Origin of the sequence: Dokdonia pacifica (assembly GCF_900188275.1) — a bacterium.
GTDB lineage: Bacteria > Bacteroidota > Bacteroidia > Flavobacteriales > Flavobacteriaceae > Dokdonia > Dokdonia pacifica.
In genome coordinates, this window is sequence record NZ_FZNY01000003.1 from 173,015 (window position 1) to 230,685 (window position 57,671).

The 57,671-nt window shown below is 34.7% G+C and carries 54 protein-coding genes and 1 tRNA gene (2 of these 55 running past the window's edge); 14 read left to right on the forward strand and 41 right to left on the reverse strand.

The features are described 5' to 3' along the window. The 4 genes in view from CHB80_RS10785 to CHB80_RS10800 are tightly spaced (at most 5 nt apart) and all read right to left on the reverse strand, a layout consistent with a single transcriptional unit that may run on beyond the window. Nucleotides 1-698, reverse strand: the start of a protein-coding gene (locus CHB80_RS10785) for a TolC family protein (RefSeq protein WP_308489039.1). The gene continues 721 nt to the left of window position 1, outside the view; only the first 698 of its 1,419 coding nucleotides appear in the window; its start codon is at nt 696-698; its stop codon lies off the left edge, out of view. Beyond that, complete coding sequence (locus tag CHB80_RS10790; protein WP_089371481.1) at nt 695-2,047, reverse strand: HlyD family secretion protein; 1,353 nt, start codon at nt 2,045-2,047, stop codon at nt 695-697. Before CHB80_RS10790 ends, CHB80_RS10785 begins: the two co-directional genes overlap by 4 nt. Before the next feature lie 5 nt (nt 2,048-2,052). Then, nucleotides 2,053-3,699: a peptidase domain-containing ABC transporter gene (locus tag CHB80_RS10795; RefSeq protein WP_089371482.1), complete on the reverse strand. Its 1,647-nt coding sequence runs from the start codon at nt 3,697-3,699 to the stop codon at nt 2,053-2,055. Between the two features lies 1 nt (nt 3,700). After that, nucleotides 3,701-4,378 carry a TetR/AcrR family transcriptional regulator gene (locus tag CHB80_RS10800; RefSeq protein WP_089371483.1) on the reverse strand — a complete coding sequence of 226 codons (678 nt, stop codon included), beginning with the start codon at nt 4,376-4,378 and terminating at the stop codon, nt 3,701-3,703. 126 nt (nt 4,379-4,504) lie between these two features. Here CHB80_RS10800 and CHB80_RS10805 point away from each other — a divergent pair, with 126 nt between their 5' ends. After that, nucleotides 4,505-4,819 (forward strand): hypothetical protein, encoded by a 315-nt coding sequence (locus CHB80_RS10805; protein WP_143337107.1) that lies wholly within the window; start codon nt 4,505-4,507, stop codon nt 4,817-4,819. Nucleotides 4,820-4,827: 8 nt separating this feature from the next. On the opposite strand, the gene CHB80_RS10810 is transcribed toward CHB80_RS10805, so the two are convergent. The 6 genes from CHB80_RS10810 to CHB80_RS10835 all read right to left on the reverse strand — a co-directional run bounded on the left by CHB80_RS10810 (nt 4,828) and on the right by CHB80_RS10835 (nt 10,553). Beyond that, nucleotides 4,828-5,721 (reverse strand): alpha/beta hydrolase, encoded by an 894-nt coding sequence (locus CHB80_RS10810; protein WP_089371485.1) that lies wholly within the window; start codon nt 5,719-5,721, stop codon nt 4,828-4,830. Nucleotides 5,722-5,832: 111 nt separating this feature from the next. Next, nucleotides 5,833-6,555, reverse strand: coding sequence for a YebC/PmpR family DNA-binding transcriptional regulator (locus tag CHB80_RS10815; protein WP_089371486.1), 723 nt, complete (start codon nt 6,553-6,555; stop codon nt 5,833-5,835). Between the two features lie 56 nt (nt 6,556-6,611). After that, entirely contained in the window at nt 6,612-6,893 is a 282-nt protein-coding gene (locus tag CHB80_RS10820) for a 4a-hydroxytetrahydrobiopterin dehydratase (RefSeq protein WP_089371487.1), read from the reverse strand. A 151-nt stretch (nt 6,894-7,044) separates the two neighbouring features. After that, complete coding sequence (locus CHB80_RS10825; protein ID WP_089371809.1) at nt 7,045-7,755, reverse strand: membrane or secreted protein; 711 nt, start codon at nt 7,753-7,755, stop codon at nt 7,045-7,047. A 220-nt stretch (nt 7,756-7,975) separates the two neighbouring features. Next, nucleotides 7,976-9,817, reverse strand: a complete 1,842-nt coding sequence (locus CHB80_RS10830; protein WP_089371810.1) for a PLP-dependent aminotransferase family protein — start codon at nt 9,815-9,817, stop codon at nt 7,976-7,978. A gap of 337 nt (nt 9,818-10,154) precedes the next feature. After that, complete coding sequence (locus CHB80_RS10835; protein WP_089371488.1) at nt 10,155-10,553, reverse strand: EthD family reductase; 399 nt, start codon at nt 10,551-10,553, stop codon at nt 10,155-10,157. A gap of 334 nt (nt 10,554-10,887) precedes the next feature. On the opposite strand from CHB80_RS10835, the gene CHB80_RS10840 reads away from it, so the two are divergent. Then, the gene (locus CHB80_RS10840) at nt 10,888-12,861 is read left to right on the forward strand and encodes a hypothetical protein (RefSeq protein ID WP_089371489.1); all 1,974 of its coding nucleotides are present in this window, start codon (nt 10,888-10,890) and stop codon (nt 12,859-12,861) included. Nucleotides 12,862-13,183: 322 nt separating this feature from the next. Here the strand turns inward: CHB80_RS10840 and CHB80_RS24385 are convergent, their stop codons facing one another. The 7 genes from CHB80_RS24385 to CHB80_RS10870 all read right to left on the reverse strand — a co-directional run bounded on the left by CHB80_RS24385 (nt 13,184) and on the right by CHB80_RS10870 (nt 19,446). Then, nucleotides 13,184-13,405 (reverse strand): hypothetical protein, encoded by a 222-nt coding sequence (locus CHB80_RS24385; protein WP_143337108.1) that lies wholly within the window; start codon nt 13,403-13,405, stop codon nt 13,184-13,186. 77 nt (nt 13,406-13,482) lie between these two features. Continuing rightward, nucleotides 13,483-15,324, reverse strand: coding sequence for a DUF262 domain-containing protein (locus CHB80_RS10845; protein WP_089371490.1), 1,842 nt, complete (start codon nt 15,322-15,324; stop codon nt 13,483-13,485). Between the two features lie 334 nt (nt 15,325-15,658). Then, on the reverse strand, nt 15,659-15,961 hold the full coding sequence (locus tag CHB80_RS10850; RefSeq protein ID WP_089371491.1) for a hypothetical protein: 303 nt from the start codon (nt 15,959-15,961) through the stop codon (nt 15,659-15,661). Between the two features lie 211 nt (nt 15,962-16,172). Beyond that, nucleotides 16,173-17,027, reverse strand: coding sequence for a sugar nucleotide-binding protein (locus CHB80_RS10855; protein ID WP_308489266.1), 855 nt, complete (start codon nt 17,025-17,027; stop codon nt 16,173-16,175). A 67-nt stretch (nt 17,028-17,094) separates the two neighbouring features. Next, nucleotides 17,095-18,180: a glycine cleavage system aminomethyltransferase GcvT gene (gene gcvT / locus CHB80_RS10860; protein ID WP_089371493.1), complete on the reverse strand. Its 1,086-nt coding sequence runs from the start codon at nt 18,178-18,180 to the stop codon at nt 17,095-17,097. A 76-nt stretch (nt 18,181-18,256) separates the two neighbouring features. Continuing rightward, nucleotides 18,257-18,667 carry a hypothetical protein gene (locus tag CHB80_RS10865; protein WP_089371494.1) on the reverse strand — a complete coding sequence of 137 codons (411 nt, stop codon included), beginning with the start codon at nt 18,665-18,667 and terminating at the stop codon, nt 18,257-18,259. Next, nucleotides 18,667-19,446 carry a carboxylesterase family protein gene (locus CHB80_RS10870; protein ID WP_089371495.1) on the reverse strand — a complete coding sequence of 260 codons (780 nt, stop codon included), beginning with the start codon at nt 19,444-19,446 and terminating at the stop codon, nt 18,667-18,669. Before CHB80_RS10870 ends, CHB80_RS10865 begins: the two co-directional genes overlap by 1 nt. A 401-nt stretch (nt 19,447-19,847) precedes the next feature. On the opposite strand from CHB80_RS10870, the gene CHB80_RS10875 reads away from it, so the two are divergent. Further along, nucleotides 19,848-19,925, forward strand: a tRNA-Pro gene (locus CHB80_RS10875). A gap of 57 nt (nt 19,926-19,982) precedes the next feature. Here the strand turns inward: CHB80_RS10875 and CHB80_RS10880 are convergent. From CHB80_RS10880 to CHB80_RS10895, 4 genes are all read right to left on the reverse strand, one after another. Further along, on the reverse strand, nt 19,983-20,429 hold the full coding sequence (locus CHB80_RS10880; RefSeq protein ID WP_089371496.1) for a hypothetical protein: 447 nt from the start codon (nt 20,427-20,429) through the stop codon (nt 19,983-19,985). Nucleotides 20,430-20,736: 307 nt separating this feature from the next. Then, nucleotides 20,737-21,162, reverse strand: coding sequence for a hypothetical protein (locus CHB80_RS10885; RefSeq protein ID WP_089371811.1), 426 nt, complete (start codon nt 21,160-21,162; stop codon nt 20,737-20,739). 37 nt (nt 21,163-21,199) lie between these two features. Next, entirely contained in the window at nt 21,200-22,321 is a 1,122-nt protein-coding gene (locus tag CHB80_RS10890; protein ID WP_089371497.1) for an NAD(P)/FAD-dependent oxidoreductase, read from the reverse strand. A gap of 3 nt (nt 22,322-22,324) precedes the next feature. After that, nucleotides 22,325-25,546, reverse strand: a complete 3,222-nt coding sequence (locus CHB80_RS10895; RefSeq protein ID WP_089371498.1) for a LodA/GoxA family CTQ-dependent oxidase — start codon at nt 25,544-25,546, stop codon at nt 22,325-22,327. 261 nt (nt 25,547-25,807) lie between these two features. On the opposite strand from CHB80_RS10895, the gene argS reads away from it, so the two are divergent. Then, nucleotides 25,808-27,586 carry an arginine--tRNA ligase gene (gene argS / locus CHB80_RS10900; RefSeq protein WP_089371499.1) on the forward strand — a complete coding sequence of 593 codons (1,779 nt, stop codon included), beginning with the start codon at nt 25,808-25,810 and terminating at the stop codon, nt 27,584-27,586. A gap of 114 nt (nt 27,587-27,700) precedes the next feature. Here argS and CHB80_RS10905 read toward each other — a convergent pair whose 3' ends face one another. From CHB80_RS10905 to CHB80_RS10915, 3 genes are all read right to left on the reverse strand, one after another. Beyond that, the gene (locus CHB80_RS10905) at nt 27,701-28,069 is read right to left on the reverse strand and encodes a nuclear transport factor 2-like protein (protein ID WP_089371500.1); all 369 of its coding nucleotides are present in this window, start codon (nt 28,067-28,069) and stop codon (nt 27,701-27,703) included. Between the two features lie 106 nt (nt 28,070-28,175). Continuing rightward, a complete protein-coding gene (locus CHB80_RS10910) occupies nt 28,176-28,607 on the reverse strand; it encodes a nuclear transport factor 2 family protein (RefSeq protein WP_089371501.1) in 432 nt (143 codons plus the stop codon). 57 nt (nt 28,608-28,664) lie between these two features. Beyond that, the gene (locus CHB80_RS10915) at nt 28,665-29,090 is read right to left on the reverse strand and encodes a MarR family winged helix-turn-helix transcriptional regulator (RefSeq protein ID WP_089371502.1); all 426 of its coding nucleotides are present in this window, start codon (nt 29,088-29,090) and stop codon (nt 28,665-28,667) included. A 400-nt stretch (nt 29,091-29,490) separates the two neighbouring features. Here CHB80_RS10915 and CHB80_RS24610 point away from each other — a divergent pair, with 400 nt between their 5' ends. Beyond that, on the forward strand, nt 29,491-29,664 hold the full coding sequence (locus CHB80_RS24610) for a hypothetical protein (protein ID WP_179218134.1): 174 nt from the start codon (nt 29,491-29,493) through the stop codon (nt 29,662-29,664). A gap of 188 nt (nt 29,665-29,852) precedes the next feature. On the opposite strand, the gene CHB80_RS10920 is transcribed toward CHB80_RS24610, so the two are convergent. The 6 genes from CHB80_RS10920 to CHB80_RS10945 all read right to left on the reverse strand — a co-directional run bounded on the left by CHB80_RS10920 (nt 29,853) and on the right by CHB80_RS10945 (nt 36,165). Beyond that, entirely contained in the window at nt 29,853-31,049 is a 1,197-nt protein-coding gene (locus tag CHB80_RS10920; RefSeq protein WP_089371503.1) for a redoxin domain-containing protein, read from the reverse strand. Between the two features lie 198 nt (nt 31,050-31,247). Continuing rightward, entirely contained in the window at nt 31,248-31,964 is a 717-nt protein-coding gene (locus CHB80_RS10925) for a suppressor of fused domain protein (RefSeq protein ID WP_089371504.1), read from the reverse strand. Between the two features lie 138 nt (nt 31,965-32,102). Then, nucleotides 32,103-33,485, reverse strand: coding sequence for a S41 family peptidase (locus CHB80_RS10930; protein ID WP_179218135.1), 1,383 nt, complete (start codon nt 33,483-33,485; stop codon nt 32,103-32,105). Nucleotides 33,486-33,537: 52 nt separating this feature from the next. After that, nucleotides 33,538-34,080: a porin family protein gene (locus CHB80_RS10935; protein ID WP_089371506.1), complete on the reverse strand. Its 543-nt coding sequence runs from the start codon at nt 34,078-34,080 to the stop codon at nt 33,538-33,540. 102 nt (nt 34,081-34,182) lie between these two features. After that, on the reverse strand, nt 34,183-35,274 hold the full coding sequence (locus CHB80_RS10940) for a helix-turn-helix domain-containing protein (protein ID WP_089371507.1): 1,092 nt from the start codon (nt 35,272-35,274) through the stop codon (nt 34,183-34,185). Nucleotides 35,275-35,535: 261 nt separating this feature from the next. Further along, nucleotides 35,536-36,165, reverse strand: coding sequence for a TetR/AcrR family transcriptional regulator (locus tag CHB80_RS10945; RefSeq protein WP_089371508.1), 630 nt, complete (start codon nt 36,163-36,165; stop codon nt 35,536-35,538). A 49-nt stretch (nt 36,166-36,214) separates the two neighbouring features. Between CHB80_RS10945 and CHB80_RS10950 the strand changes: the two genes are divergently transcribed. Continuing rightward, the gene (locus CHB80_RS10950; protein WP_089371509.1) at nt 36,215-36,520 is read left to right on the forward strand and encodes a hypothetical protein; all 306 of its coding nucleotides are present in this window, start codon (nt 36,215-36,217) and stop codon (nt 36,518-36,520) included. Between the two features lie 76 nt (nt 36,521-36,596). Here the strand turns inward: CHB80_RS10950 and CHB80_RS10955 are convergent, their stop codons facing one another. The 3 genes from CHB80_RS10955 to CHB80_RS10965 all read right to left on the reverse strand — a co-directional run bounded on the left by CHB80_RS10955 (nt 36,597) and on the right by CHB80_RS10965 (nt 38,814). Next, nucleotides 36,597-36,890 carry a hypothetical protein gene (locus tag CHB80_RS10955; RefSeq protein ID WP_089371510.1) on the reverse strand — a complete coding sequence of 98 codons (294 nt, stop codon included), beginning with the start codon at nt 36,888-36,890 and terminating at the stop codon, nt 36,597-36,599. 137 nt (nt 36,891-37,027) lie between these two features. After that, on the reverse strand, nt 37,028-37,876 hold the full coding sequence (locus CHB80_RS10960; protein WP_089371511.1) for a hypothetical protein: 849 nt from the start codon (nt 37,874-37,876) through the stop codon (nt 37,028-37,030). A gap of 371 nt (nt 37,877-38,247) precedes the next feature. Further along, entirely contained in the window at nt 38,248-38,814 is a 567-nt protein-coding gene (locus CHB80_RS10965; protein WP_089371512.1) for a hypothetical protein, read from the reverse strand. Nucleotides 38,815-39,453: 639 nt separating this feature from the next. Here CHB80_RS10965 and typA point away from each other — a divergent pair. The 5 genes from typA (at nt 39,454) to CHB80_RS10990 (ending at nt 46,108) form a co-directional block, all read left to right on the forward strand. Continuing rightward, nucleotides 39,454-41,250 carry a translational GTPase TypA gene (typA, locus tag CHB80_RS10970; RefSeq protein ID WP_089371513.1) on the forward strand — a complete coding sequence of 599 codons (1,797 nt, stop codon included), beginning with the start codon at nt 39,454-39,456 and terminating at the stop codon, nt 41,248-41,250. A gap of 660 nt (nt 41,251-41,910) precedes the next feature. Then, a complete protein-coding gene (locus CHB80_RS10975) occupies nt 41,911-42,783 on the forward strand; it encodes a GNAT family N-acetyltransferase (protein WP_229746837.1) in 873 nt (290 codons plus the stop codon). Continuing rightward, nucleotides 42,780-43,880 carry a DegT/DnrJ/EryC1/StrS family aminotransferase gene (locus tag CHB80_RS10980; protein ID WP_089371515.1) on the forward strand — a complete coding sequence of 367 codons (1,101 nt, stop codon included), beginning with the start codon at nt 42,780-42,782 and terminating at the stop codon, nt 43,878-43,880. The genes CHB80_RS10975 and CHB80_RS10980 overlap by 4 nt, the downstream gene beginning before the upstream one ends. After that, nucleotides 43,881-45,365 (forward strand): O-antigen translocase, encoded by a 1,485-nt coding sequence (locus tag CHB80_RS10985; protein ID WP_143337109.1) that lies wholly within the window; start codon nt 43,881-43,883, stop codon nt 45,363-45,365. 2 nt (nt 45,366-45,367) lie between these two features. Further along, nucleotides 45,368-46,108, forward strand: coding sequence for an acyltransferase (locus CHB80_RS10990; protein ID WP_089371517.1), 741 nt, complete (start codon nt 45,368-45,370; stop codon nt 46,106-46,108). A 2-nt stretch (nt 46,109-46,110) separates the two neighbouring features. Here the strand turns inward: CHB80_RS10990 and CHB80_RS10995 are convergent, their stop codons facing one another. Continuing rightward, the gene (locus tag CHB80_RS10995; RefSeq protein WP_089371518.1) at nt 46,111-47,259 is read right to left on the reverse strand and encodes a glycosyltransferase; all 1,149 of its coding nucleotides are present in this window, start codon (nt 47,257-47,259) and stop codon (nt 46,111-46,113) included. A 34-nt stretch (nt 47,260-47,293) separates the two neighbouring features. Between CHB80_RS10995 and CHB80_RS11000 the strand changes: the two genes are divergently transcribed. Continuing rightward, nucleotides 47,294-48,124: a glycosyltransferase family A protein gene (locus tag CHB80_RS11000; RefSeq protein ID WP_089371519.1), complete on the forward strand. Its 831-nt coding sequence runs from the start codon at nt 47,294-47,296 to the stop codon at nt 48,122-48,124. Then, the gene (locus tag CHB80_RS11005; RefSeq protein WP_089371520.1) at nt 48,125-48,526 is read left to right on the forward strand and encodes a sugar 3,4-ketoisomerase; all 402 of its coding nucleotides are present in this window, start codon (nt 48,125-48,127) and stop codon (nt 48,524-48,526) included. On the opposite strand, the gene CHB80_RS11010 is transcribed toward CHB80_RS11005, so the two are convergent. From CHB80_RS11010 to CHB80_RS11040, 7 genes are all read right to left on the reverse strand, one after another. Beyond that, on the reverse strand, nt 48,512-49,444 hold the full coding sequence (locus tag CHB80_RS11010) for a glycosyltransferase family 2 protein (protein ID WP_089371521.1): 933 nt from the start codon (nt 49,442-49,444) through the stop codon (nt 48,512-48,514). The genes CHB80_RS11005 and CHB80_RS11010 overlap by 15 nt on opposite strands. Next, a complete protein-coding gene (locus CHB80_RS11015; RefSeq protein WP_089371522.1) occupies nt 49,437-50,324 on the reverse strand; it encodes a glycosyltransferase family 2 protein in 888 nt (295 codons plus the stop codon). The genes CHB80_RS11010 and CHB80_RS11015 overlap by 8 nt, the downstream gene beginning before the upstream one ends. A gap of 66 nt (nt 50,325-50,390) precedes the next feature. After that, the gene (locus tag CHB80_RS11020; protein ID WP_089371523.1) at nt 50,391-51,122 is read right to left on the reverse strand and encodes a methyltransferase domain-containing protein; all 732 of its coding nucleotides are present in this window, start codon (nt 51,120-51,122) and stop codon (nt 50,391-50,393) included. Nucleotides 51,123-51,140: 18 nt separating this feature from the next. After that, complete coding sequence (locus tag CHB80_RS11025; protein ID WP_089371524.1) at nt 51,141-52,610, reverse strand: hypothetical protein; 1,470 nt, start codon at nt 52,608-52,610, stop codon at nt 51,141-51,143. Nucleotides 52,611-52,665: 55 nt separating this feature from the next. Further along, the gene (locus CHB80_RS11030) at nt 52,666-53,349 is read right to left on the reverse strand and encodes a cell division ATP-binding protein FtsE (protein WP_089371525.1); all 684 of its coding nucleotides are present in this window, start codon (nt 53,347-53,349) and stop codon (nt 52,666-52,668) included. 29 nt (nt 53,350-53,378) lie between these two features. After that, nucleotides 53,379-54,752 carry a hypothetical protein gene (locus CHB80_RS25150; RefSeq protein WP_089371526.1) on the reverse strand — a complete coding sequence of 458 codons (1,374 nt, stop codon included), beginning with the start codon at nt 54,750-54,752 and terminating at the stop codon, nt 53,379-53,381. Between the two features lie 32 nt (nt 54,753-54,784). Further along, on the reverse strand, nt 54,785-55,990 hold the full coding sequence (locus tag CHB80_RS11040) for a hypothetical protein (RefSeq protein ID WP_089371527.1): 1,206 nt from the start codon (nt 55,988-55,990) through the stop codon (nt 54,785-54,787). A gap of 203 nt (nt 55,991-56,193) precedes the next feature. On the opposite strand from CHB80_RS11040, the gene CHB80_RS11045 reads away from it, so the two are divergent. Further along, nucleotides 56,194-57,671 carry the start of a tetratricopeptide repeat protein gene (locus CHB80_RS11045; protein ID WP_089371528.1) on the forward strand. Its footprint extends 1,543 nt past the window's final position, so 1,478 of the gene's 3,021 nt are visible here — the first part of the coding sequence; its start codon is at nt 56,194-56,196; the stop codon falls past the right edge of the window.

Here is a 57,671-nt window from a genome sequence, read left to right on the forward strand (position 1 = left end):
CTTAACTGTCGGTTTTGTAATGATATTAGGGCTTCTGTAGCATCTATAGCTGCATTTTCTCCAACTTCTACACCTTTTTGAATTCCATCATATCGTAATTGTGCATTACTTACAAACTGTTCAAAAGTGATGGCATCTTGATAGGCCTGTAGCCAATTAAAATATGCCAAAGAAGCATCGTAAATCACTTGGTTAACTAACAAGTCACGATCTGCTTGTGTTTGTTGTCTAAAGAATTTTGCTTTACGCAAAGTAGCCATACGATCATTAATCCATAGCCCTTGTGCAATATCTATAGAAACTCCTGCAGCAAAAAGCCCTTCTTCTGGAACATTTCTTTCTGGATTTAGAAAAACGCCCTCGTTACGTTCAAACCCAGCTTTTAACTCGATACCGTACCACGTAGGTATTTTAAGTTTTGCATCTAGAATATCGTAATACTCAAGATCCTTAAAGTCTTTACGACTGTAATCTGCAACTAGTTTTGGATCAAAACCACCACGAGCTTTTAATACATTGGCTTGTCCTTCTGTAAGTACTAATTCTGCCTGCTTTACAATAGGATGGAATTGTTTTACATAGCCTAGGTACTCTTCAAAGCCTAATATTTTTTCTACTTCTTGTAGGGTAGGTGTTTGCGCTTTCGCGAAAGCGGACCCTAAAAGAAACACAAATGTATACAACACTGTTTTCATCATTTTGATGCTGTCTTTGTAGTTGATGAATCTGCTTGATAATAATTAGGAGGGAACCCATTGAGTTGTCTCCATAGCTCAAACCAGATAGGAACATCCTCTAATAATGCAATAGAACGAGCTCCCGATCCTGCGCGAAGTGCTTTTGGCCATGGCTCTTCATTTGGATCTGGTGCAATGAGTAATCTGTATTTTCCATTGTCACTGATAAAGGTTTCTACAGCAACAATCTTACCTGCATACGTTCCAGTAGATACATTAGGCCATCCGCTAAAGATAATAGCAGGCCATCCATCAAACTGAATACGAACATCACTTCCTTTGTGTGCTAGTGGTAAATCTATAGGGTTGATATACATCTCTACCGCAAGATCTGCATTGTCTGGCATGATATTAATAAGTTTATCTCCCTCTTTAAAGGTCTCTCCAACTCCAGCTTTAATCGCTTTGTTTATATAACCACTTTGTGGTGCACGCACATAGTACAAGCTATTTCGAATCTGGTAATTGGACAGCGAATTTTCAAGTTTTGTTACTTGTGCTTCAGCATCAAACCCACTGGAAGATGCTGTAAACTTGTCACTTTGCGCTTTAGAAATCTTATCTGTATACGCAGCTTGAACGCGGGTGATTTCTACTTGAGCATTAATGACATTATTCTTGCTAGTCAATAATTTATTTTTCTGAGAAATGAGTTTGGCTTGAGTCTCTTGCAATTTTAAACGTTTGTCTTCTACATCTTTCGTAGCCTTAAGACCTTCTGCTTGTAATTGTTCTGTACGGTTAAATTGACGTTCAGCAATCATGAGATTGGTCTTAGCCGCTTCCAGATCTATACTATCACTCTGAACTTTAAGATTAGCTTGTAATAATTTATTACGTGCCTGTTCTAATTTAAGAGTACGTTCTCTCTGTAATGCAACAATCTGGTTGTTAAGTGCATTTACTTTTCCTTGATATGCAGAGACAGCACCCGTTTTCGAATTGATTTGTTGCTCAGTTCTAGCAATCAAATTAGGATCGAAATACTCATTTTTTATTTCAGAAATATGCATGATAGTATCTCCTTTACTTACGTAGTCTCCTTCTTGTACATACCACTTTTCTATACGCCCAGGAATAGGCGATTGTACCGTAGTAGCACGTTGTTCAGGGCGTAGGGTGGTGAGGTATCCTTTTCCTGTGATATTTTGAGTCCAAGGAAGAAATAATATAATGAGGCCTATGAAAGAGAAGGTCAGTAAAAATCTATTGAAATGCTTAAAATGTTTTTTATGCATTACCTTAGATACCGCCTTGTATTCTTTAAGGCTGACTGTCTTATTGAGTTTATTTTCGGCAATATTAAGCATGGTTCTTATTTTTTTATGATTGCTCCTTTTTCTACAATAATATGATTATGACAAAACTGTTTCCATTTAGGGTTTTGGCTTACCACTAGCAGCGTCCAAGGATGTTCTTTTCCTGCTAAAAATTCAATGAGTTTATCTGCTTCGCTTTCGCTAAAATGATCGAGAGGGTCTTTAAGGATTAATAACTTTGGTTTACGAATGATACTACGTGCCAATACAATTTTCTTTGCAATGGTGTAGGGTATTTGCCTTCCTTCAGGATAAATAATCGTTTGTAATCCTTTTTCTTGTGTTTTAATAAAACTGGAAAGTCCCGTTTTTTCTATCGCCCAATCAATTTGTTTTTCTGTAATAGAGTTATCTCCAAAGGTGATATTTTCTTTAAGCGTTCCTTCAAAAGGCGATTCTTCATTTAGCGATTGCCCTATATAAGATCTATAATGGTTAAGGTGTATACTTTTTAAGGATCTATCATTAATAAAAATATCACCCGCGCTTGGTTCATAGATCCCTGCGATAAGACGTAATAAGGTTGTTTTGCCAGAACCTTGAGGTCCTTGTACGATGTAATTTTGTCCTGGTTCAAGCGTAAGAGAGATGTCCTTTATAATACCATTATAACGTATGTCTTTTAGCTCGACGGTTAATGGGGTATTATTATCTAGCGGTTTGTCACCATCTTGTGCTTCTAATTCTTTGTCTACCACTTGGCCTATTTTTTCAAGAGAGGTAAGTACGTCATATACAGATTCTAATCCAGTAATGAGTTTTTCGACAGAACTAATGACCAAAAGAATAATAATTTCTGCTGCTACAAACTGCCCAATATTCATTTGTTGGTTCAGCACTAGAATACCTCCTATAATTAATAGACCTGCGGTAACGAGTACTTTAAAACCAACCATCTGCATGAATTGAAGCACTAGAATTTTAAAGTGACTTTCACGTGCTCTTAAATATTCTAAAACCAGCTTGTCGTTTTTTTCAAGTGCTAAAGAGGTTTGCCCAGAAAGTTTAAAACTAGTAATCGTCCTCGCAATTTCCTGAATCCAATGGGCTACCTTATATTTTTGTTGTGATTCGTCTAGACTCGTATCCAATCCTTTTTGTACTGTAAACTTAAATACGAGGTATACTAAGAAGATAAGAAGCACGCCATAGATGATAAAAAATGGGTGGTAAAAGGATAGTAATAGTAATCCAAATGTAATTTGTAAAATAGCCGCTGGGAAATCTATCAATATCTTTGGCAAACTTTTTTGGATAGTAAGTGTGTCAAAAAAACGATTGGCTAACTCTGGCGGATAGTAATTACTTAATTCGCTCATTTTGATTTTCGGAAATCGATACGCAAACTCAAAGGAAGAACGTGTAAATAGTTTTTGCTGTACATTCTCCAGAATACGCATCTGCATGAGTTGTAATGCGCCTACAAATATGGTTCCTATGGTTACTAGGACTACGAGTATTACCCAAGAGGTACTCATTTGTGCTCCTTGAAGAAGATTGATAATGGCTTGTATTCCTAAGGGAAGTGATAAACTTACTATTCCCGCAAAAATGGCATAAAAAATAATTTGTTTGATATCTTTTCGATCTAATTGTAATAAACCAGTAAGACGTTGGGTAGCTGTAAGAACAGTTTTTGCCATGTTATTTTAAATTTAATGTATTGTATACTAAATGCGTAAAATAATCGGTAGGAGATATGGTGTCATCACAGTCTGTGATCGAGGTAAAATGCTCCTTTAAGAAATGTTGATGCAACGTGCCTTCTAGAACCGTACTGGCTAAACTAGCTGGATATGGGTAGGAAGGGTTTACGTCATGAATAATTTCGCGTAAGCGGGTTACTAAGCGCTTATAGATTAAAAAATATCCTTCTTTATTTTCGGCATCTACCTCTTTTGTGAGATATGATTTGGAATACTCACTAATAATAATTTTACTAAGGACTACTTCATTAATATGAGAAAAGTTAGAATCTTCTTGAATTACTTGCGTCACAACTTCTAATGCTCTCTGTAACTTTTGCTTAGAATCATTAAGTGCCGCTGTAGAGAATACTAAACGATATTCCATCCATCCCCAATACCAACTTGTTAAGTACAATAATAACTTGTGCTTATTTTCAAAATAACGATAGATAGAGCTCTCATTAGAACCTATATGAATTCCCAGTTTTTTAAATGTGAATTCTTCAAAGCCTAGTTCGCCTATTAAAATGATACTGTTCTCAACAATACGCTTTCCTAAATCTGAAGATTCAGGATCTTTTACATATAGTTTTTCGTGTACGTTAATCTTTAGATTTTGAAGTAATCGTTCCATTGTCTAATATATTTAGTTTCAAAATTAATAGTAATACTATTAATAATAAATAGTTTAACTCGCTTTTAACGTGTTTTACTGTTTATTGTGATAATTTTAAAGAAGAATTTTTAAAGTAGTTGAGGTATGATGTTATTAAATGTAGTAGCACACAGCGCTGCTCAAGCAAGAGAAATAACTATTTATTTACTTGAAAATAAGTTTGTTGCACAAGCGTCTATAGGAGAGAAGGAGCTATATGAACTCAATAGTGATCATGAGTTACAAGGATCAAAACAATATGTAATTAAGGGAATTTCAAAAGCGTTACTTTTTGATACCATTAATAAAAAATTAAGGAAGAAATATCAAAAACGAATGCCTACACTATTTGCAGAACCGCTCATTTATATGGATTTTGAGCAGAATAAAGAGTTTCTAGAACGAATTGTGAAGGTGTGATATAATATTTATTGTCTATTAATAAATGTCATGATCGCATTTGTATATGCATCACCTCCCACATCAAATAAGTTGTAATGATTTGCACCTTCTACAGGATAGAAGGTTTTATCTTCAGATTTCAGATTTTTATAAAGGGCCTGACCATATTTAAAATTAATATTAGGATCGTCGGTACCATGTGCTAAGAATATAGATTGGGTAATATTTTTTACGGCATCTATGGGGCGTACTTGTTTAGGATCAAATTTTCCAATTTCTCCAGCGCGTTTTAAGGCATGTTCGCATATAGGTTTAAGACCCAGTCCTAAAGTATATCGTTTTTGATACTCATATACAATGGTATTTAAATCTGTAAAAGTACTTTCTATCACGCCAAAATCTAATCTAGGTTCTATGGATAAGGCTTGTAGTGCGATGGCTCCACCCATAGAATTTCCCCAAATACCAATAGGAATATCTGGATATCGTTTTTTTACTTCAGTTACGATAATTGATACATCTTGTTTTTCATAAAATCCGTAGGATATATATTGTCCATCACTTTCTCCATGCCCACGAGCGTCATATACTACGGACGCCACTTGTTGTTGTGCAAGTGATTTAGCTAAATCATAAAAATGTTCTTTGCCTCCGCCAATACCATGTAATAAAAGCATAATGCTTTTAGGAGGGTTTTTATCTGGCATAATCCAATATCCTTTTAGATGAAGGCTATCATTGATTTTAAAAGAAGTAGCTTCAGCTTGTAAACCTATTTCTGAAGGTAGAGTTGTTAAGGGTTGTTTGTGACGTGCTATGATAGCATATGGTAATACGTGATGTGTTATATAGAGCACAGCAACAATAAGTAAAACAATAACAATTGCTAGTATTTTACGTTTTCTATATTTTTTTGCCATAGTGCTATTTTAAAGAATCATTGTCTGTAAGACTCATTTTTGAATAGATGGTTACAAAAAAGAGCCATCAATTTTGATGGCTCTTTTTAAGTATTGGTATATCTATTTATTTTATTCTTCATCAGAAGCCTCCATGGTATGGAATACATTCTGCACATCATCATCTTCTTCTATTTTCTCTAAAAGTTTATTTACATCGGCTTCTTGTTCAGTCGTTAGTGTTTTTGTCACCTGTGGAATACGATCAAATCCAGAAGAGATAATTTCAATTTCACGTTCTTCTAATGCCCCTTGAATTGCTCCAAAGCTTTCAAAAGATCCATATATGTGGATACCTTCTTCATCTTGAAAAACTTCATCGGCACCATAGTCTATAAACTCTAGTTCAATTTCTTCTACATCTTGCCCTTCACCATTTACACAGAAGTTACACGTATGATCAAACATAAAAACGACAGATCCTGAAGTTCCTAAACTCCCATCACATTTATTAAAATAGGAGCGAATGTTTGCAACGGTACGCGTATTATTATCGGTAGCGGTTTCTACAAGAATAGCAATACCGTGTGGAGCATATCCTTCAAATACCACTTCTTTATAGTCTCCTTGACTTTTATCTGAAGCACGTTTAATAGCACGCTCTACATTGTCTTTAGGCATGTTTACAGCCTTCGCATTCTGAATAACGGCACGTAACCTAGAATTACTATCAGGATCAGGACCACCTTCTTTTACAGCGATTACAATATCTTTCCCAATACGTGTAAACGCTTTAGACATAGCGCTCCAGCGTTTCATTTTACGTGCTTTTCTGAATTCAAATGCTCTTCCCATATATAAACTTTAGTTAGGGCTGTAAAAATAATAAAAAGTAAGACTTTTCAAAGCATCTATGCATTGAGAATATCTTCTATGGCTGCTGCCAATTCAAAATCATTTTCAGTAACGCCTCCATGGTCGTGTGTTGTTAATGTGATAGACAACTCATTATATACATTACTCCAATCTGGATGATGCTGTAAACGTTCTGCTTCAAAGGCAATACGTGTCATCGTAGAAAAAACTTCTCTAAAATTTTCAAACTCTAAACTGGTATGAATTGCATTGTCTTCATATTCCCAATCTGGAAAATCTTCTAAGCGGTCTTTAATCTGTGCTTCTGTAAGTTTCATAACTGTTTGTTTTTAAAATGTATATTCTGTTTTGAGCCGTATGTAATCGCATACATACTCACATCTCTAATGTACGTAATTCCGCTTTCGCGAAAGCGTACTTAAGAAAAAAATAACAGGAGTTTTTAACAAGATTTCATAGGAGTAAATCCTACTTTCTGACGCTCCAAATTTCGTAAATAGGTTGTCCTTTACTAGAAAGACCTGAGTGATGCCAAGCACCATCTATAAGCTCAAAGGTAAATTCCAAACTACGATTTACTTTGGAATCATCTCTAGAGAAAAATTCAATGTTTTCTGTGTATTTACCATCCACAGTGGTATAAGTGCCACCACCAGTGCCCATAAATTGTTTGGTTTCTGTATTATAAGCAATCCATTGAAATCGAGTTCCAGAGAGTATTTTCATGGTTTTTCTAGGTCTGCTAGTGTCTCGTGTTTGAATTTTCCCATCTCGTTTTCTTCCAGACATTAACCAAGCTCCTTGAAGTTTTCCAGGACTTCCATCATCTATTCTCGTAAGTTTTGTAGGGCTACCTACAATCTGAAGCGTACTATCCGTAATAGCTACTTTAAAGCGTGCTTTAGTACCTACACTTTCTGGGGAGTCTGTATGAAACTCTACCATTTCGGTCATCATATCTCCTTCTAATGACCAAGTACCTCCATTAGAACTGATAAATGCTCCTGTATCTGCATTATAGCTAGTGATTACTTGATATCCCTCTGCAAAAATCACAACACTTCGAATTTTTTCACCAGTATCCATAGTGGTGTAAGCTTCCCAAGCGCCTATCACATTTTGAGCATTCATTCCTAAAGCTAGGAATATGCATAGATATAAGATGCTTATTTTTTTCATGATGTTATATTTTGATACGTATAAAAATACAACATCTTTACCTGTTGTGCATTTTGAATAGATTTCTTGATTTTTCCCCTCCCTGAAGGGTGAATCGAAGAAACCTTCATTACTTCCTTTAGGATTTGAGGAAAATAATGAAGATTGATAGGATACTATGACGGTTGTTTTGTCAAAATGCACAACCGGTTATCTCTATTTATGCATAACGCGTTCAGTATTACATACTTTCAACAAAATCAGCGAATACTTTTTTATGAAGTGCTAGATCCATATCTGGTGATAGTGCTACACGGGCTATGTAATCTTTATCTCCTTCTTTAGTAGTTCCTTGTGTTGAGGTAGCAGGAATGGTCCAGTAGCATCCTTTTAACTGTCCATAACTCACACAGTACTTACTTTCATTTGGAATTTCTGTAATCATCAAATGGATGAGTTTATGATTCAAAGCTCTTTTGTAGGCTTCCTTTTCTTCATCGGTAGCGCCTTTGGTAGGAAGATCTAACGAAAATACAGAAGGCGTAAATCCTTGTGCTGCCAGTTCTTCTGAAACAAAATTGATTTTTGCGTCAGGTAAGGTATCGTGAATAAAGTTTACAAACTCACGCGTGTTTTTATATGCATCTGCAATACGCTGATTCATAGACGGCAATTGCGCTGCTAGAATTTCATATTGCAATGCTGTTGCTTCGTTATCACAAAGATGTAAATGCGTTTCTATAGTAGTCATTAAGGCTGCTGCTTTCTGATTACCTACACAATATCCTGCGGTACAACGTCCGCCACTTGGAAATTTAGAACCACTAGCATACGAAATAGCTCGTACAGACGACAGTATTTCTCCTTCTCCTAAGAAGAGTACATTCGGACAAAATGTTTGATCTAAAATAAAAACAGGATCGACAGCCGTTTCTCCTGTTGCTGTTTTTCGTTCTTTTTGTAAGGCTTCTTTTAATTGAATAAGATCAGGAACTTCTACTCTTGGGTTTGTAGGAATTTCAGCAATGATATATGGGATGGCATCTTCGCTAGCGATTTGATCTAAAACGGTATGGATACTTTGTACCATATCATTATCGCCATCTACAGGGAGATCTACGATGTCAACATTATCAATACATGCGGCAACACGTCTGGCTTGGTCATTGGTACCTCCGTAGCAATTTGGAGGGACTACAAATTTGATGGCTTTTCCTTTATGGTTTTCTAATGCATCATGCACAAGTCCCATCATAATTGCATACTGCACTGATAATCCACTAGAGCCTACAAGCGCTTTTGTAGCTGTACCTGTGATTTCTTTAATGGCTGTTACGACATTTGTTTTATTCTCAGCAGTGTTACTTCCAGTAGTTGTAGGAGCTGTTCCTGTTATAGATTTTAAAACGGTATAACAATTAGCCGGAGTCATCGCAATGGTCTCTCGTCTACGTACATGCTGAATTTCTGAAATATAGTCTTCGTTTTGTACTCCATTTACGAGTAACACACTTCCTAACTCATCATTTGTATTGAGGTAAAAATCAATGTGTGGTGTTAAGTGAATGGCATGCATATCCTTTTGTTCCGAAATAAAGATGGTACTTCCATCAAACTCAGAAATAGCAGATATATCTTCAATTTTTTTGACATCAAATGTATATCCATAGATACGGTGTAATACATCAACATCAAAAAATGGAGGTAATGCTTCGGTATATAGAATTTGTGTCTTTTTACGATCCAATAAGTTCTTTCTAAGAATCGCTAAAATAGGAGTTGTTTTTGAAGAAAAACTAATCACATTTTCTGAAGGTACATCGTGCATTTTTGCAAGTGTCCATTCTAGTACACACGATAATGGGTGTCCTAATCTTATATAATCAAAAGCAGTAGGTAATTCCTGAAGTTCTTTAGACTCAGAATTATGATTTGTATATAAAGTTTCAAACTGTTCTATAAACTCCGTTTTAGCCAGTTCTTCCTTGTAAATATCTAAACGATGGGTTGTTAAGGTTAACCAATCTGTAGGTATATGTTCTAATACATCTTTGATGTAATCTAGCATGTTTGTATGTTTCATAAGCTTCGCCTTTGTATAGGCAGATACTATGTTATTTGATTTACTATATGTAGTATTTGGATATGGTATGATCATGAGCAAAGCACGATCATATATAGTTGTCTAAATTACTACAAAAAAGTATAATTTGCTTCTTTGTCGTAATTTTTACAAAAAGTTTATAGCCGTTTTTTTATCAGTTTGGGAATCCGAAATTTATAGAGGTTTTGACATTAGAAACGCTATCCAATATAGCTTAGATTGTAAAGAAGTTTTCTATTATTTTTTAATATTCCATTAACCCATTAACCCATTAACCCATTAACCCATTAACCCATTAACCCATTAACTCATTAACTCATTGCACAATTTCACTAATTTGAATCACAGGTTGTGTATTGGTGTAGTTTGGGATATCAGTGACGATTTTTTCTGCTACGGGGGCAAATGCTTCTTGGTAAGCTTCAAGAGAATCAAAATATAAATATCCAATGGCGAGATAGGGGATAGGATCGTTAGGTGTTCGTCCAGAAATACCGGTATCTATATGCAATCCTTTAAGAGCATCTCCCATCAGATCGGCAACCATAGGCATATGCTTAGTCGCATAATAATCCATATCAAAAGTTTTTCCGTCGCTATTTGGATATAAGATAGTTACTTTGACTCTTCCTTTTTTGTCAAGAGATGTATCTTTTTGGCAGCTAGTAACAAATGTACTTATAACAAGAAGTAGAAGAATGAAGTTCGTTTTCATATAGCTATGATGTATTGATTGGGTATGAAGGTAAGAAATTTATGGAATCGTTCTTCAAGATGTTTTTTTAGGGTCATTTTCTTTATACGCTTTATACGCTTTATACGCTTTATCGCTTTGCTCTCCCTCTGGTCGTGAACCTGCCTGCCGGCAGGCAGGTCTCGCAAGTTCGATTTACCATTTCATTCTCCCTCTGGTCGTGAATCTCACAAGTTCGCTTTCGCGAAAGCGTATATCATATTCTTGTATTTTTCATAATTAACATAGTGTATACGAGCATACTCCCAAAATCCAAACAGAAGTTTTATATATTTGGTTTATAAAATTCATCAATATGTATATAAAAAGGTTCATCACCATTCTCTTCACAATTTTACTTAGTATCTCTGTAAACAGTCAAAATGTTAAAGAAGTTTCTCGATACTGGACATCCTTTTCACAAACAGTAGAAGTTCAAACTGACTCGATAAAGAAATTTAAGGTGGTTGCTTATGCAAAAACCGACACCAATGATGAAAAGGCTTGGTCTGGAATTTGGGCAAGAGTAGATAATAAACCTGAACAAGGGAGAGGTTTTTTTGATAATATGAGGGATAGACCTATCAAAACAAATGCGTGGACCGAGTATACAGTCGAAGGGACGATAGATGCGGCTGCAGAAAAGATTGTTTTTGGAGGGATTTGCATGTATAATGGGAAGTTCTTCTTTGATAAGATGGAGCTTTACATAGAAGATGATTCAGGTGTGTATCAACCTGTAGACATTAAGAATGCTAGTTTTGAAAATAAGGTGGCAGATCGTATCATTCCAGATTGGAGTCCGGGGATTTCTTCGGGTGAGATTTCTTTGGTAAGAGAGTTTACCTCTAGTTCTAGTGATGATCGTGTAGATGGAGATTATTCGATTTTAGTAGAAGGAAAAGATATCTCAGATGATACTGGAAATCCCGAAGCACTGCTTCCGAATATTGGTATTTTTATAACCTTATTGTATTTATTTTTAATCGTATTTTCATTGATGACCTACACATCATCTACCGATGAGAATACATGGTCTAGGGCTGGAAAAATGGGGTTCCGATTTTCATTTATCTATTTCCTATTAATTATCTTTTTTCAAAACAATGGCGCCTATCCTTATTTTGGATATATAGCAGAGAAGCCTGTTGAGTTAATGCAAAATTTTGCCACTTGGTTTGGTAAAGCTGTTGTTGGGATTCCGTATGATGTAAATACAGGGCCTAATGGAAGTGGAGATACCACTTATGATTATTTAGTTGTTTTTATTGTTTTTCTAACGGCTGTTATCGGTACGCTTATCTGGTCGCTGTTAGATAGAAAACGTACTAATTATAAAAAGTTATACTATTGGTTAACAACGGGAATGCGCTATTATGTAGGGTTGATGCTTATTGGTTATGGTTTAGTAAAAGTAATTCAGTTACAATTTCAACCTCCTAGTTTTTATAGATTGATGGAAACCTATGGGGAGTCTTCTCCTATGGGATTAGCATGGACTTTCTTAGGATTCTCTGAAGGGTATAATATGTTTATGGGAATTGCAGAGGTACTCGCTGGCTTATTACTATTTAGACGTACACTTACTTTTGGAGCTGTGATTACTTTAATGACTACGATGAATGTCATGGCAGTTAATTACTTCTTTGATGTTCCTGTAAAGATCTTGTCTACACATCTTGTGATTATGACCGTATTCCTTTTATCACGAGATATTAAGAAAGTAATGCAGTTTTTAGTTACCAATAAAGCAGTAGAAAAATTAACCACCATTCCACGGCCTCCATTTAAAAAGTGGCTACGGATTAGTTTAGGTGTCTTGAAAGGATTGATTGTTGCATACGCCTTGGGTTATGGTCTTTATAGAGCCATAGAATCTAAAGAAGAATATGGTTTAAATGAACCTAATCCTCCATTATACGGAATTTATGAGGTAACCAATTATGTGGTGAATGGCGATACGCTTGTAGATTATAATAGTGATGTACGTTGGAAAGAACTACGTTTTGAAAGAGCGGGTAGAGTGCAAGTACACAAAATGAATAAGGAAAGAGTGAATTTTAACATTGTGATTGATTCTACAGGACAACAGCTGATTAAATTTTCTCCTTCTGATGATGCCGCAAGTTCTTTTGATTTTAAGTATACCAAAACAGAAAATACCTTAGATTTTCAGTATATCTTTAAAAATGATACTATCTCTGGAAAAACTCGAAAACTAGGAGAAGAAGACTTTTTATTAATTAATAGAGGTTTCCATTGGATCAGTGAATATCCTTATAATCGATAAGAGATAAGAGATAAGAGATAAGAGATAAGAGATAAGAGATAAGAGAATTGTGAGACGTGTCAGGATGTTGTTTTACTTATGTAAGCCATCGTGACACGTTTTGCAAATAGAGACAAGCCATTTGATAGGTTCTTTGCCAATGTTCTTTTTTGCATAGCGTTTATGATGTACCTTATACCATTTACTAATTGAATTTACCGTAATAAAACGTCCTTTTTTCCTTTCTATTTCAGAATAAAAAGAAGCCGTAGCTAAGGCTATGCCTTATTTCTCTTCCTCATATAAAGAAAAAAATAATCTTTTTCTTTTCTAGTAAATTCAATTAACAACTGGTATGGATTGCTCGCTTTCCACAATACACACAGGTCCAGTTATCGCGTTTTAAAACGACATAGCGTTTGCGTTTCCAGGCGTCAGATTTTAGATATACGTTTCTGTAATAATCGCGTCGCTTTTTACGTTTTCTATTGAAGAGCCATTTGTCAAACCACCATTTTCCTATCACGAGGCATAATAGAAGGAAGAGTATGGTGATTTCTTTCATGGTGTGTTATTTAAGAGCACTCGTCACAGACGAGCGATAGCCCTTATGAATTATACACATTGTTGTGCTTTCGTGCTTTATTCAACAATTTCCTCCTCTTCCACTTCTTCAATATCTTGGGGCATCTCAAAATGTTTATCAATTCCCCATCTTTCAATAATCCAAGAAACAAGTGATTTTCTGCGCTCCTTGCAACTATCTACAGTCCAATCGTCAAATTCTGAAATTTTCCTTTCTTGTCTTATATCTGAATTAGCATAACAATGTCCTGCTCCTGGGTTTCCTTTTTTTCTATCAAAATCAAAATTCAAATAATGAGAATTGTCTTTTGTTAAGACAATATTTGAAATATCATGGAGATATAAACGAATATCTGATTCTGACCATTTCTTTTTCCATTGTGAATTTTCATCTGGATTTTGAGGAAGAATATGTTCAAATGTGGCATCAGTCAAATCATTCCACGTTAATTTTGGTTTTGCTCCTTTTCCCTGAGATTTTAATAACCATAATTCTAGTTCGTACAAGGTATATCTTAATAATCTACGCCAATGATACCAATCATAAAATTCCTCTTTCAGTTCTTTTCTAAAACTATTCTCGACTGAATACCAGTTAATTGTATCTAAAATCCAATTCGTTACTGATTCTACACTATGCTTTTTTGTAAAAACATCATCTGCCCATCGGTAAAACTTTGATAGTCCAGCATTGCTTCGTTTTCCTGACCACAGGAAAACTCTGTAAGAAAACAATTCTAAAGCTTTGAGTAATGCAATGTAACTCTCGGGGGTTATTTCGCCTGCTACGACACTTTTTCTAACCGCAATCATTAATGGAAGGTAGTTAGCGACATTACCAGCATTTTTAATTTTTGTTAACCAAGTAAATTCATCTTCTATTTTAGAATCTTTAGATGGCTTTATTATCTCAGAATAATGCATTGATATTTCCGCTAAACCAGAGATTATTATTGAAATGAAATTCTGAGTATCCTCTTTAGTTTTCTTAGAAAAATCCCTTAATGGAATAACATCATTAGATTTAAATCCTGTATAACCGTCCCAATGTTTTGGAGTGTAGGAATGGTACAATGTCCATGCTATTCTCAAACACTGATTTTCACTACCATTACAATTGGCTATGTTGATATAAATTTCTTTCCACGATTTATTAATAGTACCTGTTAAATCTTCTTTTTCGTTTGGTAAACTGACATTCCTATAAACCCAGTACATCAAATAGTTTTTTAACAATTCTAATGATGAAAGGCCTTTGCCTCTTGAATTCATAAGTTCGAAAGTCATACCAATTTCACTTTCAACTTCGATAGGATAGAATGAGAAATTAAGTTTCCTAATTATTGCATCAAATAAGTCTTTTAGATATTCAATCCCTTCTGCTTCACGTTTTTCTAATTGTTCTCCAATATGTAACTTCAGGTAATTATACCCCTTCGAAAGCCTTTTTTGGTGAACTGTTGATGCATTAACATTTGTACTGCCCTTAGATATTAAGTCAAAAAAGAAGTCAGCAGTATCATTATTTAGCCTTAGCTTACTTTTTGTACCTGACAAAAGATAAATTGAGATTTCAGCTTTAAAATCTTCCTGACCCTTATTTATCAATTCGTTTAGTATGATTGCTAAATATAAACTACAAGTTGTCAGCCTCTGTTGCCCATCTACAATATCAACGACCTCAAGTTTTTTAGTGCCATAATTTTCAGTAGGCTTGTCTAGTGGTTGATGAATTACAATTGTTCCTGTATAATGACTAATAATTTTGTCGTCTATCAATGCGTCAATGTCTTGTACAAAATCTTTCCATTGTTTTTCTTCCCAAGCGTATCCACGCTGATAATCGGGAATCTGAAATATTTTTCCTTCAAGTAGGTTTGATAGGGTTTTCTTTTCCATAATATCTTAAGTTTTTTCAAAGCTCTCTTTTCATAACGCCAAAATGTGTCGCAAGTCTCTTTTTGCAAGAAACACAACTACTTTATATCATACGTGTATGGTATATTATAAATAATATCCTTCTTATCAAATGTAATCGAATTTTAAGTCATTACATTTATAATTTGCTGTTAATTAGGTGTTTTGGTGTGATGAATAATGGTTTAATTATGCTTATAGATGACTATAAACTTTTGTAATCATTACGAAATCTACCATATTCTAATAACACTTTATTACGGCTTCCCATAACAATAATCTATAATAAAAGATTGGAGATTGAAGACTTTAAGAATTAGTCTTCATTTAAATATGCTTCCAAGCATTTAGAACAAACGGGTTCAAGAGCATCAAAGAGAGCTTCAAATTTCTTTTGATCGGTTTGAAAATCAATTTTCATGTCTTTAATGCCAAGCGTATTTACTAGAGAAATATCTATGATATAGGCTCCATTAAATAGTTCTTTTTTATCTACAACTTGGACTTTTAACACTTCGGTGTCAACACATACTTCTTGATTATTAGCTTTGTTTGCATGATATTTTGATATAAATGCTGTGACATTTCCTCCATGATATTCACATAGTATATATCCCATTTGTTATGTTATTAGTATTACCTACAATGTATTCATTTTCGCGAAAGCGGGAAAAAAGAAATGATTGGAGATTGTGGATTGTGGATTTTTGATTTAAAAAAGCCTTATGTCCTACGTCCTATAGCAAAGCGGTCTTATGTCATTAATTACGAGTCAGCATTTCGATACAATTTCAGCTATGATAAAATCACTCAATGTCCATGTACGAGCATCACAACTTCTGACTTCCAGCGACTACCTCTTCATTGGTAATGCTTAAATGCTTGGGGAGTTTATTGTCTCTAGGGAGTACGGCTAAATAGCGATCAAAATTACTGGTGTATACATTTTTATACAACGGTTTTCTGCTAATGTCAAACATGGTAATCAGGTCGTGTATAAACTCCTTATGATGGATCAAATCAGAACTTCCTAGATGAAAAATCCCATGTAATTTCCGATTGATGATATAATGTACCTGTTGACTAAACTTGGAGTCGGTGGTGGTATTGATAATCAAATGCGGAAATACTTCAATAGGCTCTCCAAGTAGGAGGTTGTTTTTGAGTTCGCGTACGCGTGAGGACTGTACTCCAAAGACCATCGGCAATCTGACAATAGCATATTGCTTTTCAGGTAAGTTACGCATGAGTAAAGTCTCTATACGTATTTTAAGCTTTCCGTAAATACTTTCAGATAAGGTCTTGTCATGCTCATAACTAGGGTAGTGGGAGAAGGCATCAAATACATTGGCACTTGATAAAAAGATGACTCTACAGCCACTCATAGCAGCATATTCTGTGATGAGTTCATGTGCTTCTAACTGCGCAGGAAACGGACCTCGTAACGCAGATATAATGACAGAGGGTCGTACTTTTTTGAGTAATTCAAACACATCATCAGCGATGAGGTCGTATCTGAAAAAGTGTTTATTGTCACTATATATTTTTCCAGAATGATAGGTGCCATAGGTATCATAATATCTATAGAGCTCTTTATAGAGTGCAGCACCTAGAAAGCCAGAGGCACCTAGAATTATGACTTTATCTTTTGATTTTTTATAAGCGATAACAAGGGGGATTTCAATAAGAAGTTAGCACATGATTAAAAATAATCGTTGGCTAACTTCTTAGTGTATGATAAAAAATGTTTACTTATCCTTTTTTATAGAAAGGTGGTCTTACAACGGTTGCAGGGACTGCTTTCTTGCGTATCTGTATGTTAATTTTTGAATCTGACTTACTATAGGCAGTGGCTACATAGCCTAAACCAATTCCTTTTTCTACTGAAGGACCCATGGTACCTGACGTTACATGACCTATTTTATTGCCTTCATCATCTACGATATCATAACCTTGACGAGGGATTCCGCGTTCATCCAATACAAAACCAACTAATTTTTTAGAAACACCTGCTTCTTTTTGTGCTTTGAGTGCTTCACTATTGATAAAGTCTTTCGTGAATTTTGTCACCCATCCTAAACCAGCCTCTAGTGGTGATGTGGTATCATCTATATCATTACCATATAAACAATATCCCATTTCTAAACGTAAGGTATCACGTGCAGCAAGTCCTATAGGTTTGATACCCCAATCGGCACCAGCTTCTAATACTTTATTCCAGATCATCTCTGCATCTTTGTTATGGCAGTATATTTCAAAACCACCACTTCCGGTGTATCCTGTTGCACTAATAATTACATGCTCTGCGCCAGCAAATGGTCCTACTTCAAACGTATAAAACTTGATAGCAGAAAGATCTGTATCTGTAAGCGATTGCATAGCCTCGGCAGCTTTAGGTCCTTGAATAGCCAAAAGCGAGAAATCTTCAGAGATATTTCTAAGATTTACATCATAGGTATTATGTTTATTAAACCAAGCCCAATCTTTATCAATATTAGATGCATTTACAACCGCTAGGTATTCATTTTCTTTGATGCGATATACAATCAAATCATCTACGATACCACCCTCTTCGTTAGGTAAGCAATTGTATTGAGCACCACCCACACCAATTTTTGATACATCATTTGAACAAATACGTTGTAAAAAATCTAACGCTTTATCTCCATTGATAAGAAATTCTCCCATATGAGATACATCAAAAACGCCTACGCCATTGCGCACTGTCTCGTGCTCAGCGTTTACGCCCTCGTAGGATACAGGCATATTATATCCAGCAAACGGAACCATTTTAGCTCCTAATGCTTCGTGTATTGCGGTTAATGCAGTGTTTTTCATTTGTGTGTTTTTTTGCAACACAAATGTACATAAAATGAAGTGCTAAAAATAGCTTTATAAAGCCCAAATTATGGATTTAATTTAGGTTGTTTTTACGATCTTGTTTTGTAGGGAAATATAAGTTAGAACTACTATAGGAAGAGCCAAAGTTCTGAGCGCCTGCATATACTTGTTGAATAGCATCTTCTACTTGGCGTTCTGTAAGTTCTTTTAATGGATGCATAAAGACAGACCAAAGGATGCCGTCAGAAATCGCATATTTGATATCTAAAGCTGTATGAAAATTGGCTTCCAAACATTTATTTATTTCATCAGGCGTTAGTTTATCAGTTTCTATGATAGGAGCCATAAACCGCATTCTATTATGAAGCTCATCAGTTAGACAAATGAGTTGTGTGTCTCCCAATATAAATTGCCAATGTCCATGATTGCCTTTTACATTGTCTATAAGTGTATGGAATATGGTATCTAATTGCTTGTTATTCATTATCTGATTTTTCGTTTTTTACTATAGATCCATGCAAAGAGTTTTTTTTCTGCAAACGCATTGTCCCAACTATTATGCCCTACATTTTTATAAAGTGTAAGTTTTGGTGTTGCTTTCATCTTTAGCAAAGAGTTGTACATAACTTTAGAATAATTAGACGGTACTACATTGTCATCTTCTCCGTGAAAAATCCAAACGGGTGTTTGCTGGGCCCATTTTGCAACATTATCAGAATTTCCGCCACCACATATAGGAGTCGCTGCCGCAAAGAGAGAAGGTCTTCTTGAAAGCAGTTCAAAGGTACCCATACCTCCCATAGAAAGTCCGCTTACATACACACGATTTTTATCGATATACGCTTCTTCTAAGTATTGGTCTATTAATGCCATCACAGCACTCATAGCCCATGTGGGCTCACTTTCTTTAGGGAATTTAAATACATTGGCGCCTATTTTTTCATTTCTACTATAGGTGCGTTGTGCCCAATAATCATCTGCTGGACATTGCGGAAAAATAACAATAGCAGGATATGTAGGATTTTGTTTTATAAATAACTCACTACCGTGTTTTAGTTGTGCCTGGTTATCGTCTCCACGTTCTCCAGAACCATGTAAAAAAATATGAAGTGGATAGGTTTTGGACTCGTCAAAATCTATAGGTTTTAAAATACGATAAGGAAGGGTTTTGTCCTGATGTTCAAAGCCAGCTTTATCAAAAACTTGTTGTTGACTAATAGCTGAATACCCAATACATAATGCAAAAAGTAAGAGAAGTCTCATACAATAAAATTTTATAGGTGTAAGATAACTAAAACATCGATCATTTATTAGTAAAACACTATTTTGTAAAGTCTGTAAGACGCATACACAATAGATAGTTGAACTAATCCCGCTTTTTCAGCGGGATCTTGGTTTAATACCTTTTATGAAAATTAATAATGAAGATCTCCTTTGTTTCTTACTATATTTTTAGAGGATGAAATGCATTTTAATAAGGTGGTATACGCTTTCGCGAAATCGAACTTGTGAGGCCTGCCTGCCGTCAGGCAGGTTTACGACCAAAGGGAGAGCGAAGCGTTAAATCGTATAAAGGAAAAGAAAAGATTTATAAGAAAAATATATAAAAAGATTGTTTTGTAACTAATAAATAATAGTATATTTGCACCCGCAAAACACCAATTCGGGGTGTAGCGTAGCCCGGTTATCGCGCCGCGTTTGGGACGCGGAGGTCGCAGGTTCGAATCCTGCCACCCCGACCAAAAAAGCCTAAAATCAATACGATTTTAGGCTTTTTGTTTTTTAGTAGGTAGTCTATTTTATTCTACACGTGTATAACTTTCTCCATGAAAACGATTTCCATCATCATCCAATTGAATCTGTTGATACGCTTTCTTTTCCATAACCAGTTCAAATCGGAATACTTGTGTGGTATCTACCACTTTCATCATAGGACCAGATGCATATTCTAATCGCTCTTCAAGCATTCCATTTTTTATAGTATAGGTTCCATATCCAAACCATTCATTACTATCTGAAGGATCATTACGAGTCCACATTACTTTTCCTTTACTATACATTTTGACTTGCCTATACCCGTTTTCATTCTCCATGATTTCTGAGACTGTTCCATCTTCGTACATCTGTTGGTTTTGTAATTCCCAAACTCCTTCTAGGGAGATCTTTTCATTGGTTATATTTCCTCCATCACTCGTGACGAGTGTAGCAACCATCAAGTAACAACTAAAGAATAGTAAAGCTTTCATAATTTTGGTTTTTAGTGAAACATCGGTTTGACTCGAATGATATATTTAAAAATTCATTGTCATACATTACTAATAAATAGTAAGATGGTAGTGTATGAAATGCAGCAAAAATGCTATTTTATACGATTCAAGTTTTTAAAATGAGTACTATAAGATACAAAATAATAAGCAGAATAGATAGCGCTTTTTAATTCTTAGGAAGTGTTAGGTATTCCTTGTTAAGATGATAGCTGTTATTTTTTTTGATAATAGGATGAGTACGCTTTCGCGAAAGCGTATACAGAATAATACCAACTGAACAACAAAATTATAGATCATCTATAGAGACTGGAGTTTGTTTTTCTTTTTCAGTAAGAATACGTTTTATAAACTGATGAACTCTTTTTTCAGTGGCTTCAATCTTTATACAATACGTATCTCTGTATATACTATATTCTTGTGCATCTCCTTTATAGATTGTAAGTTTCCAATACGGAATTACAAGGGCATATGATTCTAATAAGGCTCTAAAACCAATAATAATACCATTAGGGCGTAACTCTATGTTGCATTTGTTGCGGTATTTATCTAGTGCTAGTAAGTTTTGTATTTCGATACTAGAAGAAGTAATTATAAGATGACCGAGACCAATCCCACCTTGTTTGATCCGCTCAAAAAAAGAAAAAGGTTTTCCTACCTCATTGTCTATTTTTTTACGAATCTCAGGATTATTATAGGAGACATTTAAAAGCATTTTCTTTTTCTTATAAAGATATGAAATGCTTTTAGCTTTATATAGATGGATGTCTTCTTTTCCAAAAAGGATGATCACTCCAACGCATCTCTGCTTTGTAAAAAGTGTTTTTATGATAACAATATTGTTCCCAAATAGCTTCAATTTGTTGCGTGTACATTTTTTGAAATTGTGCTTCTATGATACTGTCGGGGTGATTTACAATATTAGACATAACTAATAGCTCTTTTAACTGCATGGCATTGGCCATGGCATTAAACATACCTTGAGAAGACAGCGGATCAAAACTTATGGCTGCATCTCCTATAGCTGCCCATTGTTGACCTGTTACTTTTTCTAATTGTGTTGAGTTTGCTGCTGTAACTCCGTGAAAAGTAATTGCTGCTTTATTCTTTTCTAGAATAGCTGCTATTTGCCTATTACTTTTAGAAAGTTCTAGAAATGAATTTAGATCTTTAAAGGTACTGCGGTCTACTAGGTCTGAATCTGTTTGAAAAGCAATGACACGTTTATGATGAGGAACAACAGCACTATACCACCATCCATTTTCTGAAGCAGTAATGGTACTCATTTTATTTTCTTGAGTGGCAGGAAGTGTTACCCAACAAGCTATCAATTTATCATGATGTATACGCTGTACACCCTGACTTCTTGCAAAATGAGATTGTCGTCCTGTAGCATCGATGATAAATTTGGCTTGTATATGTTGTTCTTTATGTATATCAGAAGTGATCACAACATTCCAAGTGGTATCATCTAACGAACTATTTTGCAATTTAGCTGGCCAGATACATTGTACGCCTCTTTCTACTGCCGATTTTCTTAGGAATTTTTCAAAACCTTTTCTGTCTATACTTTTACTTAACCCATCAGGATTACGTAAATGATCAACAATATGTACTTGCTCACTACCCCAATACGATTGCATTCCTAAGTTTTGAATATAGAGTGAGTTTTGATATCGCTGTAGTGGTTCAAGTAATTGAAGCTCTTTAAGGATGCGTTGTGCTGCCGGTGCTAATGATTCTCCGATACGCTCTTTAGGTTCTTCTAACTTATCAATAAGCGTAACGGTATGTGTATCTATTAATGAGATGGCGGCAATGCAACCTGCAATACCGCCACCTACAATAAGGATGTCTGTTTCTATTTTTGCCAAAGACTAGTGTTCTTTTGGTATGTAACGCTCAAAACGCACCATTTTTTCAGGAACACCCACAGATTTTCTAGGTTGTTTCTGATGCTGTGTCGTTTTCACTTGATCAGCTTTATGTGTTTTTGAAGCGAGTAGATCTAATAATCGTTGCACACTAGGTGTGATTTTATAATCTTCTACAAGTTCATGTTCAATGAGTGTGAGTAATTGATCTTTTGCACCTTCCATCAAGAATTGCTCATTTAATAGTTTTTTATGTGACAGATGCTTAACAGTCGTATCTAATAGATCTTTTTCTTTTCTACCCATACGTTTTTTACTACTTATGACTTTTTTCAAGTCATTCATCGTATCAGATAGTAGTTTTGCATGTTGTTCTTCACTAGGGATAATACCTACCTGCATTTCTGGCGGGAAATTTGGATCATCAGTAACTCCAGGTCGTGGTTGAACGACAGCTAGTTTATCAAAATACTTAATCATTTTATTGATCTGATTTGTTTGCGTAGGCGCTTCTCCATCCAGAGGTAAGTCATCTAGCCAGAAATAGCGATATGCAAAAGCTTCTCTACGTGTTTCTTCAGATAGTTTAGGATCAATAGCCTCTTTATAACGCTCTTCACTTAAGATATTATTAGGCACTCTAGCCGGCCAGAAAGTTGGTAAATAAGGATCGTAAGAAGTGGTATACCCATCTCTACAGCTGGCAGTATCTGTTTGCCAAGGAATTGCCATCCAACGTGTAATACCTCCTGGTGGTTGTCCTCCTAATAATGGGCCAGCCGACATGGTAATCACATCGCCATTCATTGTAGAGCCATAATAACTTGTATCTGTTTTTGGTGTCTTTGGCGCATGCTTAAGTCTAAATGGCGCTGAGTACATACCAGAAGTTCGCATAGGCCATGTCATTTCACATCCTGGATGGAAAGCATCGGCTAGACAGAAATCCATGGCAGCTTTGGTCAACATATCAGGTTGTTCTGAAACAGGTAATTGATCAATATCCGTAACGACAGCAGCCTGTACATCATCAAAATCGGCATCAAAATCCCCTTCTACCCATTGATCTAAAAATGACAATTGTAATTTGGATAGTGTTGAATGTTGACGAACAGATCCTTGTGATGGAATCGAAATTGCATCCCCGTACATCCAAGGCCATAATTGTGGTGCTTCGGCACCAGACACATCATAACGACGGAAATTATTTGAAATCGTTCGGCGCATCTCATAATTGGCAGATGAAGGATCACCTAATTTTCGTACCCATTCTTCAGAGGTATAATTAAATTGGCCTCCCCATCCAAAGGCACCGGCAAACCCTGCATTTACCCATTGTAAATTGGTCATACGTTCAAAAATGGGTAAAATATCTTTCATAAACGAAGGTCTCGCAGGACGCTCAAGCATGCCAGCCTGTACTGCAATATCTCGCATCAAATCCCACATTGTACGCACCGATTTTTGCATAGGCGCATAATCTGGTGGCGCACAAACTACCCATGCCGGATCTACGTTTAATGCGACTCCTTTATAGGTTACGTCTGCTGTAATAGGCCCATCAGAAGTATCATCATACCAACCTTCATTATTTGCAAATGTTACAGCAATATCTCCATTAAGATTTTCAGATTTCCCGTGTCCTCCTAACATAATAAGACGCCCTTTTTTATCGGTATGCATCTCTCCTAAATAGACCTTTTTAGATTGGAATTCCCCTTCAAAAGTATGCCCTTTGGTAATATTAGGCTTTGATATACTTTGTTTCCCTCCATCTATATGTAATGTGCTTCTATCTTTTACATCGATATTACGGAGTAATGATGGCGGTATATCTGGATCACTTGCGTCGGGAATATCCAAAGCAATTTGAAATTGATACCAAGAAGCTTTTTGATTTGCCAAATGAGCATGCCAAGTAATCTTAGTGTCTTTATCTGGAGTTAATTCTTTAATCGCTTTTCCAGCCGCATTAAATCCATAAATTCTAAATTGTGCTGCTTGACGTTTTAAAGCACCCGTTTTATCTCTATACGCATATACATCTTCCTTAGCTTCGGGTACATCTACTAGCGGACCTAAAAAGTATTCATCTTTACTATTACCTACACGTGTAATTCCAATAGGAGGATAGATACCCGCTCTTACAATACAATCATCGTCCTCATCGGTATTTCCCTGAAAAAAGGGACAACGCTGTTTGGGTTCCTGTAATTGTTGTCCATTGGCTTGGTGTCGTGTTTCAGCACTAGCAGCGTATACTGTCTTACGTACTTCTGCAATTGAGCCTAAAGGTCTATGCGCAGCAAGTGTGCGCCAGATATTAAATGATAAATTAGAACCAAATTCCGCCTGACCAATAGCAGTAACATCTTGTTGCGGTATATGTAATTCTGCAATACAGATATACGGACTCTCTTTGGTGCTCCATACTACTTGCGCATCATCCAGCGGCATGGTTTTGTCATTTGTACGCACCTGAATTTCAAATCTAAATTTCGCATCTCCATTACGAAGGCGCTTTTCTAAATCCAGTTTTAAATAATTTGTATCATCAAATGGCGCTCCTTTTGGTGTACTTTCTTCTGGAACTAAACGATATTTTACAATCTGTGATTTCCCTAATTCAAAAGGAAGTATGGCCCAATAACTAGCGCTTAAACAACTCCCTTCTTCTTTTGCCATTGCCGCTAAAATTCTTCCTACTTCGGGATGTTTATTTATATAGGTGTCATAATCTTGATCAATCACACCCGCAGTGGTAAATGCACACATTTGTTGTGCATCTCTAGCGAAGAAACGATCTATATTTTGAAAGATAAAATCGGCAGTATCTCCTTCACCAAATAAATTTCTCCCTTTTACTCCAAAGAGTTTTAAACCAACTCCTAAAGTAGAGTGTAAATCGGCTGAAGTAGGAGAGGTGTCACTAGAAAATCGCATAGCGCACTCATAAGAGTCGCCTGCAAAGATGCCCACTTTATATTTTTTAGGAATATCTTTTTTAATTACAAAATTACCGTAGGCAATACCGTGTTGTTTTCTAAATACAGCACGTTCTGCTGGTTTTTGTCCATTTTCAATTCGGGTTTTTTGCCCCATTTCTACAAACATCTCTTTAAGACGTTGTGTCACTATTTTTGTAGCACCAGTACTATCCCAGCATTTTACATTGTTTGCTGTAGGTTTGTCTACATTTTTTTGGTTGGAGGAATCTTTACTCATGAGTTTATATTTGGTTAAGCTTTGATATTTAATGGATTAAAAATTACAAAGAATCTCAAAAAAAGAAGGGAATAGAAAAGAGTATTTTCTAAAAACGGGTATAATTACGGGGTTTTTGAATGGTATAGATTGGATCGATTTATTTTTCTATCTATACATTATTTTCCTCATATATATAACGGTTAATTATCTTGTTTTTATAGTATCTTTGCGCTTTGAAATGCCCGTAAAAACGGGCATCTTATGTATTAAATTTGTATTATGTCCTTACAGCAAACGCTTACAACAGCCGTTAAAGAAGCCATTCAATCCATATATCAAGCAGAATTAACTGCAGTAGAGTTTCAAGCAACCCGAAAAGAGTTTGAAGGTGATATTACCGTAGTGGTATTCCCAATGTTACGTGTGGTGAAAGGAAACCCTGTGCAGATTGGTACCCAAATAGGAGAGTACCTTGTCGAAAATGTTACTGAGGTAACTGCATTTAACGTGGTAAAAGGATTTTTGAATCTTGTGATTGCCGATGGATATTACTTAGACTTTTTTAAAGGCATTCAAGCTGATGTACAATTTGGATTCAAAGCTCCAGAAGGCAAGGCCGTAATGGTAGAGTATTCTTCTCCAAATACAAATAAACCTTTACACTTAGGACATATTCGTAATAATTTATTAGGGTACGCTGTCGCGAAAATTATCCAAGCCTCAGGTAAAAATGTATACAAAACACAGATTATCAACGATCGTGGTATTCATATTTGTAAGTCTATGTTGGCATGGCAACGATTTGGAAATGGAGAAACTCCAGAAAGTGCAGGAATGAAAGGCGATAAACTTGTTGGAAATTACTATGTAAGATTTGACAAAGAATATAAAATAGAAATCCAAGAGCTAGTTACTGCTGGAAAAACAGAAGATGAGGCCAAAAAAGAAGCACCTATTTTACTAGCTGCGCAAGACATGCTTCGTAAATGGGAAGCAGGAGATGAAGAAGTGGTAGCCCTTTGGAAAACTATGAATCAATGGGTATATGACGGTTTTGCGGTGACCTATAAAAATTTAGGTGTAGACTTTGATAGTTTATACTATGAAAGCAATACCTATTTATTAGGAAAAGACAATATTGATGAAGGACTAGAAAAAGGTGTATTCTTTAAAAAAGAAGACGGTTCTATATGGTGTGATCTAACGGATGAAGGCTTAGACGAAAAATTAGTGCTTCGTTCAGATGGAACAGCTGTGTATATGACACAGGATATAGGGACGGCGATTCAACGTGTCAAAGACAATCCTGACGTAGGAGGAATGATTTATACTGTAGGAAATGAGCAAGACTATCACTTTAAAGTATTGTTCTTAATCCTTAAGAAATTAGGATATGACTGGGCAGAAAACTTATACCACTTAAGTTATGGAATGGTAGATCTTCCTTCTGGAAAAATGAAATCCCGCGAAGGAACTGTAGTAGATGCTGATGATTTGATTGTAGAAATGGCAACGACAGCAGAAACACTATCTAAAGAATTAGGAAAACTAGAAGGTTATTCTGAAGAAGAAAAACAAGAACTCTATAAGACGATAGGATTAGGAGCACTGAAGTATTATATATTAAAGGTAGATCCGCAAAAACGTATTTTATTTAATCCTGAAGAATCGGTAGAATTCCAAGGAAATACAGGACCTTTCATCCAATATACCTACGCGCGTATCCAATCAATATTACGTAAAGCAAAAGAGTTAAAAGTTGATACTTCTGTTATTTCGTTAAATGAATTACACGAAAAAGAAAAAGAACTCTTAAAATTATTACAGGAATATCCTACTACTATACAATTGGCAGCAAAAAATCATAGCCCAGCTTTAATTGCAAATTACACTTATGATCTTGCTAAAGGATTTAATTCTTTTTTCCAAAATGTAACCATATTAGGCACTGACAATGAAGCTGAAAAAGCATTCCGTGTGGCTTTAAGTGGAAAAGTAGCCCAAGTAATTAAAAGTGCTTTTGGACTATTAGGTATTGACGTACCTGAGCGTATGTAATTTTACAAGTGAATGTTATAAGAATAACTGTCACTAAAAATGAGTTTAACTCTTGAATAATAAAATAAATGAATCAATAAAGGTTCGGATTTTCACCCGAACCTTTATTTGATTTTACCCCCTCATTTGCTCATACACGTTTTTCCAACCTGAAGAATCATAGACTAAATGAGATTCCTTTATGATTTTATTTTCAACCCTAAACCATTCAGAAGCTATATTTGATTCAAGTCCAACAATAGATGATTTAAAATTATAAAATACACTAACCCAATTTTTATTTTCAGCAATATTTATGATGTCTATTCCTGTTATTAATGTTCCAATTTCTTTAGCTAATGCAATAAATTCTGTTTTAGAGTTTAATACTACTATTGGGTTTTTAAATACATAATCGTCTGCTAGTAAAGCCAGGGATTCTTGAATATATTCAGGATTATTAAATCCATTTAAAAATTTCATTATGATTTCTTTATTTGTCATAATCTTTTAAAAATTAATTGAAATACATTAAAACGATAATTATAAATTTAATGTAGAACAGAATGTTAAAAATAGACAGTTAATTTTAAGGATAATTGTATAAATGTTACTTTATTAGAGTTACATAATCTTGAATCACTAACCACTCATTCTTTAATTTTACAAGGGAATAAAAATTCTTTAATGTTGGTTTACCAGGACTTGTAAGTGTCACCTTGATAGTAGCCATATGCTCTTCGATAAATTCAATAGCTTCATAGTTAATGTTCCTTTTATAACCTCCAAATTTTTTAGTTTTTATAAAAGATACATAGGTTGATTTATCCAAAATAGAAGTAGCATCTTTTTTTGTGTCATATAGGACTACTCTAAAGTCGTCATGTAAATAGTGCTTTAGTTTTTCTGCGTCATTAATATCTCCAGCGTGTATATAGGACTCTAAGGTAGATTTTACATCTTTCATAGTATTGTTTTGAGCGTTTGATTTGCAAGCTATTAGTAGCATCACTGTAAGAAGGGATAAAATTTTTGTTTTCATAATTTTTAAATTAAAGAGTTATATTTATAGTTAGCTAGACAACTAAATAGATAAATTTTAGGTGTCTAAATTTTTTTGAATTTTATTTAAAATGGATTTAATATGTTGACTTTCTTTCTCAGATAGTTCTTGTAAACCTTTAAGGCGTATTCCTTCAATAATAGGTTGTAAATTATGAATTAGTGTTTTTCCTTTTTTAGAAATAGAAAGCGATACTTGTCTAGAGTCTGAAGAAGAAGAAGTTTTTATAATAAACCCTTTTTTATCTAATTGATTTACCATTCTTGAGATAGTAGGTTTATCTTTTACCAGTTTTTCTCCTATAAAAATTTGGTTTGTAGTTTCATTATCATTGATAACATTTAAAACTAACCATTGTTCTATAGTGATATCAATGCCATGAGATCTTAGAACGTTTTGCCCATATTGTCTGATTTTTCGAGCAGTAAGTTCGATCTGAAAATAGATGTTGTTATGAATCATATCGCAAATATATAATAAAAATAGTTAGCTAGACAACTAAAAATAATTTTAATGCTTTAATTTTTATTATTGTGTAGTTATATAGTTTCCTATCTACCTTTTAATGGTGGTTGTATACGCTTTACCATTTCATTCTCCCTCCGATCGTGAACCTGCCTGCCGGCAGGCAGGTCTCGAAAGTTCGCTTTCGCGAAAGCGTAATTATGTACACTTACATCATAGAAAGTGATTACTTTTTAATACCAGTAATCGTTTTTTCTACTTTTCGAATGTTCTTTGACTGATTTTTTATACTATTCAAAATCAGTTATTTAAAAAATGTTAAATACAGATCTATCGTAGCGAATTCATAGACCGTTTTGTATTTTTAGGTAATTAGTAACCTTAAAAACAATTAATTATGAAAAAGAAAGATCTAAAATCTTTAGAGCTAAACAAGGAATCAGTAGCAAATCTTGACAAATTAAAAGGAGGGAATGGATTAGAAAATGGTTCGGGTTCTCAAAATAATTCGCAATGTGGTTATTCTTGTGATCCTAATTTATGTACATCTGTTGAACCTTGGGGATGTTAATATGAGTTACAGGTAACAATGATTTGAAAAAGAGTACTCTTGCTAACTACTATGGGAAAAGATACTGTCTGAAAATTACTGTTATTTTGTCAAAAGTTTGTCGAAGTTTTTAATCTTTAAATTATAAAATGCCTTCGACAAACTTCTTTATACTTGCTTCGTAAATACCCAAGATTAGAGATGCTTTTTTACTTTTTTCGATAGAGTTCTAGTACTTCAATAGGTAGTTTATTTGTTGATTTTTCTAAGACCAATCCATATTCTTTTAATGCAGCATGTAATGTTTTGGGATCGTCTTCAAACCATTCTAATTCAATGTCGTAAGTTTCTGTTAGATGCGTGCTATCTATAACAGGGAGGTCTGTGAATTTTTCTAAATATTTTGTAAGTGTTGCTATAGGTGCTTTTGTAGTTGTAAGCGTTGATCCCATAAATGAGTATCCAAATGCACTAGCCTTTGATGCTGTGATGGTATTGTCTACATTCTTTAAGATATAACTATCTAGTGTATCTATACTTGTTTTGGCATGGATGTCAAAATGTTCTTGAAGCATGGTAATTCCTAACTGTTTCCAATCGCCTCTATATTTTTGGGAGGTTTCAATCAATAAGGAATATCGATGTTTTTTATCAAAAGGAAAATCTTTGTCGCTTAAGCTGTCTTTATAGACTATTCTATTAAAAGAAGGAATATCATATAGGGTTTTATAGAGCACGTCTAAGGTACGCGTCCACATTTTAATCCCATTATTTTCTCCATCGATGTCCTTTAGGTATTGAATTCCTCGTTTTTGTGCTTCAAAAGATCGTAATTCTAGCGTATAATCTGAATTAGAGATGGCTTTTATCGTTTTTCCTTTTACGAGTGTATCGGCATAAAAATCATTTTTTATAGCTACTGAAATTTCATCAGTTGCGATGAGCCTACGTATCACTTCTTTATTGATAGTCGTTGGATTTGTAATGCCTCTTACAATGCCATCTTTATCTATAAGTATAGCATGAGGAATTACTTTATAATTGAAATACTTAGTGTGCATTGTATCAGATGCAATGCGTAATGATGTACCTGAGCGTTTTATATATTTTTCAAGACGTTCTTTATTTTCTGATGAAACTGTAATGATTTCAATGTCATCTTTAAAGTGATTTTGCAAGCTGTCTAGTTTCTTCATTGCAGGAATGCACGGACCACACCAAGTAGCCCAAAACTCCAAAATAACGGGCTTCCCTTTTAGATCAGATAAGGGAAGCTCTGTTTGAGTACTATTTAAAATATTTTGAAAGGTATAATTAGGAATAGGTTTTCCTACTTCAACTACGGTACTTTCTTTTTTGCAGGCAATGAGGGAAACAACTAAAAAGAGGAAGAGTATTTTTTTCATTTTTGGTGGAGATTTAAAACAATCAAATCTATTTCATAATGCGCCTTCCCAAAATGATAAATGTGTGAATGGTTCTTTTCAATGAGGGAAAAGGTGGTTTTTCTGTGTAAGTAGCCGTAGTAACACCATTGATTTCAATTGCAGAACCCTTTGCTTTGATATAAACGTCATTTCAATGATTAGGTTTAATAATGCTATCTATAAACAGACATTTTTTCGTCCTACTTTGACAATTTCTTCAATTCCAAATTTGTCAAATCTCTCAAGTAATTCTCGTGTGCTATGTTGTTTTTTAAATTCGAGTTCCTCTTTATAAAGTGGAATTAAGGTATAAATGTCAATGATCTTATCATTTTCAAGTACAATCTCAGTAAAATCAGCTGATAACTCCATAGAATGTGCTAGCATGACCGAATTAAAGCCTATGCCTTCGGCAAACTCCGTATCCTCTTCGTGACCATAGGTATGTCCAAAACCTAGCCAAGTTTTATTAGGGTGTGGAAGCGCCATTAATTCTTTCATAATTCGCATAGGCCAATAGTTTTGTTCATCCTTAAAAGATTCATAGGCTAGGTTCCACTCTTTTGGAAGCAACATCATAACTTCTGCATATGGAGATGATGCTATATCTTTTGGAACATTCATAGGTAAGGCACTCATCCCACAGCTTAATAAAATATGAAAAGGTCTGTCTTCTGTTGCTTTGATAAAGTAAATGTCTTTATGAATGATTTCAGATTCTATTTCATTAAGCACGTCAATGTCTTCACTTTCATCGAAAAATTGATCTAAATGATTATCAATAATTGCTACACTATTGGGTACTTTTTTGGGTGTGTTTTTTACTGTTTTATGAGAACAAGAGAAAGCAAAGAATACAATGATAAGTATGGCAGTTTGACAACATGTCTTCATTTGGTTTTCATTTAGAATGAATTGCTATTAAGTAGCTTCTAAAATACAAAAGCTATAGATATAGACCTATAGCTTTCTGTGTTTAAAATGATGAGATTCATTCAATATGGGATTCGCCACATATAGTCTTTAGAAATCTTAGTTTTCTAATACTTCCAAAGCGCGATCTATTCCACTATCTACCCCTTCTTCAAAGTCTGCGGTTGAGAAAAAGGAAATTTGATTTTCTGGAGCACCAGGACCAATCCCTACAATTTCAAAAGTAACACCCTGCGCATCTGTATAGATCTCATTGGATAGTCCTACTTCGGCTCCATTGGGTAATACGTGATTTAATATTGTAGAAAATGCACCTGCGGTATTTTCTCCTACGATAGTCACATAAGGTTGATCTTTCAGACATAATGTAAAAAGCTCTCCTGCGCTTACCGTGATAGGACTTGCAAGTAATACAATGTCTTCTGTAAATTGAAAATTACCTTTAGGACCTATAGAGAAAGCAGTGTTCTCTGTATAACTATCTCCTAATCTCGCTTTTTTGAAATAGGACAGTCGTTCTTGATCCATAAAACGCGATGCGATATCTAAGGCTACGGTATCAATACCTCCTTCATTAAAACGGAGATCCAGTACGAGCTTCGAAATTCCTGCCGCAGTAAGATCTTCCATGATGGTATCTAAAATATCATTTAATGTCGATAACTCATTATTGAAATCTGTACCGTAGCCTTCCATCGTTAAGACATTAATATATCCAGTTTCATCATCTATCAATCCCCAGATAATATTATCTCTGTCATCTATTCCAAATTCACCTCCTAAGTATTCTGTAACGATGGTGATGAGTTTTTCATTACCAAGATCATAATAGTCTTGTATATCTTGTATGATCAAATCTCCGCTTAAGTTGGCGTTTAATCGTTCTAATAATCTAACATCTCCAGATTCAATTTCAATGCCTAGTTCGTCATCATAAATACTTACATGCCCATCTTCTAATACTAAAGCTAACTCTTCTATAATATCATATAAGTTTTCGGAAGTTACTTGATCTCTTAGGCTTTCATACTGAGCCCAGTCTATATTTCTAGCTTCAAAAAAAGCATAATAGTCATTAAAAATATTCCAGAAATGATCAAAATTCACCTTTGGCTCATCTGTCATAGCTATCTGGTCAGATAGACAGAATGGATTTTGTTCTGGAAGTCGTGTAAATACCACATCGATATCTGAAAGATCTGAAGAAGCAACGAGTTCATTTTCGCTTATTTGATTTAACTCAAAACCAAAGAAATCTTCGATTACAAAATCATCATCTTGTATGGCACATCCCGCTGCATTTACATTGTAAAATATATCGTTACTCTCTGTAAATTCAAAAATATATCCTTTCTCTTCAGAGAACCATATCTCACTTACCGAATCTCCTGTTGGAGGTGTTGGAGGAGTGGTATCATCATCATTGTTACAAGAGAAGAGAATGAATAAAAGAAAACATAAGAGTCCTTTTTTTATAATCATAAGTAGAAGTTGTTTGTTTATTGTTTGAAACATCATAGTTTTTGATTTTTAATTAGAAAAAGAAGTAACCAATAGATAGCTGAACGAAGCGATTTTTAGTAGTAATCCCTTCCACATTACTTATGTTAGCTATACCCAGATTGTATCTGGCATTAAAGAAAAGTCCGTTGTTGAGTGTATATCCTACTCCTAAGCCAAGACTAAAATCTACGCTTGTAAATGCATCTTTTATATTGGCATCTGTATCGGTATCTTCTGCAGAAAGTAAAAAACCTATTTGCGGGCCCGCTTCCAGACTTAATCCTTTTACCACATAATATTTTCCTATCAAAGGAACATTAAGGTAGGTAAGAATAGCTGATGAAGATCCTTGCCCTGAATACATCAATTCTGGTTGGAAAGAAATTTTTTCAGTAATAGGAACTTCTAAAAGCAAGCCAAAAGCAACATCTGAGGTAATGTCAAGCTCATCTTCAGCATCGTTAGTAATTGTCGCAAAGTTCAACCCAGCTTTAGCACCAAATTTTAGTTCTTGTGCACTACCAGTGGTTAATCCTATAACTGTGATGACAGTTATTAATAATCGTTTTTTCATTAATTACGTTTTTTGATTTATAGTTATAAAACTATAGCTATCAAAAAAGTAAAAGGGTAACTTTTGGTCTGGAGGTGTACTAAAACAGCAGGATTATACAAATCAGGACGTTTCTTGAAGCTTTCTATACGCACCTGGAGACATTCCTGAATTTGTTTTGAAAGCACTATAGAATGCACTCTTTGATTTAAAGCCCGCTTCCATACCAATGGCCTCTACAGAGTATTTGTTAAACACAGGATCGTGTAATAATTTTTTGGCGGCTTCAATGCGGTATTCATTTACAAATTGAATCACACTTTTGTTGAGCTCTTGATTGATAACTTGAGAGATATTCCCCTCACTAGTTCCCAACCGGGTGGCTAAATCTAATCTACTTAAAAGCGGATCTTTATATACTTCTTCCTCTTCCATTAAGACATACAGTTGAGGAATAATTTTGGAAGTCGTTGTTGGTTTGATTTTCTTTTTGGGTGCTGTAGTATCTGTTTTTTTCGAAACCAAATAGTCATGGATTTCATCCCTTTGTACGACAATTTGTAGCTTAAATACCCCATAATATAATACCCACCAGGATAAAAAAGAAACGAGTATCCATAGATAATCAACTGTGTATTCAGAATCGAATGCATAAAACTCTATACTTGATAAAAACCAACATAGAATAATCATCATCATAAAAAGGTTAAATCGTAATAACCATCGCCTTTTATCTTTTGAAATCGTGTTAGATTTTTTGATTAAATACCGACTCCAAAAGATTAAAAAAACATTCAAAAATAAGGTGCTAATATCTTTTGCATAAAATACAAAAACTGCAAAATCAGACTCATACAAATGAAAAATGTCATCCAAGTGAAGAATGGTTTCTACAATTACCGAACATATAAAAGGAAGATATAACCATTTATACCAAGGTCTTGTAAGATATACATGCTGAATTTGAATGAGGAAATACGTATATAAGGTCACTGCAATCAGTAACTCTATCATGACAAAATACAGAAAACTTAAAAATCCACTCTCAGGATTGATAATATCTAATAATGCCAAACTACTGATCAAGAATAGCGTTAGGGCAAGGTAATTATTGGCGCGACTCTTATAAAATCTAGTGGTGACTAAAGCAATACTGATGAAGTATCCTATGATGATACTTGCAATAATAGCTATGTCACCTAGTGTTGTAATCAATGATTGTAGGAATTAGTTAGTATGTATTTAGACTTATTGATGATATATAAGCACCCGCTAATATACATGGTATCTTAACTGAAAAAACCTAATTATAGTATAAGGATTCGTTAATTATATGATAATATGGAGATGCATGTATACGCTTTCGCGAAAGCGTATAAAACATTCATTGCAGTGTGAAATAGATCGTTTTTTTTTAATAGGATATCTGGTACAGACGAGAACTAGCTGGGAAAGCATTACCTGTAAGGTGCCAATTTACATACTTTTATTCTCTAACATCTTAAAATACTTGTGATATTCATCTCTTGATTCTTCTTCTAGATAGGGTTCTAATAATCCACAGCATATTTTCATATAATGGATTAACCGTTCCGTTTGATTTAATTTTGGTGATAGTTCAGAATCAATGGGCCAAAAATTATTTAGAATATTACCAACATTAATAAGTCTAATGATTTGGCTTTCTGTAATATCTTTTTTTAATATCCCCATTTGCATATAATATAAGAAGACTTGTTTAGCCATGTTTGTTTCTTCTATTCTGTTTTTAAAATAGGCTTCTTTAATTTTGGGATGATTGGTCAGTATTTCAAATAAGTTAAGATAGAAGAATTTGTATTTTTCTTGTATTAAGAATAGTGCTTTATGACAATCTAAATAGGTGTTTATTGTTGGTTCCTGTTTTTGAATAGTATCATATATTTTTTGATTTTCATCTAGTATTTCCTCATATAATTGCTGTAAGATTCTTTTTTTATCAGGGAAATGATAGGAAAAACTCCCTAAACTTATTTTTAGTTGATCACAGATCACTCTTGTGGTTACATTACTTATTCCTTTGGCATTATATAATAGTCTTGCTTGGTCAAGTATTTTCTGTTTCATATGTCAAAAATATTAAAATTCGTACATTTGTACGACAAAAAATATAGTTATGAATTTTTCAATAATAGATTTCCTTATTGGACTCACATTAATTAATACAATACCACATTTTGTACTTGGTATTTGGAAAGGTAGGATGTTTAGCGGACTTGGCTTTGGGAATACACAAAATATTCTATATGGAGTATTAAATCTTGTAATCTCCATATGCCTATTTGTCTATAAATATGGTTTTGAAGGAATGATTCAAAATAGCATGTATTTAGGGGCGCTCTTTGTGATTTTTTCCTATTTTATCGTTGGGAATATATGCTACACCTATTTTCATAAAAAATATTATTCAAGACAGGCGTAATAAATTGTATAGATAGTTGGGAATGTTATTTTTCAATAAAGCACTCATCACAAACGAGTGTTAGCGGGGGATACTCTTACTCATTCTTCATCTCCCAATTGAAATTTAAAGATTTGCATTTTGGGCATTCAACATATTCTCCTTTTAAGTAATCAACATTACAGCGATTACACTTCCCGTAGATGGTATTGATGTGCATTACTGAGAACTTAGCATCAATGTGTTCTACACCATACAATGTTCTTATTTTATCAATAGCCTCCATAAATTTATGATCAATTTTTAATGCAGTTAGGAGTTTCTTTTCCTCAATAGTAAATTCAGGAATTTGATAGGCTCTTTTTCCACAACGCTTACAAGACTTTATCATAGGTATTAGAAATTCTCAGGGTTGTGTTTGTTTATAAGTAATGTTTTAAGATAGCTTCTAAAAATATGAAAAACAAACAAAGTAACATTCTAGTTTTTATATGTAAGATGGGTAGCACTTTTATTAGATAGCATTCGTCACAGACGAGCGCTAGTGGGGGAATATTTTGGTTCTATCCATTTCTTATAAATAAAAAAATCGATTAATGGTAGACTGATAATAATGAGTAATAAAGCTAATTGAGACATAACTAATGATATATATTGATTGTATAATAAAGAATCAAACCATACTATTAGTTTATCTTTTATTGCTTGTTCAATATCTTTATGTCCTACATCTAATAAGAAATCCATTCCAGTACTAAACTCTTCATATGATAATGATTCGTCAATATTTACATGGGCTTTTGCTCCAGCTGCATTAAGCATACCATAGACAGATATTTTGTAAATATCATTTCCATACTTACTTATTAGAAAGTTTGCTAATTTATTTTTATTGTTATCTATAACAGAATATCCTGTATTATATTCTGTTGCTGTTATTTTTAGATACTCTTCTAAAGCAATGGAACTATCTTTTACCTCTCGTGCAGATTGTTGTAATTTAATAATATATTCATTTTTGCTTTTTTCTGATTCAAAAGATAGTTTAAGAATATTGTTATAAACACTAGATATGATAGCTCCATTCTCTTTATCCAGAATCTTGTATACCCCTGTAATAAAACCAATATTTCCAAAAAGAAATAGAAATCCAATAATAAGCACAGGAACATATAATTTTGCTACCCAATTATAATATTTAGGTTTTCTTTTTAAAATTTTTTTCTTGTGTAGAATAATAGCGTAAAAGATTGATATAAGTAAACCAAGAAATAAAAATATAATGATGTTAAAAATTAAAGTTCCTGTGTGAGGTAGCACAATATTTTTAATAATATCCCAAATCATACCCCATTCTATTTTATCAAAATCTTCCATTTTATATATTCCTGATTAATGTATTTGAACCGAAAATGAATGATATCCAATTAAAAGAAAAATGATAACGTAAATAGTCTGTGGTTTCATTGATTGTAAATATTTCATAACAACCCTTATGGTTGCCTGTTATGGATTAAAAATACATAAACCTGTTTACTTAATTGTCAGATAACACATAGATATGCGTTTATACCATAAAATCTTGCTGTAATTATGATTAGTGTGTCTTTGTTATCAAGAGGTATTGACTTTGAGTCATAAATTCTTACTCCATACGGCACTCGTCACAGACGAGCGCTAGCGGGGACTTTGCAAATAGACACTGACTTTTTGATTAAACACCAATCTCCCTATTGCTATATATAGTGTTAGGCTTTGTTTTTGTATTCATTTATTATTTCATCATCCCATACTTGGACTTCAATATATTTGTCATATTTAAACCTTTCTTCTGTTTTACATTTTTCATCCGATGGGACTCCGTAATTATTTATTAGGTCATTCATTTCATCCAACAAGAAAACTTGTCCGTTACAATCTTTTCTATAAGTAGCGAGTTTTGGCTCATCGTAAAATTGAAATGAAACCATACTATCTGGATAAGTAAAACTTATATGTTCAGGTTTAAAGTCGGTTAAAGGAATTTTTATAACACCAGGATTCACATACCAAGATTTCGCCCAATCACATTCTCCTAATGTAAAATAAAAAGGGTCATTTCTGTTAGGTTTTCCACCTTTTGAGATTAATTGTTCCTTAATTCTCTTTTCTAACGCTAACCTTAATTCAATATAATTTTCAGGTCTTTTGCTATTCCAACCTTTCGAGATTTGATTTTGGATTTTTTCAGCTTTTTCATAACCATATTCGGTAATATTTCGGAATGGTCCGTTGTCGAGTTCGTAATAATGAAATAAGAATTTCGGTATAATCATATTTTTTTTTCAAATAAAGCCTAATTTGTTTATATCATTACCTCTAAAATAATAAATATCCTTCTAAGGGTGAGTGAATTGTAGGGCAACAATATATAATTAGTTGTTTGTTAGTGATTTGTACCGTATACAAACGACTTCAAATAATTATAAACGTTTGTAATTAAAATGAAACCTACCTATTCCAAAACACTTTCTCGTACGGCTTCCCGTAAATGGGAATAAAATATTTTTAGCATCTTTTTGTGAGATTGAAAAAGATAGAAGGTTCTTTGTTTCTAAGATACAGACATAAGATCGCTTCGCTGAAAGACATAAGACACTTCCTAAAGAAATAAGTCCTACGTCCTACAGTCTTACGTCTATATTGACTTTCGCGCAAGCATAAAAAATCAATCCTTTCACCAAAAAAATAATCCCTCATTTACCATCACAAACACCCCTCAAACCAACGCTTTCACCACACCTTAGAAACCCTCTCTAATGCTACGAAAACGTTATCATTCCAATATTCCAGACCAACCGGCTATTTATCCATTAAAAAAGAGTACTTTTGCACCGCCAAAAACGGGCTCGTCAAACAGACCGTTTTATAGAAGGCACTTAATTTAAAAGATCCCGTTTGTTCGGGCATTCGTTATGGATATTAGAAACATCGCCATTATTGCACACGTTGACCACGGTAAGACTACTTTGGTAGACAAGATTATGTATCACTGTGAACTTTTTCGTGAAAACGAATCTAAAGGAGAACTCATCCTTGATAACAATGATCTGGAACGTGAACGTGGAATTACCATTACTTCTAAAAACGTATCGGTAAACTATAAAGGAACCAAAATCAATATCATTGATACCCCTGGTCACGCCGATTTTGGAGGAGAGGTAGAGCGTGTATTAAATATGGCAGATGGCGTATGTCTACTCGTAGATGCTTTTGAAGGACCGATGCCACAAACGCGTTTTGTATTACAGAAAGCGATTAGTTTAGGATTGAAACCTTGTGTGGTGATCAATAAAGTAGATAAAGAAAACTGTACACCAGAAGAAGTACATGAGAAGGTATTTGACCTCATGTTTGAATTAGGAGCAGAGGAGTGGCAGTTAGATTTCCCAACCGTATACGGAAGTGCAAAGCACAACTGGATGAGTGATGATTGGGAAAAGCCAACAGATTCTATCGAACCATTATTAGAAATGGTGATGGCAAATGTACCAGGACCAAAAATTGAAGAAGGAAATACACAGATGTTAATTACATCGTTGGATTTCTCTTCATTTACAGGTCGTATTGCGATCGGCCGTTTAACACGTGGCGAACTGAAAGAAGGGATGCAAGTTTCTTTAGTAAAGCGTGATGGGACAATTAAGAAAACACGTATTAAAGAATTACATACATTTGACGGTTTAGGACGTAAGAAAGTACAAAGTGTACAAGCAGGAGATATCTGTGCGATTGTAGGACTAGAAGGATTTGAAATTGGTGATACCGTTGCCGATCTTGAAAATCCAGAAGGACTAGCAACCATTGCGATTGATGAGCCAACCATGAGTATGTTATTCTCAATTAACGATTCGCCATTCTTCGGAAAAGACGGAAAGTTTGTAACGTCTCGTCATATCAAAGAGCGTCTTACAAAAGAATTAGAAAAGAACTTAGCCCTTCGTGTAGAAGAAACTGATAGTGCCGATAAGTTTATGGTTTATGGTCGTGGGGTAATGCACTTATCTGTATTGATCGAAACGATGCGTCGTGAAGGATATGAATTACAGATTGGACAACCACAAGTAATTATTAAAGAAATAGATGGTGTAAAATGTGAGCCTGTTGAAGAGCTTACGATTGACCTTCCAGAGCATGTATCTGGAAAGGCAGTAGAGTTTGTATCACTTCGTAAAGGAGAGATGCTTTCTATGGAAGCCAAAGGAGATCGTATGATTATCGAATTTATTGTTCCTTCTCGTGGGATTATCGGATTACGTAATCAGTTATTAACAGCAACAGCTGGAGAAGCGATTATGGCACACCGTTTTAAAGAATACCAACCACTTAAAGGTGATATTCCAGGGCGTATCAACGGATCGTTAGTATCTATGGAAAACGGAAACGCAATTCCTTATTCTATCGATAAGTTACAAGACAGAGGGAAGTTCTTTGTAGATCCAGGAGAAGATATTTATGAAGGTCAGGTAATTGGAGAAAATAGCCGTCAGGATGATATGACAGTAAATATCACCAAAACAAAAAAGCTTTCTAACGTACGTTCTTCAGGAGCCGATGATAAAGCAAAGATTGTTCCTGCGATCAAGTTTTCTTTAGAAGAAGCCCTAGAATACATTCAGAAAGATGAATATGTTGAGGTGACACCAAATCACTTACGTTTACGTAAAGTATACTTAAAAGAAGTAGACCGTAAGCGTAATAAGATTGTATAAGTTTAGAAACTAAAAAGTAAGTATACCTACCTTATATCATTTCTCCCTCTGGGAGAAACAGGAATGAGGGAATATAAAAAAGAGTGCTTATTTTTAAATTATATAAATCCTCGTTTGTTTTCAAGCGGGGATTTTTTGTTCCCTCATCCTAGCCTTCTCCCCAAGGGAGAAGGAACTCTTACGTTTATTTGTTTCTTTATACGCTTTCGCGAAAGCGTATAAAAATATCATAACGGCTCCTCACCTCTCTGAGGGGAGGTGGCTACATCGAGGATGCGAGATGTAGACGGAGGGGAGTTGTTTATAATTTATATATAAGAGTTCTCTATTGCGCTCGCACGGACAATCTACGAGGAAACTATCATATATGAGTTTTCCCTCCTAGAAAGGAGGGCTAGGGAGGTGTTCTAACATATTTAAAACTTAATTGAACATGATAAGATAGCTTCCCATTTTTATATCTTAGCAGAGATAATTACAGGGTTGTAAACGATAGTTGCAATTCTGTCGTTATCCATAAGACACTAAGTAACCAAAACCATTATTATAAAGAATACTACGCTATATACCGTACAAACGTACCAAGCATCCGATCGCACTACGTGGAATGATTTTATCGCTTCCGCGAAAAATGCCACTTTCTTATTCCATCGCGATTTTATGGAGTATCACAGTGATCGGTTTATGGATCACTCATTACTGGTGTACAAAGGATCAAAACTCATTGCAGTATTGCCAGCAAATCGTGTAGATCAGGCGTTATATAGCCATCAAGGATTGACCTACGGCGGATTGGTAGTATCCCCAAAAATCAAACTTGCAGAGGTCATTGAAGTGTGTCAGGCGCTTTTAAAACAGCTACACGATCAAGGAATCACCACATTACATCTTAAGGAATTCCCTTCGTTTTATAGCGCATTGCCTTCAGAAGAAATGGCATATGTTCTACAGTTAGTACAAGCACGCTGTACACGTGTTGACACCGCTTCTGTAATTGATTATCGTAACCGACTAGGGATACAATCCAATAGAATAGAAGGGGTGAAAAAAGCACAGAAGCAAGGATTACGTATCGAGGAAACACAAGATTTTAAACCTTTCTGGAATGAGATTTTGTTGCCCAGCCTAGAAAAACGACACGCGGCTAAGCCAACGCACACCCTAGAAGAGATCAGTTCGCTTCAAGCAAAATTTCCTAAACATATCAGGCAGTTTGCGGTTTATAAAGAAGATCAAATAGTAGCTGGTGCTACGATTTTCCAAACGAAAACAACAGCCCATGTACAATACATTTCGGCCAATGAGCAGAAACAAGAATTAGGAGCCTTAGATTTCCTTTTTGAAACATTGATTACAACAACTTTTGCTGATCTGTGGTATTTTGATTTTGGAATCTCTAATGAGCAACAAGGTACCAAGCTCAATAAAGGACTCTCCTATTGGAAGGAGTGCTTTGGTGCGCGTACCAACGTACATCGATTTTATGAGATTGAGACTGCAAACCATCACCTTTTAAACAACGTATTCTTATGATTCCATTTTTAGATTTACGTGCTTTAAATGCACCCTATGATGCCGAATTTCAGGAGAAGTTTAAAGCTTTCCTTGAGAAAGGATGGTTTATTTTAGGGGATGAGGTACGTCTATTTGAAGAAGAATTTGCTGCCTATTGCGGTACAAAACATTGTATAGGAACCGCCAATGGTCTCGATGCCCTTCGATTGATTCTAGAAGGATATAAAATATTAGGAAAACTCTCCGAAGGCGATGAGGTATTGGTCGCTTCCAATACGTATATCGCTACCATTTTAGGGATTCGTCAAGCCGGATTAGTCCCTGTGTTAGTAGAAGCTAATCTAGAGACTTATAATTTTGATTTTGCCGATCTTCAAATGAAAGTCACGGTAAAGACCAAGGTGGTGATGCCTACCCATTTGTATGGGCAATTAGCAGATATGGAGGCAATGTCCGCTTTCGCGAAAGCAAACAATGTATTAATCGTAACAGATTCTGCACAATCTCATGGAGCTAAAACTTCTCAGGGAAAACGAAGCGGCAATTTAGGAGATGCTTCTGGGTTTAGTTTTTACCCAACGAAGAATCTTGGAGCACTTGGTGATGGAGGAGCCATTACAACAAATGATTCAGCGCTCGCCGAGGTTGTCCGATCCTATCGTAATTACGGATTTAAAGAACGGTATGTGAGTGCTTACGAAGGGTTGAACTCGCGTCTGGATGAAATACAGGCCGCGTTTTTACGTATAAAACTAAGAGATTTAGATACTTCCAATACGCATAGACGAGCGATTGCAACACGCTATATAAACGAAATTAAAAATCCTAAAATCACACTTCCTTCTTGGAATGGAAGTGAAGATCATGTGTTTCATCTTTTTGTGATACGATGTAAAATAAGAGCGCATCTTTGTGACTATTTAAAAACGAATGGTGTGGGAACAATTATACATTATCCAGTACCACCACATCAACAAGCGGCTTTGAAAGATTATAACAATGTATCATTTCCAGTGACAGAGCAAATCCATGATGAAGTGGTGAGCATTCCTTTAAATCCTGTGATGGATGATGCTATGGTATCGCAGGTAATTTCAATTTTAAATTCGTATTAATTGGAAGACGAGAAGAAGTCATATCAACAAGTGATGAAGGCAACTTCACTCTTTGGCGGTGTGCAAGTACTTCGTATTCTCGTGACGGTGATTCGATCTAAGGTGATGGCTGCTTTGCTTGGACCTGAAGGCGTGGGGATTTCCAATCTGTTAACCCGCCCATTACAGCTTATTACAAAAGCTACTCAATTAGGGCTTGATAAGAGTGCAGTGAAAGAGATTTCATCGCACTACAAAGAAGGAGAAGAAAAACAAGCGTACAGAATGATAGCCATTCTTAAACGTTTGGTATGGATCACCGCGATTATAGGGGCTATTTTTACTGTTGCTTTTTCGGGTGTTTTAAGCAAATTTACATTCGACTCTTACGAATATACCTATACCTTCATGTGGTTAGGACTAGCGGTCGTTTTTAATCAATTAGCCATGAGTAATCTTGCTATTTTGCAAGGACTTCGGAAATTGGCGTTTCTCGCCAAAGCCAATATTTATGGTGCTATCGCAGGACTGATTGTTACGATTCCTTTGTATTACTATTTAGAGCTTGATGGGATTTTACCTGCTATTGTTGCGACTTCGGGTTTTGTATTTCTATTTGCCTATTTCTTTGCCAAACAAACCGTAAAGGCACATGCTTCAGTAACAAATGACACTGTTTTTTCTGAGGGAAAACCGATGATCAAATTGGGATTGGCGTTAAGCTTTAGCAGTATCGTAGGATTGGTAGTTGCGTATCTTATTTTAGTGTTTATCCGTTCTGAAGGCGGTGAAGTAGAGGCAGGGTTTTATGGTGCAGGAATTGCTATTCTCAATAATTATGTCGGGTTGATTTTTAATGCCATGTCTACCGATTATTATCCGAGACTTGCTGCTGTGTGTGAGGATATAAAGGCAGTCATTAAAACTGTTTTTGAGCAAGCTTTTATTGCTATTTTATTAATTACGCCTATTGTGATTGTATTTATTGCCTTTGCTCCTTTACTGATTACCTTGTTATATTCTAACGAATTTGAACCTGCGGTGTCATTAGTACGCTGGGGCATTTTAGGGATGGTATTTAAAGCCATTTCTTGGTCTATTGGATATGTGATTATTGCAAAAGGCGATTCTAAACTCTTTACAAAAACAGCCATTGCTTTTAATAGTATTTTGCTTATTCTTAATGTGATAGGGTATTACTATTGGGGATTAGAAGGCATTGGAATTAGTTTACTGGTTTATTTTATCATCCATTATTTAGGAGTACGTATCATAACGTATTACCGATATGGCTTTAAAATGAAAGCAGGGTTTTATCCTGTATTTTTGATCTGTTTCTTATTATGTGTGGGTGCTTTTCTAGCGACGTATATGGAACAAGCTTTATTTAAATATGGCATACTTATCGGTTTAATTGTAATTTCTTCGTTATATTCATTTCGATTATTAGACAAGAAAATTGGATTTCGATCGTTGCTAGATACGATCTTAAAAAGAAAAAAATAATAATGAGTGTACTGAGTCCTTTACGAAAATTACGCAAACGCTGGAAAGCGTTTTGGTATGTGAATTGGATCAAAACCTATTATTTTAATCTGAAGAAGTTTCCTTTTAAAACGGCTATGAAGTTGCCAGTATTTATTTACAGGGATTATAAGCTTACCAACATCAGCGGTAAGGTGGTTATAGATGCTCCTATTAAAAGAGGGATGATTGGTTTTGGTCATTCTTTTGAAGTGCGTAAGCGCTCGGCTGGATTAGGTGAAATTGTGATTGCCGGAACGGTGGTTTTTAAAGGGAATGTACATATAGAAAGAGATGTGTATTTTCAAGTGGGATATGGTGCGTATTGTGAAATAGGTAATTTCTCTTCCTTAGGATCTCAGGTTATTTTTATTTGTAGAGAGCGTATTGTATTGGGTGATTATGTGCGTGTGACGTATCAAAGTCAAGTGCTGGATTCTATTTTTCATCAATTGATTGATCTAAAAACCAATACCAAAAAACCTAAAACGGCGCCTGTCGAATTAGGAAATTATAATTGGATAGGGAATCGATCTACGATTATGAAAGGAACAAAAACTCCTGACCATACAACGGTGGGATCTAATTCTTTATGTAATAAGGATTATACCGATTTAGGAAATTATATTGTGATAGGTGGCGTGCCAGCAAAATTATTGCAAACAGAGATAAAACGTGATTGGGAAGGAGAGCAGTATATTTTGGATAATCTTTTGGTGAAGTAAGTTTAAGACTCACTTTTCCAAATATCAAGATACTTCTTTGCAATGGCTATATGATCATGATGCTTTGTTACAAAAGCTTTGGCGTTTTTAGCAATTTCGGTAATGCGTTCTGGATGTAGAATTAATTGTTCTAGTTCGGAAGCGATTTGTGCTGGGTCTGGTGTAGCATCCATAGCGACGGTATGATCTAATTGGTAGTGCTCTTTAAAATGCTTGCCTGCTCCCGTAAATACCACTTTTCCCTTAGCCATCGCTTCTAATGCATTATATCCTTGGTCATGTGAATATACTTGGTCTAATAAGATATGTGCTTTATCATACGCTTTGATGTATTCTGCATAGGGTAGCGACTCGACAGTAATGATTTCTATTTTTGAGGGGTATTTTGTCGTAACAATTTCTAAAGCCGCTTCAAATACATCATTTCCTTTCTTTATATAATTTGTACGATTAATTCCATGAAAGATGACCACCTTATCTTGCTGAGGAATTGTGGTATGATCTAGTTTACTAAGATGAATAGGTGTAGGAATTAGTGTGGTCACTTTTTCATGACCTTGTAGTCCTAGGTAATAATCCATGTCAGTAGGAATAATGGCCTTGACTTTATCTTCTATAAATGTGTAGAGTGCTTTATGATTTTGAGTAACATACTTCAATGCAGGACTGTAATAACTTTTTAAAGAAGGATCTTTTAGATAAGGGGTGAGTATATGGTAGGGAAGTTGTTTGTTTGCAAGTAAACTTTCCACCCACGGGGTATCTGTACCACAGGCAGATAAGAACAATGCTTTGTTATGTTGTTCTAAAAAAGCAATACATTTTTTTTCCTTTTCAATCGTTGTGCGAATACTCCATGAGTTAATAAATTGCACCACATCGTAGCCTTTCATATGTGCTCTTTGTTTCCAGAATTTATTTCCTGTTTCTACAAGAGCCATATCTATTTTTGTGATTTTATAGATGGCACGGCGTACTTTTGTAATCAACCAATTAGTACGACACCAACTTGAAGCGATAGAGATATCTACCGGATATTTCTTAAAATCATCACCAGTTCCCACAAGGGTTACTTCATGCCCTAAAGCAATTAACCCTTCTTTTAAAGAATTGTGAAAACGACTATATTCGCCAATTAAGAGTATCTTCATAATGAGAGATATCAAATATACTATAATCCACTAGATGAAACCCGATACTGTGCCTTTTGAAATTTTAATTTCTACGATGTTTCGATCGGACCTTTCATTTTTGGAAGCGATGTTTCCTGATGGCGATTATAGTAAGTATCCTATTTTGATTATCAATCAAACGGATGCCGAGCGTCAACTTCATTCTTCCCACACTCACATAAGAGTGATTAATACAGAGGAAAGAGGATTACCACAAAGCCGTAATATGGCTATCAAAAATGCTATAGGTGAGATATGCCTTGTCGCCGATGACGATGTGCTATATGTGCCTCATCTAAAGGAAATCATCCTTGACGGCTATGTGACGTACCCAGATGCTGCGGTGGTTACATTTCAGTTACAGAAATCTGATGGCACCTTATTCAGGAAATACCCAGATGTAACGCATCATACCAATGCTTCTTATAAAACGGTCAATGGTGTGGTGATCAGTTTCAAAAAAGATATATTATTAGAAAATGAGGTGTTGTACAACCCTCATTTTGGATTAGGAGCTACCTTTAGTGGAGCCAATGAGTATGTGTTTATGCGCAATGTCATGAAAGCAAAACTCCCTGCTTACTTTATTCCTACGCCTATTCTCAAACATCCAGATATAAGTTCTGGACAGGATTTAGGTAGCGATCGACTTTTGTATCTTAGAGGTGCATTAGCGTATAAATGTTACGGAATTTGGGGGTATCTTTGGGTGATCAAATATGTTTTCTTTTTAGTGAGGCATCAAATTATTAAGACGAAATACGCTTTCGCGAAAGCAAAAACAGCTTACTCAGGAATTAAAAAATATAAACAACTCGTAGCATCTGGCGAAGAACGTAGATAAATGATAGAGAATAGTAAGATCATAGAAATCCCAAGAATTACAGATCCTCGCGGTAATCTGGCAGTGATAGAAAAGAATACGCTTCCGTATGAAGTAAAACGGGTTTATTACTTATATGATGTGCCGAGTGATGCCTATCGCGGTGGGCATTCTCATAAAGAATGTAAGGAGTTTTTAGTGGCCTTAAGTGGTAGCTTTGAAGTCGTACTAGATGATGGGACTTCTAAAAAACGCTTGACACTTAATAAACCGAATAAAGGCCTGTTAATTCCTACAGGGATATGGCGCGAATTAGAAAACTTTTCTTCTGGAGCTGTTTGCTTGGTACTCGCTTCTCAAGAATACGAAGAAGAAGATTATATACGTGATTATGATGCGTTTAAAGCTTCAGTAGACGCCTAGACGAATTCCTAGTTTTTCCAGTATTCTCTTGATTCCAAAAAGTAGTTTTATCATAAATGCTGGTGCATTTAGTAATTTTAGCTGCTTCTTTGATAAGTTTTTAGGATCTATACGATCTATAAAAAACTGCGCTTCCTTAGGTTCATTCCACCGTTTTGCTCTGATAACAAGCGAAAATCTGTTGAGGTCTAAAAACTTTTTAAGAGCCTTGTTTTCTTTTTCTATGTCTTCATATGCGACAAAGTTAGGTCTGTGTTTTACAGAGCTAATACTTTTATATAAGCTTACTGGTGCATATGTATATGAGGCGCATGATTTTGTGCTAAAGGCAATAGGATATTGAATTCCTATACGAATCCATAAGTCGGTATCTTGCCCACTTTTGATACTGGTGTCATAGTTGCCTATATGATCAAATACTGTTTTCTTAATCACTGTAGAGCTACTAGTTAATAAGGTGTTTTTGTAACTCGATTCAAAATAATTGAGGGATAGGTGTGTTGCGTTTTCTGGATTTGAAAATGTGTATTGGGAAGGTCGTTTCCCATCGTGTTCTTCTATCGTAATAGCTGTCGCAAATACCTGATGATCTGGAAATTTTTCTATCAGTGTACTTATTTCAGCCAGGTAGTTGGTATCCCAGAGATCATCACCATCTAATAATGCGATGTATGTCCCAGAGGCAAGCTCAACACCCTTATTACGAGTAGCAGCAGCGCCCTTATTTTCTTGAAAAGCATGATAGATGATCTGATCGTGTTGGATAGATTGTATGTGTGCTTCACTATCATCTGTAGAGGCATCATTTACAATAATGATTTCATAATCCTTTAGAGATTGTGCCAACACACTTTGCAAGGTTTTTTTTATAAAATCTCCTTTGTTATAAACAGATATGACTACAGAAAATTTAGGCATCTACACGTTTTTTTAAACTTGCATAATGATGTAACTTATAGATGTCAAATAAAAATAACGAAGGAGAGGAGCTCAGTAATTTCTTTTCAATCCTTTTCTTAAATGGGGTTACTAATCTTAGAAATAACCCAGTTATTTTTCTTTTTTCAAGAAGACAATAGCTTTTTTGTAGGTTACTAAGTGTGCATTCCATGAGTTCTTTTTGCTCATAATAGACTGTAGTTTCTACAGCCTCTATGGTTTTTTTTAGGAATACCGTATTTTCTTCTAACCCTAGATGTATAATAGGATTGTTTATATGTTTAATACGTGCATTGAGAACTTTTAGCTGGTGAGAAAAGAGATTGTCAAGTCCGTATCTATTTTCGGTACTAACATTGGCTTTTAGGAAAAAGTCTTTTTTAATTAATAAGTTTTGAGAAATAATAAAACAAGGCTGTTGTAACCTTTTCTTAATAGATTGGGATTCTCGATGTTTTCCATAATACCAGCGCAAATACGTACTTGAATCGGGTGATTTTTCTTGATAAGAAACACCTCCGTAAATCACATCAATATCTTGTTGTAATTCATCTATATAGTTTTGAATAAAAGAAGAAGTAGCGGGTACTACATCTGCATCCAAAAAGAGTAACCAATCATAAGTTGCTGTCGTGGCTAATACCTCACGATTTTTAGTACGCCCTAGGTTTTGTTTTTGAAAAAGGTACTTCGTATGAGAGAATACATTGACTTCTTTATTTTCTTCTGTATACAAGGATGATTGATCATCAGAAACAATAATTTCAAATGGAATCGCTATTGCTTCTAGTTGCTCATGAATAGTAGCAATGAGTGGGTAAATATTATAGTTATATGTTGGGACTAAAATAGAAAGCATGATGAATTACGAAAATACGATATTCATCTAGATATTGTTGATGTCTTAAAAAGTAAAATGAGAATCCTATTTCGTTGCTTTGATGACATGTTCAGGTAGCCAACCATTTTGATGGTTTTCAATGGCTTGAAATGCAATAATTTCTGTGTTGAAGTTGACAGATTGTAATCTTTCATTCAATCCGTTTAAAGAATATATACGGACGTGATCTTTTTGACCAAAAGCGTTGAGTCGTCCTGCTTCAGAAGTGATACTATAATCCTCATAAATGTCACCTTCTTTGAAGGGTGTCTGGATGAGACAAACTCCATTGGGTTTTAGGATACGGTATAATTCGTTCATAGCTTTTAAGTCCTCAGTGATGTGTTCTAATACGTGATAACAAATAATAACATCTTGCGAGTTGTCAGGAAGTTTTATATCTGTGATGTCATAAGAATGATCTGCTATGAATTCATCTTCAAAATCGGTAGCGATATAGTGGATATCGGTTCTTTTTTTAAAAGAGCGGTATAAGGTTCTAGGAGGAGAGAAGTGTAAGATACTTCCCGATAATAGCTCATGGGTTTGCAATAGATGATAGAGTCTTCTAGACCTACTTCTACTGCCACAAATAGGACACAATAGATCTCTTTTGCCTAATGGAATAAACTTTTTAAGATGTGTATTACAGACATTACAGGTATATGTACTCCCTCGGTATTTGAATAAAAATAGTTTACGAAAAAATACTTCATGCTTCGTTAGGAATGAAGTAGGTAGTATTGATTTCGCTATTTTTTTTAGGGTGTTGTACATGTAAAAACCTTTACTAAATTATTCTTTTTTCCTATACCTCAATAAACGTACTTGTTTCTTTATATGTTGATAAGGAATGATACTTTTTACATAATCTCTCCAGGTCTTAGGATTAAAAGGAATTTTTGTGGTGCCAGGTAGCAACTCTTCCATGACCGTTTTGAAAAGAGTCGCATCTGGCATATGTCTTTGAGACTCTGGGATATTTAAAAAAGCCATATACATGATATGTCTCGAATTAAGAGGGGAGTAGTACTCTACAGGGGTGATATCTGCTTCGTGATACATTTTTGAAGCCCATTTCCCCATACGTAACTCCTGAAAGAATAAATCATTCAGCGGGATTTTATATTTTTCGGCATAGGGTTTTGCTTCCTTGAGCCATTTTTCTAGTGCTTGTTTATGAATAGGTAACATATCATACTCTATAGCTTTACAAAGCGCTTCAATAGATGAAAAAGCTTCTCTATCATATACTCCTTTTAGGTTCCCACCACCACCAGCGATATTGATGGTAGGTGTATTGATATGTTTTTTAAACCAAGCGATATTTCTTGTTTTTGATAAAAAACGAGGCACTATAAAATGAGTGGCAAATTCTTTTTTAAAGGAAGCACTAGCACCAGGGACTTTAATTTCTTCAAATGGGAGTTGAAACTTTTTTGCAATCTTCTTGGCGATTTTTACATCCCGAACGACATAGGTCTTCCCTGAATTAAAAATATAATACTTCATTTTATCTTTCCAAGGCATACTAGCGGCTAATAGTAATCTGGAATCATAGCCTGCCGTTATTGGAAAATAAATGGAGTCATACCGTAGCGCAAGCGCTTTCATTACATTTTGTAAATAGGTTTTATACGCATCTATAACATCAGTTTCCTTAAGATTGTGCGCTACAAAAATGGGAAGCCTTATGGTTTTGCTTTTTTGAATATCTAGATAATGATTAGGGATTAGTTTTTTGATTCGATCATCCCAATCTTCTTCAGTGAGTAACCAATGTTCATTAATGTTGAGAAATAATGGCGAGGAAATTAAGACTTCTTTTTTTTGGCTTATTTCTGGTTTGAGTTGAAGGGTATCTAAGATAAGTTTATCTGAAGATGATATATAGTAATGATCTGCTCTCTTCCAGTAATACAATTGTCTTTCTGAAAAGAAATCTGTAAGTAGTACTTTATGCGTCTTAGAGTGAAAAAAAATGGTAAATTTCCCTGTAAGTACTTCTAAGGATTTGAAAAGATGCGTCTCAGAAGTAGACCGAACGAGGGTATCAGCGATTTGCTGATTGGTTTTTTCAGGGGTATCTGGATGTAGGATAAACCCTAAAATAACCACATAGCTATCTTCACATTGAGCCAGAGTTGTTTCTAAATCATTGTGATAAAAAACAGTATAGGTGTCTATAGGGTATGATGAAAACCCTTCTTCAGAAGCAAAATCTATGGTCGGATCATCAGTAATAAAATATTGTTTTCTTCTCAATGGTATATTCTTATGACTATAAAAATAATAGGCAGAAGATACTGAAAAAATGGTATCATACGGTGCGCTGTACTACCTCAAAAATCTTATTATTATCACACTTTAATGTTTTTGATGGGTATTTAAGTAATAAGGCATAATCATGTGTTGCCATCAAAATAGTGTTTCCATTCTTATTAATTTCTTGAAGAACTTCCATCACTTCTACACTGGTTTGTGGATCTAGATTTCCTGTAGGCTCATCGGCAAGAATTAATTCAGGATCATTAAGTAATGCTCTAGCAATCGCTACACGTTGTTGCTCACCCCCAGAAAGCTGGTAAGGATACTTAAATCCTTTACTTTTCATACCTACTTTGGCAAGTACTTCTTCAATCTTAGCATCAATGGCAGTTTTGTCCTTCCATCCAGTAGCTTTTAAAACAAACAGTAAATTATCTTTTACAGTACGATCATTTAGTAGTTTGAAGTCTTGAAAAACAACTCCTAATTTTCTTCGTAAAAACGGAATTTGCTTTTCTTTTAAGCCATTTAAAGTAAACCCTACGATTTCTCCTTCTCCTTCCGTAAGTGGTAGATCACCATAGAGTGTTTTCATAAAACTACTCTTTCCAGAGCCTGTTTTCCCAATAAGGTATACAAAGTCTCCTTTATTAATAGTGATTTGTACATCAGAGAGAATCATATTTTCTCTTTGATATATAGCGGCGTTTCTGAGATGAAGTACGGGTTCTGACATACTAATGATTGACTAACGATAAAAATAGATTAATTCTTATGATTTATGGGAATAATCTTTTTAAAAATTTCTTTTTTATACAGATAATGAGAGATCACTAGAATGATAAAAGGAAGAAAAGGAACAGAGAATCGGTCGTTATTCCCATAAATAACCAATGCTTGCCCTAATGAAGATCCTATGATGAGTACCACGCAGAAGAAATAAAAATCAAAATAAAACCCTTTTTTCCGAATGCGAGTGATTATCATGAGACCACTAATCATCAAAAAGACAACATTCATGATATATAACATAGGAGTTTGTATATAAAGCCATGTCCCTGTCAATACCTGTTTTGGGGTTTTGAGTTTGAACTTATTGTGATTCCATAAAATAGACTCCTTCCAAAAATCTACCCAGGAGATTCCTACTTGTTTTAGATAGTCAGATGGGTTGTTTGTAATAAGTTCTTTATTCATAGGATCAAAACGCTGAGAAAGTTCTGAAACAGTGATGTTTTCTTTCGCTTTAAGCGTTTCATATACCCGCCAAACAGTCATTGATACATCGCCATTTCCTGCGATAACAGAGTCTCTTTTATGTACGTATAAATCACGTAAATCGGCATGTGTATCACTTGCTTTGTCTACAAAAGAGACACAGCTTTGCGCTAGATTCATTCCTGAAAATGCCGTCACAGATTTATACCCTGTATTTTGAAAATTAAGGGCACTCCAACCTTGATAACTTACTACAGCAGGGATAGCTAGAAGAAGCATCCTAGTTATGAGCAATGTGAATTTAAGTTGTCTATAATAGATGATTATAAAACAGAAAACAACAAGTGGTGTAATGACAATAAACATGGGTCTTACCAGAAATACAATGGCCATTAGGATACCCAAAATAAGACTTTGCCAGTGTGTAATGGTGCTTTTTTGTTTTGGGTTGAAAAAATCAATGTGAACGATATACCATACACATACAATGAGTGTACATAGCGTCAATGATTCGGTGAGAATAGCTCTTTCATAAAACAAAATGTGTAAGAAAAAAGACAGACTAAGACCGTTTACAAATGCTAGGAATGTATGATTGCGTAGTTTATAACTGATTTTAAAAAGTAAGACAGATGAGAGAATTCCTAAGATTGCTTGAATGATTGCAACGATACTAAAATTAATCCCAGTAAGCATTAATAGGAAGGGATATCCAGGCGTACGTAATCCATTATACCCATCTAAATTTAAAGCGCCTAACTGTTCGGCGAGTGGAACATAACTTTGCGAGTCATTAAAAATAGAGACTTGATTGCTGTAACATATCGCAATAAGTACTCTTACCAAAAGGCCTATACCTACTAAAAATAAGATAGGCCTTTCTAGAATATGTTTTTGTATGTTATGAATAAATAGCTTCAAGTTATGGACTATAAAAATCTAAACTGTTTATGTTAGAATTTCAAAATATTATAGCTTAACGTTACCATTAAACTTGTGTATTCAGATTTTGAGGGTATATGCTCTTTTAGAGTGTTATAACGAATATCTCCTCTAAAGTTTTTCCAAGAAAACCCAGCAGAAAGGCCAAGACTTCCTTGCCCATTTGTAGCTGTGATATCTTGAGATATTGTATAGGTTACATCTGTGTTTGCTATGACTTCTACCCCATAGCTGATCCCTAAATGGATTTTGGTAGATGGATTTAAAAAGAAATAATGACGACCTCCTAGGCTTATATCAAAAAAACTAAGATCTGCTTCAACGTCTTGGGTAAAAATGACATCAGTAAGAAGAGATTCAAATGAAGAAGAACCTCCTTTATTAAATGTTGTATACCTACCATCAATAAAAGCAGCCCATTTGTTATTATTATTTGGTAATAAAAATTCAATTTCAAAACCAAAAGTAGGGTTTACCTCAGATCCAAAATCAAAATTACTATTGTTAGATTCTTTTATTCTAAAACTATTATAATTTGCTCCTGCAAGAAGATATATATTAAAAGTAGCTCCTTTTTCTTTTTCTCCTATTCGAGTTGTTACTTCTCCCTTGCACGAATTGTATTTTTCTACATATTTTATGATATCACTTCTTTTGTAGCTTAAATTCGAGGTATTGTATGATAATTCTTCACAAGCAAAGTCACTAGTTAATTGCTGTCTGAAGTAATTATTCTCATTAATTTTATTGTCATAGGTGAGAAATCGTTTATAAACAAGTGGGTAAATAAGTTCTCCTTTTTTCTGGACAAAAAACTTTGTTCCTGCTGTTATTGAGTGAGAATATAATTTTAGAGCACCTTCTAATTCTACTTTTAAGAAAAGTGTTTCTACTTTCATGTTTGGATCTCTATCTCTACCAAGGTCATTTAGTTTATTTGAAGACCTATCAATATTTACTTTATGCCTTTCATATTTTGATACATTATAAATTCCAAAACCACTAGCTTGAGCAATAGTAATGGTTTTTCCTTCTGTATTTTCACTACTGTAAAATGTAAATGACTCTGGTGTAATTCCCCAATCTAAATCTTTTATGAACCCTTCTTTTTTGGAGCCATTATTATCGATATAATATCCTTTTCTGTTTTTTGTTTGTGCTTGAATACTAAAACAATAGATAAATGCGATAAATAAAAAAATGTATTTTCTTTTCATGTAAGTTGTTTTTTTTAGATAGTAACTTTTTGTGGCAAATTACTAAATAATAAGTTTAAAAGTCTTGTTTTTTAGATTGTTAATTTCCTTTTTAAAACTCGATATAATTATAAAGGATTTCTACCGTTATCCATATATAAGAAAACTATCTTTGAGTTAGAAAAATAGACCCAATCTCATACATCATATCAAAAACAATCATTATGCAGAAATTTATTACGGTATTTACCGCATTTCTACTATATACAAGCATACTCTCTGCACAGCAAACTGCTATTTATACAGACGACCTTGTCAAATATAATAAGGCATTGTCATTGTATAATAGTCAGCAATACCTAGCGGCTCAGACCTTATTTGAAGAAGTTAAACATGAAACTGATGATACCACCGTAAAAGGAGACTGTGCGTATTATATCGCAAATGCAGCGGTGCGCTTAAATCAACAAGGAGCAGATAATTTAATGCAAGCTTTTGTAAGTGAATATCCTACAAGCACTAAGCGAAATTCAGCATTTTTGGATGTCGCTTCCTTTTATTTCGAAAATGGGAAATATGCCTATGCACGTAAGTGGTATGATCGAGTAGATGAAGGGAGTCTCACTGGAGGAGCAAGAGAAACTTTTGACTTTAATAATGGGTATTCCTATTATAAAAGTAAGCAGTACGATCAAGCAAAGAAGTTCTTAAACCGGGTGCGCGATTCTCAAAAATATGGATCACAAGCAAAATACTATTTAGGTTTTATGGCCTATGAAGGAGATGATTATCAAGAAGCCGATGAGCTCTTTGACGCAGTAGAAGATAAAGAAGATTACAAAGAAGAGCTTGCTTATTTTAAAGCCGATCTGAATTTTAAATTAGGAAAATTTGATCAAGCTATCGCCGAAGGGAAATCACAACTTCCCACTGCAAATCCTAAAGAGAGATCTGAACTTAATAAGATTATAGGGGAGAGTTACTTTAATCAAGAAAAGTATACCGAAGCATTACCCTACCTAAAAGAATATAAAGGCAAAAGAGGACGATGGAATAATACAGACTATTATCAACTTGGATATACCTATTATAAGCAAGGAGATTATGAAAATGCTATAAATGAGTTTAATAAAATTGTAGATGGAAAAAATAGTGTAGCCCAAAATGCCTACTATCACTTAGCAGAATCCTATCTTAAAACAGATAAAAAACAACAAGCATTGAATGCCTTTAAAAATGCATCAGAAATGGATTTTGATGAAAAGATAAAGGAAGACAGTGGTCTTAATTATGCAAAACTTAGTTATGAGATTGGAAATGCCTATCAAACTGTACCACAGGTTATCGCAAACTATATAAAAGATTTTCCTAAAACCCCAGCAAAAGAAGAATTAGAAATCTTATTGATAGACTCTTACATCACTTCAAAAAACTATAAAGAAGCCCTAGTTTTATTAGAAAAGAATAATTCTTTTGAAAACAAAGTTGCATTGCAAAAAGTTGCTTTTTATAGAGGTGTAGAGCTCTATAATGAAGGAAATTATTTGGAGTCTCAAGAAATGTTTAAGAAATCTCTAAAAGAACCTAGAGATGAGCAATTTGTTGCAAGAGCAACGTATTGGAATGCAGAGTGTGATTATGTACTAGGAAATCATAAAGAAGCTGTTATAGGGTATAAACAATATGCTCAAAATAGTAATGC

What these genes read in the sequence shown, in the direction of transcription:
- CHB80_RS10805 (WP_143337107.1), top strand. Translation starts at nt 4,505, where the DNA reads ATGATGTTATTAAATGTAGTAGCACACAGCGCTGCTCAAGCAAGAGAA.
- CHB80_RS10810 (WP_089371485.1), bottom strand. Translation starts at nt 5,721, where the DNA reads ATGGCAAAAAAATATAGAAAACGTAAAATACTAGCAATTGTTATTGTT.
- gcvT (WP_089371493.1), bottom strand. Translation starts at nt 18,180, where the DNA reads ATGAAAAACACTGCATTAACCGCAATACACGAAGCATTAGGAGCTAAA.
- CHB80_RS10815 (WP_089371486.1), bottom strand. Translation starts at nt 6,555, where the DNA reads ATGGGAAGAGCATTTGAATTCAGAAAAGCACGTAAAATGAAACGCTGG.
- CHB80_RS10965 (WP_089371512.1), bottom strand. Translation starts at nt 38,814, where the DNA reads ATGATTATACCGAAATTCTTATTTCATTATTACGAACTCGACAACGGA.
- CHB80_RS10980 (WP_089371515.1), top strand. Translation starts at nt 42,780, where the DNA reads ATGATTCCATTTTTAGATTTACGTGCTTTAAATGCACCCTATGATGCC.
- CHB80_RS10790 (WP_089371481.1), bottom strand. Translation starts at nt 2,047, where the DNA reads ATGCTTAATATTGCCGAAAATAAACTCAATAAGACAGTCAGCCTTAAA.
- CHB80_RS10915 (WP_089371502.1), bottom strand. Translation starts at nt 29,090, where the DNA reads ATGATTCATAACAACATCTATTTTCAGATCGAACTTACTGCTCGAAAA.
- CHB80_RS11015 (WP_089371522.1), bottom strand. Translation starts at nt 50,324, where the DNA reads ATGCTTTCTATTTTAGTCCCAACATATAACTATAATATTTACCCACTC.
- CHB80_RS10930 (WP_179218135.1), bottom strand. Translation starts at nt 33,485, where the DNA reads ATGATTATAAAAAAAGGACTCTTATGTTTTCTTTTATTCATTCTCTTC.
- CHB80_RS10800 (WP_089371483.1), bottom strand. Translation starts at nt 4,378, where the DNA reads ATGGAACGATTACTTCAAAATCTAAAGATTAACGTACACGAAAAACTA.
- CHB80_RS10960 (WP_089371511.1), bottom strand. Translation starts at nt 37,876, where the DNA reads ATGGAAGATTTTGATAAAATAGAATGGGGTATGATTTGGGATATTATT.
- CHB80_RS11005 (WP_089371520.1), top strand. Translation starts at nt 48,125, where the DNA reads ATGATAGAGAATAGTAAGATCATAGAAATCCCAAGAATTACAGATCCT.
- CHB80_RS10925 (WP_089371504.1), bottom strand. Translation starts at nt 31,964, where the DNA reads ATGAAGACATGTTGTCAAACTGCCATACTTATCATTGTATTCTTTGCT.
- CHB80_RS10990 (WP_089371517.1), top strand. Translation starts at nt 45,368, where the DNA reads ATGAGTGTACTGAGTCCTTTACGAAAATTACGCAAACGCTGGAAAGCG.
- CHB80_RS10910 (WP_089371501.1), bottom strand. Translation starts at nt 28,607, where the DNA reads ATGAAAACAAAAATTTTATCCCTTCTTACAGTGATGCTACTAATAGCT.
- CHB80_RS11040 (WP_089371527.1), bottom strand. Translation starts at nt 55,990, where the DNA reads ATGAAAAGAAAATACATTTTTTTATTTATCGCATTTATCTATTGTTTT.
- CHB80_RS10880 (WP_089371496.1), bottom strand. Translation starts at nt 20,429, where the DNA reads ATGAAAGCTTTACTATTCTTTAGTTGTTACTTGATGGTTGCTACACTC.
- typA (WP_089371513.1), top strand. Translation starts at nt 39,454, where the DNA reads ATGGATATTAGAAACATCGCCATTATTGCACACGTTGACCACGGTAAG.
- CHB80_RS11000 (WP_089371519.1), top strand. Translation starts at nt 47,294, where the DNA reads ATGAAACCCGATACTGTGCCTTTTGAAATTTTAATTTCTACGATGTTT.
- CHB80_RS24610 (WP_179218134.1), top strand. Translation starts at nt 29,491, where the DNA reads ATGAAAAAGAAAGATCTAAAATCTTTAGAGCTAAACAAGGAATCAGTA.
- CHB80_RS10955 (WP_089371510.1), bottom strand. Translation starts at nt 36,890, where the DNA reads ATGATAAAGTCTTGTAAGCGTTGTGGAAAAAGAGCCTATCAAATTCCT.
- CHB80_RS10920 (WP_089371503.1), bottom strand. Translation starts at nt 31,049, where the DNA reads ATGAAAAAAATACTCTTCCTCTTTTTAGTTGTTTCCCTCATTGCCTGC.
- CHB80_RS10950 (WP_089371509.1), top strand. Translation starts at nt 36,215, where the DNA reads ATGAATTTTTCAATAATAGATTTCCTTATTGGACTCACATTAATTAAT.
- CHB80_RS11010 (WP_089371521.1), bottom strand. Translation starts at nt 49,444, where the DNA reads ATGCCTAAATTTTCTGTAGTCATATCTGTTTATAACAAAGGAGATTTT.
- CHB80_RS10840 (WP_089371489.1), top strand. Translation starts at nt 10,888, where the DNA reads ATGTATATAAAAAGGTTCATCACCATTCTCTTCACAATTTTACTTAGT.
- CHB80_RS10830 (WP_089371810.1), bottom strand. Translation starts at nt 9,817, where the DNA reads ATGAAACATACAAACATGCTAGATTACATCAAAGATGTATTAGAACAT.
- CHB80_RS10845 (WP_089371490.1), bottom strand. Translation starts at nt 15,324, where the DNA reads ATGGAAAAGAAAACCCTATCAAACCTACTTGAAGGAAAAATATTTCAG.
- CHB80_RS10885 (WP_089371811.1), bottom strand. Translation starts at nt 21,162, where the DNA reads ATGCTTTTAAATGTCTCCTATAATAATCCTGAGATTCGTAAAAAAATA.
- CHB80_RS10945 (WP_089371508.1), bottom strand. Translation starts at nt 36,165, where the DNA reads ATGAAACAGAAAATACTTGACCAAGCAAGACTATTATATAATGCCAAA.
- CHB80_RS10820 (WP_089371487.1), bottom strand. Translation starts at nt 6,893, where the DNA reads ATGAAACTTACAGAAGCACAGATTAAAGACCGCTTAGAAGATTTTCCA.
- CHB80_RS10935 (WP_089371506.1), bottom strand. Translation starts at nt 34,080, where the DNA reads ATGAAAAAACGATTATTAATAACTGTCATCACAGTTATAGGATTAACC.
- CHB80_RS10895 (WP_089371498.1), bottom strand. Translation starts at nt 25,546, where the DNA reads ATGAGTAAAGATTCCTCCAACCAAAAAAATGTAGACAAACCTACAGCA.
- CHB80_RS10905 (WP_089371500.1), bottom strand. Translation starts at nt 28,069, where the DNA reads ATGACAAATAAAGAAATCATAATGAAATTTTTAAATGGATTTAATAAT.
- CHB80_RS11030 (WP_089371525.1), bottom strand. Translation starts at nt 53,349, where the DNA reads ATGTCAGAACCCGTACTTCATCTCAGAAACGCCGCTATATATCAAAGA.
- CHB80_RS10975 (WP_229746837.1), top strand. Translation starts at nt 41,911, where the DNA reads ATGGAGTATCACAGTGATCGGTTTATGGATCACTCATTACTGGTGTAC.
- CHB80_RS10795 (WP_089371482.1), bottom strand. Translation starts at nt 3,699, where the DNA reads ATGGCAAAAACTGTTCTTACAGCTACCCAACGTCTTACTGGTTTATTA.
- CHB80_RS10870 (WP_089371495.1), bottom strand. Translation starts at nt 19,446, where the DNA reads ATGAGACTTCTCTTACTTTTTGCATTATGTATTGGGTATTCAGCTATT.
- CHB80_RS10825 (WP_089371809.1), bottom strand. Translation starts at nt 7,755, where the DNA reads ATGAAAAAAATAAGCATCTTATATCTATGCATATTCCTAGCTTTAGGA.
- CHB80_RS10865 (WP_089371494.1), bottom strand. Translation starts at nt 18,667, where the DNA reads ATGAATAACAAGCAATTAGATACCATATTCCATACACTTATAGACAAT.
- CHB80_RS11020 (WP_089371523.1), bottom strand. Translation starts at nt 51,122, where the DNA reads ATGTACAACACCCTAAAAAAAATAGCGAAATCAATACTACCTACTTCA.
- CHB80_RS10835 (WP_089371488.1), bottom strand. Translation starts at nt 10,553, where the DNA reads ATGAAAACGAACTTCATTCTTCTACTTCTTGTTATAAGTACATTTGTT.
- CHB80_RS10995 (WP_089371518.1), bottom strand. Translation starts at nt 47,259, where the DNA reads ATGAAGATACTCTTAATTGGCGAATATAGTCGTTTTCACAATTCTTTA.
- CHB80_RS24385 (WP_143337108.1), bottom strand. Translation starts at nt 13,405, where the DNA reads ATGAAAGAAATCACCATACTCTTCCTTCTATTATGCCTCGTGATAGGA.
- CHB80_RS10850 (WP_089371491.1), bottom strand. Translation starts at nt 15,961, where the DNA reads ATGGGATATATACTATGTGAATATCATGGAGGAAATGTCACAGCATTT.
- argS (WP_089371499.1), top strand. Translation starts at nt 25,808, where the DNA reads ATGTCCTTACAGCAAACGCTTACAACAGCCGTTAAAGAAGCCATTCAA.